A 57,671-nucleotide genomic window follows, 5' to 3' on the forward strand; every position below is an offset into this window, starting at 1 on the left:
TGACCGGGAAGGCCGAGCGCATGAATGGGTGAACTGACCAGTCGGCGGCCAGGTCATGGATATACATGCCGACCTTGAGTTCGGTGCTGGGGATGCGTTTGATCATGGGTTTCGCCTGTACGGAGCGCTCTGTGCGGCGCTTTGTTGCTGACAGTGTAGTGCACGGTCGACGCGAAAGCTGCCCAGGAAAAGCTAGCCACAATGCCCGCAACGGCGCGCCAGGCCGTGTTTATAATCAAGCCCTTTTTGAAGCTGATCGCCTTATATGGATTTAATCTTGCTGTGCAAAGCCCTGATCATGGGCGTGGTCGAGGGGATCACCGAGTTCCTGCCCATCTCCAGTACCGGCCACCTGATTCTGACCGGTCATCTGCTTGACTTCCTCGACAAGGAGAAACGCGATGTCTTCGATATCTTTATCCAGCTTGGCGCCATGCTGGCCGTGGTGTGGGAATACCGCCGCCGCCTGATCGATGCCGTGCTGCACGCACGTCAGCCCGGCCCCGGCCGTCAGCTGCTGATCAATCTGGCGGTGGCCGCCGTGCCGGCCATGGCGCTGGCCAAGCTGTTCGGCACCGAGATCAAGACCCTGCTGTTCAATCCGCTCACCGTGGCCATCGCCTTTATCGTCGGCGGCTTCATCATCCTGTGGGCGGAAAGGCGCCAGCACAGCGTGCGCGTGCAAACACTGGATGAGATGCGCTGGCAGGACGCGCTCAAGGTCGGTCTGGCCCAGTGTCTAGCCCTGATTCCCGGTACCTCGCGCTCCGGCTCGACCATCATCGGCGGCATGTTCTTCGGCATCTCGCGCACCGCGGCCACCGAGTTCAGCTTCCTGCTCGGCATTCCGGTACTCGGCACCGCCTCGCTGTACAGCATCTACAAGCACTGGCATCTACTCAGCCGCGATGATCTGGCCCTGTTTGCCGCCGGCTTTATTGCCAGCTTCATCTTTGCCCTGATCGCCGTGCGCGCGCTGCTGCGCTTCCTGGTCAGTCATACCTTTATCGGCTTTGCCTGGTATCGAATCGCCTTTGGCGTGCTGGTGTTGGTCACCGCCTATTCCGGCTTGGTCAGCTGGGTAGACTGAAGCAGTAAGGGCGGCGCATAGGCCCGCTTCGCCCGGCCTGGCGGCGGCAGCGGCGCGTGCCATACTGCAGGCAGCCCGCCCCGCCAGTCAGCGCCATGCCTATCCTCCGCCCCGTTCTGCTCTTGCTGCTCTGCCTGACTGCCTACGCGGCGGCGCCGCTGCGTATGGTGGCCGACAACTCGCTCGCGCCGCCCATGGCGCGTTTCGATGCCGCGCGCAATACCTTACTGGACGGCATCGTGTTCGACTTCGGCAATGCGCTGGCCGCCGAGCTCGGGCGCCAGGTGCATTTCAAGGTAGTACCCACGCGGCGCACGCGCCTGCTGCTGCAGTCGGGCCAGGCCGATCTGCTCTGCTTCTATTCGCCGATCTGGTTGAACGAGGCTGAGTTGCCGGCCCAGCGCCGTTTCCTGTGGAGCCACGAGCTGGTACTCGACCGCGACGTGCTGCTGCAGCCGCGCAAAGCCAAGCCGGCCAGCAACCTGGATGATCTGCACGGCCTACGTATCGGCACTGTGCATGGCTATGTCTATCCAGTGCTGCAACCCCTGCAGGATGCTGGGCTGATCCAGCGTGACGACACGCATTCCATTGAAGCGAATCTGGCCAAGCTGCGCGCCGGGCGCCTGGATGCGGCGGTGGTCAACGAGGTCAACTTCCGCTATCTGCGCAAGCTCGATCCGGCCCTGGATGCCGAGCTGCAACAAACACTGACCTTGCACGAAGCCATGCTCGCCTGCGCCGTCTCGCGGCGCAGCGCCATCCCGTTTGCGCGGCTCGATGCGGCGATACGCACGCTGATCACGCGCGGCGACCTGGCCTGGATCTACCAGCGTTACCAATAGCCGCCCAGGCCGGCTATGCTGGCGCTCCTTTCCAGCCAAGGGTCCCATCATGCAGGATGCTAGAAAGCCGCTCAGCGGGGTCAAGGTGGTCGAGCTCGGCTCGCTGATCGCCGGCCCCTTCGCCACCCGCCTAATGGCCGATTTCGGCGCCGAGGTCAGCAAGATCGAACCGCCCGAGGGCGATCCACTGCGCCGCTGGCGCCGCCTGCACAATGGCACCTCGCTGTGGTGGTATGTGCAAAGCCGCGGCAAGCGCTGCATCACACTGAACCTGAAAGACCCCACTCACCTCGACAAGGCGCGTCAGATGATCGCTGCGGCCGACATCGTGGTGGAAAACCTGCGCCCCGGGGTGATGGAGAAACTCGGTCTGGGCTGGGATGTCTTGTCCGCACTCAATCCCAAGCTGGTCATGGTACGCATTTCGGGCTTTGGCCAGACCGGCCCTTACCGCGATCAGCCCGGCTTTGGGGCCGTGGGCGAAAGCATGGGTGGCCTGCGCTATGTGACTGGCTTCGCCGACCGGCCGCCAGTACGCACCGGCATCTCGATCGGCGATTCGATTGCCGCGTTGTATGCGGTGATGGGCGCACTGATGGCGCTGCGCCAGGTTGAGGTGAATGGCGGCAAGGGCCAGGTGGTGGATGTGGCGCTGTACGAGGCGGTGTTCGCCATGATGGAGAGCCTGGTGCCCGAGTACGATCACGATGGTTTCGTGCGCGAACGCAGCGGCAATATCATGCCCGGCATCACCCCTTCGAACACCCACAGCACGCGCGATGGTCAGCATGTGACCATAGGTGCGAATGGCGACGCCATCTTCCAGCGCCTGATGCGCGCGATGGGCCGTGCGGACCTGGCCGACGACCCCAACCTGGCCGACAATGCCGGCCGCGATGCACGCCGTAACGAGCTGTATGCGGCCATCGACCAGTGGGTGGCCGAACAGGACTATCCGGCCCTCATGCAAAGACTGGCGGAAGCCGAGGTGCCGGCTTCCAAGGTTTACTCGGTGGCGGATATGTTCGCCGACCCGCACTTCCAGGCACGCGAGATGTTCATCCCGCTAACCCTGCCCGATGGCAAGGTGATCCGCATGCCCGGCATCGTGCCCAAGCTGCTCGGCTAGCCGCACACACACTTGTCACCAAAGCGTCACGCCTTTTCGCCGCATGGCTGGCTATGCTGGAGCCTTGTCCCGCTCCCACTGCCATGCGCCTGCCCTACGACCACCTACCCGAACTGGCCCAGCTGGAACGCCTGATCAAGCTGGGTGCCGGGCGCCTGCATGTGCGCACGGTGACCGGGGTCGAGCTGAAGTCCTATCACCTGCCGGTACAGCTACTCAGCCTGGGCAGCACAGATCCCGCCGCGCCGGCCGTGGGCTTCTTTGGCGGCGTGCATGGGCTAGAGCGCATTGGCACCCAGGTGCTGCTGGCCTTCATCCACAATCTGCTCATGCGCCTGCAGTGGGACCCCCTGCTCGAGCACCAGTTGAGTCAGGTGCGCCTACTCTTCATGCCATTGGTCAACCCGGGCGGCATGCTGCGGCGCCAACGCGCAAACCCCCACGGCGTCGATCTGATGCGCAATGCGCCTTTGGATGCACATGAGCGACCGGCATGGCTGCTGGGTGGGCACAGGCTTGGGCGCTGGCTGCCCTGGTATCGCGGCCCGGCCGAGGCCGAGATGCAGGCCGAGAGCGCGGCGCTGTGCCAAGTAGTCGAGGAGGAGCTGCTCAGCCGCCCGCTATCGATTGCGCTCGACTGCCATTCCGGCTTCGGCCTGCGTGATCGCATCTGGTTTCCACTCGCAGGCAGCCGCCGCCCCATCGATATCCTGGGCGAGATCTACACGCTGAAAACCCTGTTCGATCAGGCCTATCCGCACCACCGCTATGTGTTCGAACCGCAGAGCCACCAATACCTGACCCATGGTGACCTGTGGGACCATCTGTATCTACAGTCGCGCCAGCACCCGGAGCGGCTATTCCTGCCGCTGACGCTGGAGATGGGTTCCTGGAATTGGGTGAAGAAGAACCCGCGCCAGCTGTTCTCCCGCCTCGGCATGTTCAATCCGGTCGCCCCGCACCGCCAGCAGCGCACCATGCGCACCCATCTGGCCTTCATGGAATTCCTGACCCGCCTGGCCGCCAGCGAGCAGCGCTGGCTGGCTGGCCGGCAGCGCAGCGCACGCCATCGCATGGATGCGATGCAGCTCTGGTATCGCAATGGCTGCTAAGCAGACACAGCGCTGGGTTCTGCTACGCGGACTGGGGCGCGAGGCGCGTCACTGGGGCGACTTTCCCGGCCGCCTGACCGAAGCGCTGGGCGAGGCGCGCGTGCTGACGCCTGATCTGCCTGGCAATGGCCAGCACTGGCAAGCGGCCAGCGCAACGCGCATCGAAGCGCAAACCACAGCGCTGCGCGCCGCACTGGGCACGGAGCTACAGGCCGGACCGGTCAATGTGATTGCCATCTCGCTGGGTGGCATGGTGGCGCTCGATTGGGCCAGCCGCTTTCCGACCGAGGTCGACCGCCTGGTACTGATCAGCACCAGCCTGGCCGGTCTTGCGCCGTTCTGGCAACGCCTGCGCTGGCAGCGTTACCCGGCTCTGCTGCAGCTACTGTTCCAGCCCGCTGCCACGCGCGAAGCCAGCATCCTGGCCCTGACCAGCAATCGCCCCGAGCGCGCCGCCCAGGTACTGGGCGACTGGCAGCGCTGGCAGGCCGAGGCACCGGTCAGCAGCCTCAATCTGCTACGTCAGCTCTGGGCTGCAGCACGCTTTCGCCCGCCCGCGCATTGGCCGTCCTGTCCGGGTCTGCTGCTGGCCAGCGCGCAGGACGGACTGGTCGACCCGCGCTGCTCGCAGGCCTTGGCCGTCGCTACCGGCTGGCCACTGGCACTGCACGCGCAAGCCGGCCATGACCTGCCGCTGGATGCGGCGGATTGGCTGGTGGAACAGATCGTGTTGTGGATCAACGAGGCGGCGCAGGAGGGCGCCTAGAACATGCCCTTGCGGTAGCCGGACAAGATGCGCGACCAGTATTCGCTGCGCCGCTCAGGGTTTTCCACCGGCTGCAGCCAGATCAGCTTGTCCGCGTCGCGCATGCCGGGCGGGTTTTCCAGGGTATTCGGTAGACCCTGCTGCTGGACCAGGTGCTGACCCACTTCGCGCGTCAGCATATGGTTGATCCAGGCTGAAGCCAGCGGCGACTTGCTGCCGCCCTTGAGTATCGCCCAGCAGTCCAGCCAGGCCAGTGCGCCCTCCTGCGGCAGCACATAGCCGACATCCTCGCCGGCCGCCTGCAAGGCCTTCAGCTGCTGGGTGCCGTAATTGCCAAAGGCCAGCGCCACCGGTTTGCGGCGAAACTGGCGCACCGCCTCCTCAGGCGAGCTGTACAGCAGCGGGCGGTTAGCACGCAGGGCGATCAGGCGCTGCACGACATTGCGGAATGCACTCTCCGACAGGCGAAACGGGTTCTTCTCGCCCGCCAGCAAGGCGGTCAGGCTGAAATTATGTGCGCTGCCCTCGTAGAGCAGGATGCGGCCACGGTATTGCAGATCCCATAGCGCAGCCATGGAAGTGGGCGCCTGCTTAACCAGCTTGCGGTTGTAGATGAGGCCCATTTCCGAATAGGTAAACGGCAGCGCATAGGTCTTATCGCCGTACACCAGGCCGGGAATGGCTGCGAGATCGCGAAAGCGGCGCAGCTGCTGGCGGGTATTGGGAATTGCCTCCAATGCCAGCGGTACGGCCAGCCCGCCCTGGATCAGGCGCTGCAGCTCGGCGGTATTGACCGCTACCACATCGAAATCCTGCCCGCCATTCGCGCTGGCTTTTTCCCACAACACATCATCGGTATTGACCTCGGTCAGCTCGACGCGCGCATCGAACTGCTGCTCGAAGTTGCGCACGATCTCGGGCGAGGTATAGCCGGGCCAGGACAGCACGCGCAGGGTTTCCGTCGCCGACAAAGGCAAAGCGCCCAGCACACACAGCGCCAGGCAGAGGAAACGCAAGGGCAGGGCAGACCAGCCAACTTTCAAGACAAACGACTTTCCTTGGCACGTAGCCGGCCGGTCCGAACCAGGCGGCGGGCTGTGGCCAATTGGGCAGGGAAGATAGCGAAATCCTGCCCCTAATGTAGACGAGCCGCACGATGCAAGCAAAGCAGCCGCGCACAGGAAGGCGCGGCCATTCGCGTGGCTTAGCCGCCCAGCATCTGCCGCTTCAGGCTCTTGTCGGCTGGTTTGTCGCCCAGCCAGATCTTCAGCAGCGCATTGTAGAAACTCGCCTCGGGCAGGGTATCGCCCAGTTTCTTACCATTCATGAAAATCTGCGTGCCACTGCCCGGCACCCAGTCCAGCGTGACCACATCCTTGGGCTTGATCGAGCGATAGGCGCCGAAAATCTGCCCGATCGCCAGCATCTGGTTGAACAGCTGCAGCTTCTCCTCGCTGCTGGAATTGTTATTGATGCCGTCCAGCAAAGCCTGGCTCAGCTGGTCCGAGCTGACCTCGCGCAACATGGTCAGGGTCACCCGCTTGGGGCCGGTCGCACTCAGTACCTCGGCCGTGCTGCCCTTCTTGTCACCTAGATAGAGCGCCGCGACATAGACCTTGAAAAAGGCCTTGGTACGTATGCCCGCGCCGTTCAGTTTCAACTCGCTATTGCCCACCTTGACCTGCTCATCGAGCGTCACACCGCCTACCTCGACCGCCGCAGCGCCGAGGCTGAATGCCAACAGACCACCCATGACCAGCCACTTCTTGATGCTATTTCCCATCTGCTTGTGCTCTCCACCCTGCATGCCCAAAACCCATCGTCGCCTTGTGCAGGCTGACGCCATCTATCCGGCCGCAACCGAATATTTGCTCTAGGCTAACCGAGCCGAGCAGGACAACACAAGCAAGCGCTTGGCGGATGTATTTCCCACGGCAAAATCCAGGGCTCGACTGTCGGCCATGCACAACAGGGCGGTAAAAAAGGAGGCCCCAGGCCTCCTTTTATCCGCAAGCGCGCAGCCGACTAGCGCGGCGTGCATAGCTGGCCGGTATACGTGCCCCATTTGCCGCTGCCGATATAGTCGCCAAACGCGTAGATATGGCCAGTGGCACGCTGATAACGCCCAGTGCCACCGACGATGATGGCCTGCTCGGTGGAGCCCTTGGCGCTCATGGTGCCGGCATCGGCACTGTAGATATCACCCTGCGCGGTCTTGATCACCGTACGCCCGGTAAACATCTGCCGGGTTTGCGGGAGCGGCATATCGGAGGGCAGCGGTGGCGCATCTTTCTCATTCAGCACGCCTGGCGTAGTGGTATGTCCCTGATCGAGACCGAACACCGACTCCATGGTCAGGCCGGAAAAGCCATTGCCCAGCCCCAGGGCCTGGGTCTTGAAACAGGTGCCGGGCACGCGCTGTGCGCCCAGATAGGCATTGCCCGGGTAGGCTTTCACCACCTGGCAATCGGCATCTGGGGTGAGCTGAATCAGGCCGAATACTGGGCGGCAGGTTTCGGCAGCCAGGGCAGGGATAGCGAGCAGCAGGGAACAAGCAATCAGCGAGGTTTTCATGATGTCACCATGGGCGAGAAAGAAGTCGGCAGACTGCCGCAAGCGTCAGGGTGAAACATCCTTCAAACAGGGTAGGCAAAATGCGCCCCAACACCCTTGCAGCCCGCGAAAGCCAACCTGCCGCACAGGTGCATGATTCAAGGCAAAAAGTGCCAGCCCGGCCAGTGAAACAGCGCACGCATGCCAGGGGCCGCGCCGCCCAACGGTAGGCGGATTGACGCAAGAATCCACCCTGCTAAGTGCAAGCGAGCGGCGCTTTCTGCTCAGCGGACATGGCAAAACCGCCCGGCTTGGGCTTAGATGATGGCATGCCCTAGCGGAGTCGCTCACCATGCAATTTGACGAAGTCCAAGCCCAGCATTTCAGCTCGCTGTCGCGCACCCCTTTCCCTCACGTATTGATTGAACGTGCCTTACAGCAGATCGCCGGCGGCGACGCGAATGGCGCCCAGTTCCGCAAGGATGTGCTGGCTGCGGCCGGCTGGCCGCACAGCGGTCTGGTCACTTTCGGCAAGTATCCGGACCAGGCCGCCGCCGCGCTGAATCGCATCCGCCTGGTGCTTCAGGAAAGCGAGGACCCGGCCACCATCCTGGCCAAGCTGCGCCAGCAATCCTAAGGCTGTCCGTACTTGCCGGCTGCCTACCCGGGCAGCCAGGCAAATAAAAACAAATACTTAGCAACACAGTAGGAATTTCTGTGTTAGAGTGCGGGCTCTGTCGGGTTCCAGCCCGGCAGATCACCTTATACAGTTCTCAAGCTTTTCGTCCCTTCGGTAGTCCTTTCGCCCCGCGCGAGTTCTCCTCCTTACGATATCAAGCTTGCCGCGGAACCCGCACCAGCGTGCGTTGTCTCTGCTTACTGTCTGAGGCTTTACGCCAAGACAAGGCTTATGCGCGAGCAGTGCGCTTTCCGGTTTTGTCCTGGCACCCTAGACCACGGCATGGCAGACCCATGCCAGCGGCGCATGTCATGGCGCAATCGACTGCTGCGGCCCTTCAGGGGTCGGCGTTGTGCCACTTTTGCCGATAGCCCGGAACGGGCAGGATGACGCTCGACCTCAATGGTCCGGCTGCGCCCATCGGCCACGAAGCACTAGCACCGCAAAGAAAAATAATTAAAGGAAACACCATGATTATTCGAGACCTGAAAGCAGGCGACCATTTCACCCAGGAAATCCGCGGTGAACAGATCCAGTTCAAGGTACTGGCCGTCGAGACCATCGGCCGCCAAGTGCAAGTCGAACTGGAATCGCGCCTTGGTCGCGCCAGCGCTCGCTATATGGGCCACGCCTACCTGCCCGGTACGCGTAGCCGCAATGGCCGCGCCAGCAGCTTGAACTGATCCTGCCTCGCTGGCAGACGTAAAAAAGCCGCCCTGCATGCAGGGCGGCTTTTCTTTTATTGCTGCGCTCGCTTACTTCAGGCCGAGCAGCAGTTCCTTCTCCATCTTTTCCAGTGGATGGTCACCCATCAAACGTCGTACCAGCTTGCCGTTCTTGAAGGTCAGCGTGGCGGGCAAGCCGGTAATACCCTGAGCGCGGATATAGGCATCGTCCTGCATGCTCAGCCAGGGCTGCCAAGTCGCGCGCCACGTAGCGACCTTGCCGGCATAACGCTTGGCCAGCTGGTCGATTTTCGGGTTGGCACGCGTGCAGTAGGGGCAGGCTGGGTCGAAGGAAGTCAGCTGCACCATGACAAAGCCCTTCGATTCCGCAATGCGGCTCGGCAAATCGTCGCTGGCCACCAATTCGACTTCCTCGTTCAGCGTATCGCTCTGCGCGGTTTGCGAGCCATTCGACTGGGGCACACCCACCGGCGGCTTGCGATTGGCGGTCACCTGCTGCCAGGGTGAGGCATCAATGACCGTACCTTCGACCACCTTCACCACCGACACGAAGCGTCCGGCATAGCGGCCCACGCCGAACAGCGCCATGCTGTTCTTCTTGAAGCCGACCACATAGGTACCGTTATCGGGCAGGCCGTAGGACAGCCGCTCGCTCGGGTCGACCATCTTTTCCCATTCGCTGCCATCGTCGGCCGCATCGCAGGGCGCTTCGCACAGCATAAGGCGTTCGAAGCCGTTTTCGGCCAGCCAGGCCTCGTAATGCTTGGTGATCAGCAGCGGGCTGTCATCGGTGCGATGCGAAAAGCGCACCATGGTGACCTTGCCCTCCATCGGCACGCTATAGGGCGATACCCAGCCATCGTCCGGGTGGCGGCGCGGCACGCTGACCGGCATACGCACGCGTTCCATCGGGTTGTACACACGCCCGTCCAGGGTGGATTTCGGATACTGGAGCAGACCGAGCGGTAGTACCGTGCTGTCACCACCACTGCCTTCACCGGGGTTCAGCTCCTTGGCCGGCGTACTATCGCCCATGCTAGGCAGATTGGACGACAGGCGCTTGATATCGTCGACCGCACCATTGATCTTGTCGAGCAGGCCGGCCTGGGCCGGGATGCACAGGGCGCTGGCCAGCAGCAGGGCGAGGGGAGCAAGGCGTTGCAACATGATTCCTCCAGGGGATAAGTCTTCAGCTATTCACATCCGCCAGGAATATTAGAATCATTTAATATCAATGACTTGGCGGAATTTGTTGCGCTTTTTATCATGACGAGGATGCATTTGGCATGTCTTTATTGCCAATTCAACCGCGATACAACGCCCTCCAGGCCAGATTCCTGCGCAACTAGCCGCCATGGCGGAGCGGATTGCATTACCATCGGCGCAAACTCTTGCCGGACCTGACGATGAGCAATAAACCGAAACCTTTTTCCATGATTCGCGAGTTCCACCTGGCCGACTGGATCACGCTGTCGAATGCCTTTTGCGGTGTGGGTGCGCTGTTCGCGGTGATGACCTATCTGCAGACCCAGGAAGTGCTGCACCTGTACTTTGCCTGCGGCCTGATTCCGCTGGCGCTGATCTTCGATGTGCTGGATGGCCGGGTCGCACGCTGGCGCCAGAAATCCTCAGCCATGGGGCGCGAGCTCGATTCGCTGGCCGATGTGATCTCCTTTGGCGTGGCGCCCGCCGTGATTGCCTATGGCTGCGGCATGCAGGGCCTGTTCGACCGCATCGTGCTGCTGTTCTTCGTGGCTGCCGGCGTGTCGCGCCTGGCGCGCTATAACGTGACGGCCGAAAAGATGAGCGACGACAGCGGCAAGGTCAGCTACTTCGAAGGCACGCCGATCCCAACCTCGCTCTTGCTGGTAGCGGTGCTGGCGGTCGCGGTCTACGACGGCGCGATTGGCAAGCAGCTGTGGTTCGGCGTGTACGAAATCGGCGGCTTCCGCTTCCACCCGCTGGTGCTGATGTTTGCGATATCGGGTTCGCTGATGATCAGCCGCATCCGTATTCCCAAGCTGTAAGGCACACACGCCCAATAAAAAAGCCCACCGCATGGTGGGCTTTTTTTTGCATCGCACGGCCTCAGGCGTTGTAGGCCAGGTTCGGCGCCAGATCGCGCTCGGCCTGCTCGACACTGACCCCGCGCCGCGCTGCATAGTCCTCGATCTGATCCTTATCGAGCTTGCCCACTGCGAAGTACTGCGCGTCCGGGTGGCTGAAGTAGAGGCCACTGACCGCGGCGGTGGGCAGCATCGCATAGCCCTCGGTCAGGCTCATGCCGATGGACTCGGCATCCAGCACGCGGAACAGATCGGTCTTGGTGGTGTGGTCGGGGCAGGCAGGGTAGCCCGGCGCCGGGCGGATGCCGCGGTAGCGCTCCTCGGTCAGGTCGTCCACGCTCAAGCCCGCTTCATCCACATAGCCCCACAGCTCGCGCCGCACCTTGGCGTGCATGAGTTCGGCAAACGCCTCGGCCAGGCGGTCGGCCAGGGCCTTGACCATGATGGCGCTGTAATCGTCATTGGCATCTTCAAACGCTTTGACATGCGGTTCGATATCGATGCCGCCGGTGACTGCGAACAGGCCCACATAGTCGGGCTTGCCGCTGGCCTTGGGCGCCACGAAATCGGCCAGGCACCAGTTCGGTTTGCCTTCGGCCTTGCGGTTTTGCTGGCGCAGGCAGTGCATGGCCATCAGTTTCTCGCCGCTGGCGGGGTCGTAGAGCTCGATATCGTCACCCACGCTGGCGGCCGGGAACAGGCCAACCACGCCATTCGCGCGCACCCAGTTGCCGGCAATCATGCGCTGGAGCATGGCCTGGCCATCGGCAAACAGCGCGCGTGCCGATTCACCCACCACCTCGTCATCAAGAATACGTGGGTACTTGCCGAACAACTCCCAGGCATTGAAGAAGGGGCTCCAGTCGATGAACTCGGCAATCTCGGCCAGCGGATAGTTTTCGAACTTGATCACACCGAGCTGCTTGGGCTTGGGCGGTGTGTAGCTGGCCCAATCGGCCTGGAAGCCATTCGCACGCGCATCGGCCAGCTTGAGCAGATCGAGCTTGGCGCGGTTGGCGTGGATGGTGCGGATGTTCTCGTATTCGCTGGCGATGCCGGCCACATAGTCGGCGCGCAGGTCTTCCGAGAGCAGATTCGAGCACACGCCCACCGCGCGCGAGGCATCAGGCACATAGATGACCGGCTCAGCGTAATTGGGTGCGATCTTGACCGCGGTATGCACTTTGGAGGTGGTGGCGCCGCCAATCAGCAACGGAATCGTGAAGCCCTGGCGCTGCATTTCCTTGGCCACATGGGCCATTTCCTCCAGCGAGGGCGTGATCAGGCCCGACAGGCCGATGATGTCGGCGCCGAATTCGCGCGCGGTATCGAGGATCTTCTGCGCGGGCACCATCACGCCAAGGTCGATCACTTCGTAGTTATTGCAGCGCAGCACCACGCCGACAATGTTCTTGCCGATATCGTGCACATCGCCCTTCACCGTGGCCATCACGATGCGGCCCTTGGCAGCCGAGTCGACAGTGCCGAGGCGGACCTTCTCTTCCTCGATAAACGGTTCGAGATAGGCAACTGCCGCCTTCATCACCCGTGCCGATTTCACCACCTGGGGCAGGAACATCTTGCCCGAGCCGAACAGGTCGCCGACATGGTTCATGCCATTCATCAGCGGGCCTTCGATCACATGGATAGGGCGCGGCAGACTCTGGCGGGCTTCCTCGGTGTCTTCGATGATATAGGTGGTAATGCCTTTCACCAGCGCATGGGTGATGCGCTCCTGCAAGCTGCCCTGACGCCAACTCAGGTCTTCGCCCTTCTGCGCATTCGCGTCGCCCTTGAAGCGCTCGGCCAGGGCAATCAGCGCCTCGGTGGTATCGGCGCCATCGGCGCGCGTGCGATTGAGCACCACGTCTTCGATCGCATCGCGCAGCTCGACTGGCACCTCTTCATACACTTCCAGCGCACCGGCATTCACGATGCCCATGCTCATGCCCTGCTGAATCGCGTGGTAGAGGAAGACCGCGTGGATCGCCTCACGCACCTTGTTATTGCCGCGGAAGCTGAAGCTGACATTCGACACACCGCCGGAAATCTTGGCATGCGGCAGATGGCGCTTGATCCAGCCGGTCGCCTCGATGAAGTCGAGGCCGTACTTGGCGTGCTCCTCGATGCCGGTGGCCACCGCGAAGATATTCGGGTCGAAGATGATGTCCGAGGGGTCGAAGCCGACCTCGTCCACCAGAATCCGATAGCTCTTCTCGCAGATCTCGATCTTGCGCGCGAAGGTATCGGCCTGACCGACCTCGTCAAAGGCCATCACAATGACCGCCGCGCCATAGCGCTTGCACAGCCGGGCATGCTTGATGAACTCGGGTATGCCCTCCTTCATCGAGATCGAGTTGACGATGGGCTTGCCCTGCACGCACTTGAGGCCGGCCTCAATCACGCTCCACTTCGAGGAGTCGATCATCACCGGCACGCGCGAGATATCGGGCTCGGACGCGATCAGGTTCAGGAAGGTGACCATGGCCTTCTCGGCGTCCAGCATGCCTTCATCCATGTTCACGTCGATGACCTGGGCGCCGGCCACCACCTGCTGGCGCGCCACTTCCAGCGCAGCCGGGTAGTCGCCGGCCAGGATCAGCTTGGCGAAGGCGCGCGAGCCGGTCACATTGGTGCGCTCACCCACGTTCACAAACAGATCACTGTCACCGATATTGAAGGGTTCAAGGCCCGACAGACGCTGCTTGGGCTCGATCTCGGGCAGGGCGCGCGGCGCAAGGCCAGTCAGCGCCGCGCTCATGGCCGCGATATGTTCGGGCGTGGTGCCGCAGCAGCCGCCGACGATATTGACCAGGCCCGACTCAGCCCATTCACGCACCTGCACCGCCATCACCTCGGGGCTTAGGTCGTAGCCGCCAAACGCATTCGGCAGGCCAGCATTGGCGTGCACCGAGACGAAGCTCTCCGACACGCGCGCGATTTCTTCCACATAGGGGCGCAAGAGATCCGGCCCCAGCGCGCAGTTCAGGCCATAGCTGACCGCATCGGCATGGCGCAGCGAGTTGTAGAAGGCCTCAGTGGTCTGGCCAGTCAGCGTGCGGCCGGACTGGTCGGTGATGGTGCCCGAGATCATGATCGGCAGGCGCTCGATCTCGGGGTGCTCATCGAAGTATTTATGGATGGCGAACACCGCCGCCTTGGCATTCAAGGTGTCGAAGATGGTTTCGACCAGCAGCAAGTCGGCACCGCCAAGCACCAGGCCGTCGATGGCCTCGGTATAGCTTTCCACCAGTTGGTCGAAGCTCACATTGCGATAGCCCGGATCGTTCACATCGGGGCTGATCGAGCAGGTGCGGTTGGTGGGGCCGAGCACACCGGCACAGAAGCGTGGCTTGTCTGGCGTCCTGGCGGTCTGCGCCACGCACAAGTCCTTCACCAGGCGCGCCGCGGCCACGTTCAGCTCATGCACCAGGCCTTGCATATCGTAATCGGCCATGGCAATGCTGGTGGCGTTGAAGCTATTGGTCTCGATGATGTCGGCGCCGGCATCGAGATAGGCCTGGTGGATGCCGGCGATGATGGCGGGCTGGGTCAACACCAGCAGGTCGTTATTGCCCTTCAGATCACTCGGCCAGTCCTTGAAACGCTCGCCACGGTAGTCCATCTCGCCCAGCGCATGGCGCTGAATCATAGTGCCCATGCCACCGTCCAGCATCAGGATGCGGTTTTTGAGCAGGGCTTCGATCTGTGTGCGGCGCGTGGTCATGGCAAGTGGCTGATATTGCGAGGGAAAGGGGCGAATTTTAGCACGCACTGATGCCGCGCCTTGGCCAAAGGCGATCTATGTATATGAACAGTATTAATACAGTGAGGCGTGAGGCGTGAGGCGTGAGGCGTGAGGCGTGAGGCGTGAGGCGTGAGGCGTGAGGCGTGAGGCGTGAGGCGTGAGGCGTGAGGCGGATTCAGTGTGGTGGTCCTCCCCAGAACCACGCAAGTCCTGCGTGCGGCGCAGCTGCACTCCGACATCGACACCTCACCCCCAACGCCGCACGCCTTACAACGTCCCTACTCGCCGCCGATCTCGCGTTCCAGATCCAGTTCCTGAATCTTGCGCGTCAGGGTATTGCGCCCGAGGCCCAGACGTTCGGCCGCCTCGATGCGCTTGCCGCCGGTGGCTGCCAGCGCGCGCAGGATCAGCGTGCGTTCGAACTGATGGGTGAGTTCTTCGATAAAGCCGCGCTCGCCACCGCGCAGGCGACGGTCAGCCTCGCCGGCCAGCTGGGCGGCCCAATCGCCGCCACCGCTGCTCTGCGCGCTTTCGCCCTTCAATTCAGGCGGCAGATCCGCCGGGCCCACCGCCTGGCCGGGTGCCATCACGGTGATCCAGTGGCACAGGTTCTCCAGCTGACGCACATTGCCGGGGAATTCGAAGCCGGCCAGCACACGCATCGCGTCCTCGGTCAGCCGTTTAACCTCCACCCCCAGTTCGCGCGCTGACTTGGCCAGGAAGTGGCGCGCCAGCACCGGGATATCCTCGCGCCGTTCGCGCAGGGCTGGCAGGCGCAGGCGGATCACGTTGAGGCGATGGAACAGATCCTCGCGGAACAGGCCATTTTTGACCCGATCTTCCAGCGCCTGGTGGGTGGCGGCAATCACGCGCACATTGGCCTTGATCGGCGCATGGCCGCCCACGCGGTAGAAATAACCATCGCTGAGCACTCGCAATAAACGCGTCTGCAGCTCGGCCGGCATATCGCCGATTTCATCCAGGAAGAGCGTGCCGCCCTCGGCCTGTTCGAAGCGGCCGGTGCGCTGGTTCTGCGCGCCGGTGAATGAGCCGCGCTCATGGCCGAACAGCTCGCTCTCGAGCAGATCCTTGGGGATGGCCGCAGTATTGATGGCCACAAACGGTTTGCCCGAGCGTGGGCTGTGGCGATGCAGCGCACGCGCGACCAGTTCCTTACCCGCCCCCGATTCGCCGGTAATCATCACCGTGGCAGCGCTCTGACTAAGCCGGCCAATCGCGCGGAACACCTCCTGCATGGCCGGCGCCTGACCGAGAATCTCGGGCGCTTCCTCAAGCGGCGCCTCGATCACCTCTTGCTTGAGGCTCTCGTCCATGGCGCGGCGGATCAGCTCGACTGCGTGGTCGACATCAAACGGCTTGGGCAGGTATTCGAAGGCCCCGCCCTGGAAGGCCGCCACCGCGCTTTCCAGATCGGAATGGGCAGTCATGATGATGACCGGCAGGCGCGGGAAGCGCTCCTTGAGCTGGCCGAGCAGGTCGAGGCCCGACTCACCCGGCATGCGGATATCGCTGACCACCACGGCCGGGGTTTCGCGCTTAAGGGCGTCGAGCGCTTCCGCCGCGGCGCTGAAGGCGTGAAAGGCAATGCCCTCGCGGGCCAGCGCCTTTTCGAATACCCAGCGGATGGAGCGGTCGTCGTCGATGATCCAGACAGGTTTCATGGGTGGGGTCTTCGGGTTATTTGCTGCCGTCTAGCGGCGACCAGCCATTGAGCGGCAGGGTGATCGTGAAACTGGTGCGGCCCGGTTCGCTCTCGAAGGCGATGGTGCCGTTGTGTTGCTGAATAAAGGTGTGCGCGAGATGCAGACCGATGCCGGTGCCACCCGGCCGGGCCGATACCAGCGGGTAGAACAGCGTCTCGCGGATCTGCTCGGGAATGCCGGGGCCGTTATCGGTGATTTCCAGCGTGAGGCCGAGTGGGAAGCGGCGCCGGTTCAGGGTGACCTGACGCGCGATGCGGGTCTTCAGCACGATCTGGCCCGCGCCGTGCATGGCTTGGGCGGCATTGCGCACGATATTGAGCACGGCCTGGATCAGCTGCTCCTTGTCGCCATACAGATCGGGCGCACTGGTGTCGTAATCGCGCCGTACCGCCAGGCCATTCGGGAACTCGGCCAACAGCACGCTGCGCACACGCTCCAGCACCTCGTGGATATTGACCTCACCCAGCTGCGGCAGCCGGTGCGGGGTCAGCAGACGGTCGAGCAGGCTTTGCAGGCGGTCGGCCTCGTCGACGATCACCTGCGTGTATTCCTTCAGCGCGGGGTCAGGCAGCTCCTTCTTCAGGAGCTGGGCCGCACCGCGTATGCCGCCGAGCGGATTCTTGATCTCGTGCGCCAGATTGCGGATCAGCTGGCGGTTGGCCAGCTGCTGGGCGGCCAGGCGTTCTTCATTGGCGATCTTGCGTTGCTGGTCGGTCTGGCGGAACTCCAGCACCGTCAGCGCCGGCGCCTCGATCTCGCGCACGGTGAAGCCGACATGAATGGTATTGCCCAGGCGCACCGCCAGCGCCACATCGTGCTCGGTCACGCTGGCATTCTGCTTTTCCGCCGCATCCAGCGCCGCCAGGATCTCGGCCGGCTCGGAAAAACAGGCCGACAGCGGGCGACCTATGGTTTCGCGCGCCGACAGCTCGAACAGGGTCTCTGCCGCCGGATTCAGGTGGCGCACCGTGCGCGCGCCATCCAGCACGATGACCGCGGTTTCGATTAATTCCAGTCCGGCAAAGGCGGGATGAGACATGGGCGCGCCGCTAGCTAAGTTAAACCCGCTTGTAGCAAATAGCGGGCCACTACCAGAGCATGCAGACCAGTGCTTATAAATCAGCCACTTGGCGGCCTTGCGCCGAGATTGGGCCGGCATGCTCCGCTTCAGGGCATGCGAATGGCGCATGCATGCACCATCTTAGTGCATTTCTGCAGCAGGGCGGTGATGGCGCTGGCGCCTTAGTTGATGCGCGCGATTTCCTTTTGCAGGATCTCGATATTCTTCTCGTGGAACAGCGCCTTTTCGCGCAGCTTGGCATCCTGCGGCGCGCTGCTCAGGCGCTGGCGGCTATCGGCCAGCAGCTTCTGCTCACTGGCCATCTCGTCCATCAGAATCTGGCGACGGCCCTGGTCGCGGTTCTTCTGCGTGCCGCTGTCCACGCGCGGAAAGCTGGCTGGGGTGGGGGTCTGCGAGGCGCGCGGCTTGCTGCCGCCCGCATGGCTGCGCGGGGCCGGGATGCTGTCCGGCACTGGATCGAGCGCCATGCGCTTGGCGCCCTTGATCGGGATATTCGAATAGGTGACCTGGCCGTCCTTATCGACGTGCTTGTAGATCTCCGCAAAGGCGGGCAGGGCAAGACAGGCGATCAGGAGTGGGCGCAGCAGCATGACAATGGCGTGAAATTCAGATTGCGGGCATCTTAACATGGCTAAGTGACTGCTTTTTCAGACCATCGCAATGGCTTGCGGTTCGCCCGGCCACGCATTCGCTACAATCGGCGCCCATGGCCAAACAGATACTGTTGATTGAAGACGAGGCGGCAATTGCCGACAGCGTCGTGTATGCACTCGAGCGCGAGGGTTATGCGGTGCGCTGGCATACGCTGGGGCGCGCCGGGCTGGCCGATTTCGCCCAGATGGGCGCCGATCTGCTGATTCTCGATGTCGGCCTGCCCGACCAGAGCGGCTTCGATGTCTGCCGCAGCGTGCGCCAGAGCTCGGCCGTGCCCATCCTGTTCCTGAGCGCACGCGCCGAAGAGATCGACCGGGTGGTCGGCTTCGAACTCGGGGCCGACGACTATGTGCCCAAGCCCTTCAGCCCGCGCGAGCTGGTGGCGCGCGTGCGCGCGATACTGCGTCGCGGCCAGCCGGCGCCCGCAGCGGGCCATGTGCTCAAGCACGATACCGTGCGCGCGCAGATCAGCCTGCAGGGCCGCCCGCTCGAGCTGACCCGTTACGAATACCGGCTGCTGGCCGCCCTGATGGCCGAACCCGAACGCGTGTTCAGCCGTGCCCAGCTGATGGACCGCGCCTGGGATGAGCCGGAAGCCAGCTTCGAGCGCACTGTGGATGCCCATATCAAGAGCTTGCGCGCCAAGCTGCGCGAGCGCGATCCGCTGTTTGACCCGATCCGCACCCATCGCGGCCTCGGTTACAGCTTCAGCTGGCACAAGCCATGAGAATCGGCGTCCGCATCTTCCTCGGCTATTTCCTGGTGGTGGGCCTGGCCGCCTTTTTCCTGCTCGATACCGCGCGCGACAAGCTGGAACCGGCGTTGCGCCAGTCGATGGAAGACACGCTGGTCGACACCGCCAATCTGCTGGCCGAATTCGTCCAGCCGGAGCTCGCTGCCGGCACGGTGGCGAACGGCGCCTTCGCCGCCAAGCTGGAAGCCTTTGCCGCGCGGCGCCTGAATGCCTCGATCTGGGGCATACGCAAGGACACGCCGAACCACCGCATCTACGTGACCGATGCGCGTGGCATCGTGCTCTACGACTCGAATCACCTGGCGCTCGGCCAGGACTATTCGCGCTGGAACGATGTCTACCGCACCCTGCGCGGCCAGTACGGCGCGCGTACCAGCCGTGGCGATGAGTCCAAGCCGGAAACCTCGGTCATGTATGTGGCGGCGCCCGTGTATGCAAGCGGCGGCAAGCTGATCGGGGTGGTGACGGTGGCCAAGCCCTCGCGCAGCGTCGAACCCTTCTTCGAGCAGGCTTTCGGCGGCCTGGCGCGCGCGGGCGTGGTGGTACTGGTGGCCGGGCTGCTGATCGGCGTGCTGCTGTCCTGGTGGCTGACCCGCTCCCTGAGCAAGCTGGTCCAGTATGCGAGCGCGGTAGGCCGCGGCGAGCGTGCCGCCTTGCCCGAACTCGGTGGCGGCGAGGTGGGCCTCTTGGGCAGTGCGCTCGAACGTATGCGCGTGCAGCTGGAGGGCAAGCAGTATGTCGAACACTATGTGCACAGCCTGACCCACGAGCTGAAAAGCCCGCTGGCTGGCATACGCGGCGCGGCCGAGCTGATCGCGCCCGATATGCCGGCCGAGCAGCAGGCGCGCTTCCTGGCCAATATCCGCCGCGAATCAGCGCGCATGACCGAGATCATCGACCGCCTGCTCGAGCTGGCCCGCCTGGAAAGCCGTAGCGCACCGCCCGAGCTGCAGCAGATCGAGGTGGCCAGCCTGCTGAGCAAGCTGGCGGACAGCCGTGCCGATCTGGCCGCCCAGCGCCGCGTGCAGATCGTCTGCGAGGGTGCCGAGGGCCTGCGCCTGCAGGCCGAACCCTTCCTGCTCCAGCAAGCGCTGGGCAATCTGCTCGACAATGCGCTGGCTTTTGCCCCGCCCGATAGCCGCATCACCCTGGCCGCCCAGGTGCAGGCCGGCCAGCTGCAGCTGAGCGTGCATGATCAGGGCCCTGGCCTGCCCGACTATGCGCTGGGACGGGTGTTCGAGCGCTTTTACTCGCTGCCACGCCCGGACGGTGCGCCGAAGTCCACCGGCCTGGGCCTGCCCTTCGTGCGCGAAGTGGCCAGCCTGCATGGCGGCCAGGCCGAGCTGATCAACCACCCTGCGGGCGGCGCGCTGGCGCGGCTCACCCTGCCGGTCTAAGCCATGCTCTTCCTGCTCAAGAAACTCGTCGCCAAGCTGCTGCTGCCACCCACCCTGCCCCTGCTGCTGGCGCTGGCCGGCCTGTTGGCGCTCAAACGCTGGCCGCGCGCCGGGCGATGCCTGATCGCACTCGGCCTGTTCGGCTTATGGCTATTCAGCACGCCGGTCAGCGTGGATTGGCTGGCGCGCCAGCTGGAAACCGCCCGGCCGCCCAGCGCGGCCGAACTCGCCTCGGCCCAGGCCATCGTGGTGCTGGCCGGCGGCAAGGAGCGCTATGCGCCCGAATACGGCGGCAATAGTCCGAACCAGATCAGCCTGGGCCGACTGCGCTATGGCGCGCGCCTGGCACGCCAGACCGGCCTGCCGCTGCTGCTGACCGGCGGCGCGCCATCCGGCGGTCGACCAGAGGCGACGCTGATGGCCGAGGCGCTGCAGCTGGATTTCGGTCTGCAGGCGCGCTGGGTGGAAAGCGCCTCGCTCGACACCCACGACAATGCACGCTTCAGTGCCGCACTGCTCAGGCAAGCCGGCGTGCACCGCATCGTGTTGGTCAGCGATGCCAGCCACCTGCCGCGCGCACGCTACGAATTCGAACGCGCCGGCCTAAGCGTGATCGACGGCCCGACCCGCTACCTGGGCGGCAATGGCGAACAGCGCTACAGCTGGCTACCGAACGGCAACGCCGCCCAGACCGGCCACCAGATCGCCCACGAGTGGCTGGGGCGCCTGGCACAGCAACTACGCACGCCTATTTGACAGAGATACCGATGCTCTAGCTAAGCGCAGCATGCCTTGCCAAGTGCGACGGACTGGCCTTGCCCCACCGCACTCGCAAGATGTTCATTACAGCCCGGTCGTTAATATTAACGCCTTATGCCAACAGCACATTTATGCCATGGTCGTCAGCGAATACCCATGAGAAAATTTGCAGCTCGATAAAAATCCAAGCTCAATAAACCATCAGGACCTAATCAAAGTCATGGAAATTTTAAATATTTTATTCGTTGTCGCCATACTACTCTACTCCAGTTATAGCGCCATCACTTACATTTCCCGTCGCAGGCAAAACAAGTCCCAATTACGAGATTTCCACGCAAAGAGCCAACCAACTCGCAAACTAAGCGAGGAAGAACATGCACTGGTTCAACCATTTCTGGTCAGTCCATCGCACCCCAATAAACCAGCCCAATTAAAAGATCAAAACGTTTACCTGCTGGAGGGCGAATTTATCAGCCATGGCATCAGTTACGGAAACGGTGCCAAAACGCTGCACGACACAATAGCTGGGGTAGACGTTCTTCTTCCCTATGATGCGCGCAGTTTCATCGGTCGCTTCACCAGCGCAGAAGTTGTATTTACTGATAAATATGCAATTGTTATCTCCATTGAGGACCATTTCAATTTGGCAGAGGGGAAAAAGCGTCTCCACGCGCAGCAAGTAAGCCATCAGCAATGGGAGTATGGCGAGGAGGGGCAAATCGCCGATATGGAAAATTCCACGCTTACCGAAAGAAATATTCTGGGCGGTGGGGGCGCCGAGCTTGCCAAAGAAATGCGGCAAGTGCGCATACTTTCACAGCGTGAGGAAACAAACTCAGAGATTATCGCGCGCAAAACCCCTGGCTTTGGCATCATTGCTTCCCTCCTTCTACTGTGCGCTTATGCTGCATTAATATATGGTGCAACAAATGGCTCGGAGATGCTATGGCTTGCCGTTAGCAGCATATTTACCATCGTTGCGATTTACCTCATCTGGCGACCGCGCGTAGCGTCTAAGCCAGAAAAGGTAAATGAGGTGGAAGGAACCTTAAACTTGGTTCAGATACAGGACCCAGCCAATACCGCCCTCGTGCATACGCAGTTATTCCTAGGGGATAAAATCCCCTTGCAACTACCGGACTCCTGGCTAGCGCATATTCGTTTGGCACCTGATAGCGTGGTCAAACTGGCCTTGCGGGTCTCAGACTATTCCGTGCTTAGCTTCAATAAGACATTTTCGGTTGATAATGAAGTACGCCGTTTTCCCCTGATTTTCTGGGGGAAACATCTGACGATTGCAATCGTTGGCGCAGGCATGGTCTTATTCATGATTTTTGTAAATGACGAGATAAAGTCAGATATTACGCAAGTACAGTCCGTTCTTGCTTCAAACAAGCAATATCAATCTGATTCTGCGAGCAATACGCTTAAGCATCCACCGACACTGGGTTCAATGGTTGAACTGAATACCCAGGTGCGCTGCACAGTGGACGATAGCCTCAATCAACAGCCAGGCGAGATCAATTGCGGCAAGCTACGTTGGGGTGGCAGGGCGCTAGCGCCCCGCACGGTTAGCGTCGATGCCGCGCTATTGGCTTTTTACGATGGCAGCGCCATACAGTCAGAGAAGAATCACCAAGCCAGCCTGATGCTACAAATGCGCCAGATGAGCTTAAGCGGGCGCTATGACCCTTATGTCGCCCCCCCCAGCATTTACAACATCACCAATCTGAGTGCGCTGGTGATCGGCATTGAGGAACAGTGTGCAGCCAACAAATCTGCGCTGCAGGAAGCTTGTAGCAAGCTCAAGAACTTGATGGGTGAGGAGCTGGTCGTTGATGCGAGTAATGAAGCCATAGGTTGGGAAAAGCTACTGGCGCAGTCGATCAAAGATGCCGCCAGCGGTGAGCATATTGCGTTACTCAGAGAGTCGACCTTGATTTCCTTAAGGTCAGCAGCACGCAGCATCGCAGAAGCGCAAATTCATGACAGCTATAAGCAGGCATTTCTGCAGCTGCAGCAAGGTCAGCAAGGCGCAGTCATATTGAATGTCGACCCTGGACAAGCTAATCAGATCAAGCAAGCGAGCTTGGGCTTGAAGACCCTGTCGATTGAAAATGAAGGGGACGCAGCAGCGCCGGCGCTACTCGATGAGATACGCGGCGACTGGCTTAAGAGTTGGGAGGCTTATGGTCGCATAGCGCAAGCCGATAATCTGCAGGCACTGCGAGTAAAAGGATTATTGGTTGGTATGGAGCAGGCAAAAAATGGCGACCTCATTCTTGAGCTCGACCCTTATCGCACGCCCGACAATGTTATGCGCGCCGTCCTAGCTGTCGTCGCTCTGCTTTTGGGGCTGCTGTTAATGCTTGTGCACGGCACATGCTGGGGGGTCAATATTTGGCGTGCCAACAAGCGCGCCAAAGCCATCAATCTTTATTACGCACAGCAGGCCAGCGCGAATAGTCGCTTTTAGTCCAATCTGAGCCTGTCCATTCTCATGAGAGGTACAGGATCAACGCCAGCCGCTAACAGACTACTTTAATCAGGCAGTTTGTTAGCTATCAGCTGGTTTAGACGACCCCAGCACCACTTCACACAAGTTCACATACAGCGCATCAGGCACGCATACAGGCTGGGCAGACTGGCTCCCGTTCAAACCCAGGGAGGAAAGCATGTCCAAATATCTGCTGTGGAAACTGGCCGGCATGGCCGTATTGATATTGCTGCTGTTGATACCGCTCGGCATGGTCGACGGCCTGGTCAGCGAGCGGCAGGCCTATCGCGAGCAGGCGATTGCCTCGATTGCCGATGGTGCGGCTGGTGCGCAGACGGTGAGCGGGCCGGTGTGGGTGTTGCCCTACCAGCAGCGCGTGCTGGAGCCGGTACCCAATCAGCCTGGCCAGCAGCGTGAAGTGTGGCGCGAGGGCAGCGTGCGCATGCTGCCCGACACCCTGTCCGTGTCCGGCCGGCTCAATACCGCCAGCCGTCAGCGCGGCATCTACCGTACCCAGGTCTACCGCACCGAACTGACCCTCGCGGGCCAGTTCGTCCTGCCAGCCAATGCTGGCCTGCCCAGCGATGCGGTGCTGCGCTGGGGTCAGCCCTATCTGAGCGTGGGCCTGGCCGATGTACGCGGCATCAAGGCCAGCCCGGTCACCAGCTGGGGCGGTAGTACAGCCAGCTTTGCGCCTGGTGCCCGGCTGAAGGCGCTCGGTAGTGGCATTCACGCGCAATTGCCGGCATATAGCGGCGCGGCGGCGCGCGTGCCATTTCACTTCAAGCTGAACCTCGATGGCATGGATGCGCTGCATGTGCTGCCGCTGGGGCGCGATAGCGAGGTCAGCCTGCAGTCGGATTGGCAACACCCGAGCTTCAGCGGGCGCTTTCTGCCCGATAGCCGCAATATCGATGCACAGGGCTTCGCGGCACGCTGGCGTACCAGCTGGTTCGCCACCAATCTGAGCGAGCGCTTCGAGCAGTGCGTGAGCAGCGGTGAGTGCGAGGACTTCCACGCCACCCGCCTCGGTGTGCGCCTGCTTGAGCCGGTTGACGTTTATCTGCAGACCGACCGCGCGGTCAAATATGGCTTCCTGTTCGTCTGTCTGACCTTCTGCACCTTCTTCCTGACCGAGGTGCTCAAGCGCATCGCCATCCATCCGGTCCAGTACGCACTGGTCGGCCTGTCGCTGGCGGTGTTCTTCCTGCTGCTGCTCTCGCTGGCCGAGCAATGGTCGTTCGCTCTCGCCTATGCCTTGGCTGCCAGCGCCTGCGTGCTGCAGAACGCCTTCTATGCCAGCCATGCGCTGGGTAGCCGCTGGCGCGGGCTGGGCTTTGCTGCGCTGCTGGCGGCGCTGTATGGCCTGCTTTATGTGCTGCTGCGCTCGGAAGACCATGCCTTGCTGCTGGGCGCGCTGCTGCTGTTCGGCCTGCTGAGCGCGGTAATGGTGCTGACCCGCAAGCTCGACTGGTACAGCCTGTCGAACTCCCCCCGTCTGGTCGAGGAAGAAGCCTGATGCGCCGCCCAGCCCCCACGCTGCGCCCGCTCGTGCATGCCGCGCAATGGTGTGGTCTGCTGCCCATGCTGCTGGGCAGCACCATCTTCCTGCTTTGGGTGTGGTCAAGCAGCAGCCTGCTGCCGGTACTGGGCCTGCTGAATATGGTGCTCGGGCTATGCCTGTTCGGCGGCGGGCTGGGCGTGCTGTATGCGCTGCGCCTGCGCGCCGGCCGGCGCTGGCTGCCGGGTACGGCCATGGCCTGTGCCTTGCTGCTGGGCAACTTCCCGCTGGCCTGCGCCTACGCCGGCCTGGGGTCGCAGATTGAACTGGCACGCCAGCGCGCCGCGGTCTGTGCGGCCAGTCAGGCTCAGGCGGAATTCAGCGGCGCGGCCGATGCACGCCGCCGCTGCTAAGACGCTGGCGCGGCGTGCCCGGCCACAAGGCTGGGCGCGCCAGCCCTGGCGGCTGCGCTACTGGTTGCGCGCCAGCCGTTTGGCTCGCCTGGCGCGTGCCTGTGCCTGGCTGCCTTGCCTCTTGGGCACGGTGGCCCTGCTGGGGTGGCTGCTCACGAAATCGCTGATTTTTGCGCTGCTGGGCGTGCTGAGCATCCTGCTCGGAACGGTGCTGACGCCGTTGGGGATAGCACTGATTCTGCTCTGTTGCTGGCGGCTCACTTGCCGCGCCGGCGGCAACACCCTGTGGCGGAGCTTCTGGTGGCTGCTGGCCAACTGGCCATTGAGCTCGCTGTACTGCTGGATAGTGATCGAGGCGGTCTGAGACATGGGCGGGTGACTAAGCGTCAACCCGCCTTGTTGCACATGCTCAGGCTCGCTTGGCGGCGTCGCTACCGGCCACTTGCAGCTGGGTGTGGCTTGCGTAGCTGGCCAGGTCGCGTTCGATATGCTGTTGCGACACCGTGGTCAGGGTATTGATGGTAATCAGCATGGCAATCGCCACACCGGCAGCGGCGCTGATGCGGACGATCAGGTCTTGGATTTGATGGCTTTTCATTTGCTTCACTCCTGGTGGTGGGTGCCGTACGGCGGGTTTGCTTGGATGTATCTTCATGCAAACCCCTGGTCACTACCCGGGCAGAGCGATGGCTGACGCAAAGCGCGGTGTGAACGACGTTTTGCCGCGATGAAATGCACGGCCATGGCGTGAAAACCACATCAAACAGTGCGTGAACCGGCCGGACGCAGCAGGCAGCACTGCGCCCAGCAAGCTGCACTAGGTGCACCCTGAGGCTAGGGAAGGATAAGCAGATAGCCTGCGCAGAGCAGGTGCTGCAGGCTCAGGCAATAGGAAATGGGCGTGCTGGCGGCGTAGCAGACTGGTCGTACTGCACGGGAAAGACGGGCGGAGAAACGGAAGCGGGGCAAGGACTGCCGGGCAGGATTAGCGCGAGATAAACGGCTGCGACGTGAGGCGGGATAGTGCGGGGTGACGGGAGCGGCGTGGCCGGCTCCCGCCTGGGGACAGCATATTTACGCCCGCTTGGCGGCGTCGCTGCCAGCCACTTGCAGCTGGGCATGGCTTGCGTAGCTGGCCAGGTCGCGTTCGATATGCTGTTGCGACACCGTGGTCAGCGTATTGATGGTCACCAGCATGGCGAGGGCGACGCCGGCAGCGGCGCTCATGCGGACGATCAGGTCTTGGATTTGATGGGCTTTCATGCTCTTGCTCCTAGCGGTTAGTGCCGTATGGCGGGTTTGCTTGGATGTATCTTCATGCAAACCCCAGGTCACTGCCTGGGCAGAGTGATGGCTGACGCAAAACGGGGTGTGAACGACGTTTTGCCACGATGAAATGCAAGAGCTGGGTCGAAAAACGCGTGTTTAGGGCGCCAGGTTCACGGTATCGAAACGGAAGCTGCCCAATGGGCTGGGCACGAAACCCTGTACATTGCGTCGCATGGCGAAGGCCACACCACCGTGCGCCAGGGGCAGCAGCGGCAGCTCATCCCGTACGATGGCCTGGGCCCGGCGATACAGCCTGCTGCGCGCCGCCTCGCTGCCCAGGCCGCGTGCACGCTCGACCAGCGCGTCGTAGGCAGGATTGCACCAGTCGCTGCGATTGTCCTGATTGCCGCAGCGCAGACTGCTGAAGATCGGGTCGGGGTCGGCGCTCAGCGTCCAACCTATCAGGGCGGCCTCGTGCTCGTCGGCATCCAGGCGGCGCCGGTACTCGCCCCATTCGAAGCTGATGATCTCGGCCCGCACGCCGACCCGCGCCCAGTCGGCTTGGATCATTTCGGCCATCAGACGTGCATTCGGGTTGTAGACGCGCGCAATCGGCATCGCCCACAGCTTGATCTGCAAGGCGCCCACCCCGGCCGCAGCCAATAGACGGCGCGCGCGGTCCGGGTCGTAAGCGGGAAGCGGCAGCTGCGACGTATAGGCCCAGCTGGATGGCGGCAACAAGCCGCGGGCCAATTGGGCATGGCCGTGATAGACGGCACGCAGCAGGGCCTGGCGGTCAATTGCCAGGCTCAGCGCCGCGCGTACCGCGCGCTGGTTCAGGGGCGGCTTGGCGGTATTGAACACTAGCTGGCCGATATTGCTGCCGGCCAGGTTATGCAGCTGCAAATCGGGTTCACGTGCGAGCCTGTCCCAATCGGCCATCGGCAGCATGCTGGCCGTGTCACATTCGGCGGTACGCAGCTTTTGGCTACGCACCGCGGCATCCGGCTCGATGCGGATCAGCAGCTTGTCGAGCTTTGGCCGCCCCGCCTGCCAGTACTGCGGATGGCGCACATAGCGCAGCAGGCTGCCCGGCACCTGGCTATCGAACATGAACGGCCCGGTGCCGATTGGCGCGCGTGCCAGCTCAGCCAATTGGCCACGCGCCCGAAGCTGACTCAAGTACTCGGCCGACTGGATGGCGGCAAAGGGTTGGGCCAGATGGCGCAGAAAGGGCGCGCTCGCTTCGCGCAACCGGATATGCACACCCCAGCGCCCTTCGGCGCTCACCCGCTCCACCAGCGCAGGCAGGCCAAAACTGAGCACATAGGGGAAGATCAGCGCTGGCGATTGCAAGCGCAGCGCATGTTGTGGGTCGAGCAGGCGCTGCAAGCTCTGCACCACATCGCGTGCATCCAGTGGCCGGCTGGGTGTGAACCACGGCCGGTGGTGGAAAGCCACGCCACGACGCAGGCGAAAGCGGTAGTCGCGGCCATCGGCGCTGATGGTCCATGCCTCGGCCAGGCCTGGCTGCAGGCGGCCGCTGGCACGGTCTACCTCGATCAGCGTATTGAACAGCGGTGCACCCACCGCATCATGATCGGGCAGGGTATTACCGATAGCCGGGTCCAGACTGCTCGGACCAGCTTCCGCGCAGTGGCGCAGCGTAGCGGCGTGGGCGCTCGATACAAGCAATATGCACAGCAAGATGCGCAGCATCGCTCAGGCGCCCGCATCGTGCTGCGGTCGTGGTCCCGCATAGTGTGCACCGGCGCGCAGACGCAATCCGCTGCGGCGCTGTTCGAGCACATTGGCCAGTAAACCCACCGTGCGCGCCACATGCAGGATGACGAAAGCCGCCTCGGGCGGTAGGCCGAGCGCACGGCGCACCGCTACCAGGGCGAAGTCCACATTCGGTAGGAAGCCAGTCAGCGCTTGCATGGCCGCCATCAGCCGCGCGGCCTCGGGCGGGATGGCGATGCGGCTAAGCAGCCAACGCACCCGACCATCGCCGTGCGGGAACATGCTGTGATAGAAGCCGAACACCTTGTCGCCCCGCTCCAGCTTACTGGCCACGGCGGCAGTCAGATCGGGCGCCGCCTGCCAGTGCGCCCACTGCGCTTCCACCTGTTCAGGCGTACCGCCCTCGATGATGCCCCACACATTGCTCATGCCACCCTGCAAGGCACTACCCAGCGGTGCCCCCAGCGAGGCCAGTACGCGCGCCACATAGCAGGTCGGGTTGACGATATTGTCGGCGCAGATCACCAGCATACCGCGCACCAGCTCGGTCGCCGCCGCGTCCAGGTGCCAGGCATCACGCAGTTGCTCATGGAGCGGCGCCTCACTGGGCGGGCGCCCAAGTAGACCGGCCAGTTGGTAACGCAATAGATTGGCGCAGGCCTCAGCCTGGGTCTGTGGCTGGGTTAGCCAGGCGGCGCCCGGAATCGAGAGCTGCGCGAGCGCCAGCAGGCAGCTGGCGCGCTCGGCCAAGCTGCGATCGTGCAGCGCGTACAAGGCCTGCGCCCAGAGCGGGTGAGGCGTGACCGGTGCACGCGCAAATGGGTCGAGACCATCGAATTGCCATAGCCAGCGTGCCACATCTTCCAGGCTCTCACTCTCAGCCAGTGCGCTGGCAGCACGCCCGCGGTAATACACCTCGCCGTCTTCGATGCAGCTGAGGGCGGTATTGACCAGGGTGGCTGGATTGGGCGGCGTCTGGTCACGGGGCTTACGCCCACGACCCTTCTGCAAACACAGTGCATCGAGCTCCTCGCGTGCATACAGGCTGCCCCGTCCGGCAGCGCCGGCCTGATGCGGCTGCAACTTGCCTCGGCTGACATAGGCGTACAGCGTGGCCTTGCTGACGCCCAGCAGGGCGGCGGCTTCCTCGGCATTCAGATAGGGCTGCATGGCTTTATATTGATCTTAATAATCAAGATTGACGATTAATTTTGCTGGCAGCTTAAATGAAAAAGCCGCCACTCACCACGGTCGGCTTCAACAAAACAGCCTATCGAGGAAGCCTCATGTACCGCCCGCTGAGCACTCCGCTCATTCTGTGCCTGGCCACGTTGGTCTGGGCCGACACCCCCCCGCAACAAACCGAACGCATTGAAGTTCATGGCCGCCTGGACGAGCGCAAACAGTCGACTGCCGCCAAGCTGGTGATCCAGCGTGAGGAATTGCTGCGCTTTGGCGACCAGCATGCAGTGGATGCCCTGCGCCGCCAGCCGGGCATCAGCATCGTTAACAATGGCGGGCGCGGTAGTGAAGTGCGCCTGCGTGGCCTGGGGAATGGCTATACGCAGATCCTGCTGAATGGTGAACCGGCCCCGCTGGGCTTCAGCCTGGATAGCCTGGCGCTGGAACAGGTGGAGAAGATCGAGATACTGCGCAGTGCCAGCGCCGAGCACAGCGCACAAGCGATTGCCGGCAGCGTGAATGTCGTTCTTCGCCGTCAGCTGGCAGCCGGTCAGCGCAGCGCCAAGCTCAGTGCACAGACGATACATGGCCGGCCTGCCTGGTTTGCCGATGCCAGCCTGAGCGACAAGCATGCTGACTTCAGCTATCAGCTGGGTCTGGGCGCCAGTCAGGAACAGCTCCACTACCCGATGCAGCTGGCGCTGAGCGGCCAGGATGCCGGCGGGCCGCTGCAGCGGACGACTGAGAAGACAGAGCACTACGATAACCGCGCGCTGAGCCTTTCACCGCGACTGGGCTGGCGCCTGGATGCCGAGCGCAGCCTGAGCCTGGACAGCCAGCTGCGCCTGATGCGCGGCGATAGCTGGGTGTGGGATAGGCGAAGCGGCTTTGGCACGCCACCCGACTACGCGGCCAATCGACTCGGCATTGCACGCGAGGGCCATGACCTGCGCAGCCGCCTGCTCTGGGCGCACAAGTCGGCCGGCGGCAGCAGCAGTGAGGTCAAGCTGGGCCTGAATGACAATCGACGCGACACGCGTGCGCATTTCCTCGGCTATGGAACCGATGGGCAGCTGCTCAGTGAGCAGCATGTCACCTCGCTGGCGGAGGACCGCGCCTGGAGCCTGGACGGTAAATGGCGTAGCCCGCTCGGCGATGGCCATGCGCTGGTAGTAGGTTGGGACGGCGAATGGCGCAGTCGCGACGAGAATCGCCTCCAGACCGAGCAGCGTTTTGATGCCCAGGCAGCCGAAAATCTGGATGAGCGCTACCAATCCAGCGTGCGCAGGCTGGCCCTGTATGCCCAGGACGAATGGGAGATCAGCGCAAACTGGTCGAGCTATTTCGGCCTGCGCTGGGAAGGCCTGCACACACGCAGTGGCGGCGCGCAGATGGACACGGTGCGCCAGCGCAGCAGTGTGTTCAGCCCAGTGCTGCAAAGCTTGTGGAAGCTGGGTAGCGACGAACGGCTGCGCCTGGCGTTGGCGCGCACCTATAAGGCCCCGAATGCGCGTGAAATCCAGCCGCGCCGCTATGTGGCCAATGACAACAGCGCGCTGACGCCCAATACCCAGGGCAACCCGCAGCTGCGCCCCGAGCTGGCATGGGGATTGGATGGTGCCTGGGAGCGCGATCTGTCCGGCGGACAGTTCAGCCTGAGCGCCCATGCCCGCCGCATTGAGGACGTGGTATTGCCCCGCGTGCTGTGGCAGAACGGTGCCTGGGTGGAGGTGCGCGAGAACCGCGGCCGCGCCACAAGCTGGGGGCTGGAGAGCGACGGCCGGCTCAATCTGCGCAGGCACAACGCCCGCCTGGCCGATCTGGATCTGCGCGCCAATGTTGGGCTGAACTACTCACGTGTGGCCGCGCTGGCCGGGGCGGATAGTCGCCTCGACCAGCAGGTACCATGGAGTGTGAACCTGGGCAGCGACTGGCGACCCGATGGCTGGCCACTTGGCCTCGGCTTCAACTATGCCGTGCAGGGCAGTGCCTGGGCCCAGGTATCCGAGCTACGCCGCCTGCGTGCGGCCGGTAGCCGCACGCTCGATGTCTACGCGTTGTGGCGCCTGCACAAGGACGCCCAGCTACGCCTGAGCGTGGCCGATGCACTCGACCGCGACAAGCGGGCCGAGGCGCGCTTTCGCGATGCCGAGCATGATCTCTACCAAAGCACCCGCGATCGCGGCCGGCGCGCGCTGCGCCTGGCGTTGGAACTGAAGCTGTAAACAAGATGGGCCGCCTCTTGGCGGCCCATGCGCTTGACCGGTCGCAGGCTGGCGGCTCCGCCAGCCCATCACCGCTCAGGGCGTGACCTGCACCTCGAACTTGCGCACCCAGGTCGTGCCGCTGCCGCCGACTACCTCATTGCCGAACTCCACGCTGGCGATGTATTCGTCGACGCTGACCAGGCCCTTGCCGACCATATAGCGCAGCAGTTCATCGATGGGAATACGTCCGGCCAGTTGGCGGGTCGGGCTGCGGAAGGAGTACAGCGTCCAGCCGCGGCCATCGCCGCGGTTGCCGATATTGTCGGCCTTGAACAGCTCATAGCGCACGCCGGCCAACACCGGCTGATCGACCACCTTGCCGGCCGGCACAGCGCCTTGCTGATAGTCCATCCAGAACATGATCTCGGTGGTAATCAGGGTGGGATTGGGCTGTTCGGTCCATTTGCCCGAGCTGGTCAGCCAGATCTCGGGTGCCAGGTTGTAACTGCCCTCGGCCTGGGTCTCGACCTCGTATTCGAGGCTCAGGCCCTGCATGGCCGAGACCTTGAGCGGGAAGCGCGCATCGGAGGGCTTGCCGCCCGACCAGGGCTTCCAGCCAAACATGATCTGCGGATAGGCATACACGGTCGGGTCATAGCCGGGCCAGTTCCAGGTCCAGCCGATCTCGCTGCGCCCCTCCTTGTTCCGGCGCAGCAGGCACTGGTCGGGGGTGAAGCCACGGGCCTTGTCGATACCCCAGATATTGTTCTCGTACTTATACGGCCCGACGATGGCAGTGGCCCAGGCACTGCAGTCGGCCACCGCACCGAGCTCGGCGCGGCCGGGTGCCGGCACAGTCGGTTTGGCGGGTGCCACTGGCGCCTTCTGGGCGGGAATACTGCTGCAGGCAGCGAGGCAGAGCAGGCTGCTGAATAGGGCGATGCGCATTCGGGTGTCTCCGTGTTGTTGTCAGGATGCCAGCCAGTCTAGCCAGCCCACACGGCACCCATCCCCACCCGGTTTGCTCCTCACCTTGCCCAGCTTGCGGAGTTACAGGCTTAGCGCGCGAGCGGCTGCACCGGCATGCACAGCGCGGCCCGAAGCTGGCCGCCTTGGCCACGCCCCGCGCCAGCTTCATACGCTTCGAAGAAGGGGCTGCTACCGGCCATGAAGCCGCTATGCGGCAGCCAGTGGGTAGTCAGCCATGTCCAGGCGCCACCCAGCGCGCTCGCTTCGCCCTCGAAAGCGAGGCAAGCATGCCAACCACCGGCCAGATGCTTACGGCAGGGGCGCAGGCCGGCGCTTTCCTGCCAGGCTGGCGGCAGCTCGACACAGGCGTCGTAGCGGCAATGCTCGGCCGGCGTCACCGCCGGGTCATCCAGACCCATGCCCAGCAGCGGCTGGCCGGCCAGCCCCAGCGCCGCTATCCAAGGCTGAAAGCGCGCCCAGAGCGGGTCGGCCACCTCGGCATAACTGCCCTGCTGGCGCCAGTACAGCAGGTCGCGCCCAGGCAGGCGGCGCAGCGTGACAGCGCCCGGCGCCATGACCAAGGCTGTCGGCAGCACGCTCGCGCCCGGCCCACCCTGCTGGCGCCAGCTGCTCGGGGTCTGGCCGAAATGCTGACGGAAAGCGCGCGCAAACGTCTCGGCCGAGGCAAAGCCGCAGCTGTGCGCCAGCTCGCCGATGCTGAGCTCGCGGTCATAGCGCAGGCGGTTGCCGGCCGTTTCCAGCCGCCGCCGGCGCACGAAATCGCGCAGGGTCTCGCCGGTCCAGGCGCGGAACAGCCGGTGCAGATGAAAAGGGGAGAAAGCCGCCAGCTCGGCCAGCTTATCGAGGCAGAGATCGTCACCGAGATGGGTCTCGATATGGTCGATCAGGCGATTGAGCCGGCGCGCATGGCTGCCGATGGGCAGATGAAGGTCGAGGGCGCGTGTCATTCTGGATCACACGGCGAAAGCCGCGAGTAATGGGCGTGACAACGTTTTCAAGCTGTGCGGGCAGGGTGCCATAGCGCTGGCTGACTGCCAAGCAAAAGGGCCGCCCAATGGCGGCCCTTGTCTGCCCTGTCCGGGCCTTACAACACGTAGCGCGCCAAGTCTTCCGACTGGGCGAGTTCACCCAGGCGGGCGTCCACGAAGGCCGCGTCCACGCTGACCTGGCCGGCCAGCGCACCAAACGCGACTTCCTCCAGCAGGCGCTCCATCACCGTATACAGGCGACGCGCGCCGATGTTCTCGGTCTTCTCGTTTACCTGGAAGGCGATCTCGGCCAGGCGGCGGATGCCATCGGCCGTGAAGCTGAGCGTCACGTCCTCGGTAGCCAGCAGGGCCTGGTACTGGCGGGTCAGGCAAGCATCGGTGCCAGTCAATATCTGCTCGAAATCCGCCACGCTCAGCGATTCGAGCTCGACGCGGATCGGGAAGCGGCCCTGCAGCTCGGGGATCAGATCGCTCGGTTTGGCCAGATGGAAGGCGCCTGAGGCAATGAACAGGATATGGTCGGTCTTCACCATGCCGTACTTGGTCGACACCGTGGTGCCTTCCACCAGCGGCAGCAAATCGCGCTGCACGCCCTGGCGCGACACCTCGCCGCCACCCTGGCCTTCGCCGCGGCTGGTCACCTTGTCGATCTCGTCGATAAACACGATGCCGTTCTGCTCGACCGCGGCCAGCGCTTCCTGCTTGAGTTCTTCCTGATTGATCAGCCGGCCCGCCTCTTCCTCGACCAGCAGCTTGAAGGCCTCATCGACCTTAAGCTTGCGGCGCGCGCGCTTTTGCTGGGCCAGGCCCTGGAACATGTTCTGGATCTGGCTGCTCAACTCTTCCATGCCAGGCGGCGCGAACAGCTCGGCGCTTACCGCCGCCTCGGCCAGCTCGATCTCAATTTCCTTATCGGCCAGCTTGCCCTCGCGCAGCATCTTGCGGAATTTCTGGCGCGTCTCGCTATTGTCGGGCTGGGGCGGCTGCACGCCGAAGGGCACATGCGGTGGCGGCAGCAGCGCGTCCAGGATGCGCTCCTCGGCTGCATCCTCGGCCAGCGCGCGCACCCGCTTGGTCGCCAGGTCGCGCGTCTGCTTGAGCGCCATCTCCACCAGGTCGCGGATGATGCTGTCCACATCGCGGCCCACATAGCCGACCTCGGTGAACTTGGTCGCCTCGACCTTGATGAAGGGCGCATTCGACAGCCGCGCCAGACGCCGGGCAATCTCGGTCTTACCTACGCCGGTCGGGCCTATCATCAGGATGTTCTTCGGGGTGATCTCGCTGCGCAGCGGCTCGGCCACCTGCTGGCGACGCCAGCGATTGCGCAGGGCCACCGCCACCGCGCGCTTGGCCTTGTCCTGGCCGACGATATGCTTATCCAGCTCGTGGACGATTTCCTGCGGGGTCATCTGGGTCATGACGTATTCCTTGATGCGAAAGGCGATATCGGTGATGCGTGAGGTGAGTCTCAGCTGCGGCTAGGCCACAGGAGCTGGATGGGGCGTCGGCGGCATGGCAGCAGCAAATCAGTACACCTCACGCCTTACCCCTTGCTCCGGTCTCCTCACAGCGTTTCGATCACATGGTTGTGATTGGTGTAGATGCAGATATCGCCGGCAATCTCGAGCGATTTCTTGACGATGGTGGCGGGGTCGAGCTCGGTATTGTCGAACAGGGCCTTGGCGGCGGCCTGGGCGAAGGCGCCGCCCGAGCCGATGGCCGCGATGCCCTGCTCAGGCTCCAGCACATCGCCATTACCGGTTATCACCAGGGTGGCGGTCTTGTCGGCCACGATCAGCATCGCTTCCAGGCGGCGCAGCATGCGGTCGGTACGCCAGTCCTTGGCGAGCTCCACCGCGCTGCGCAAGAGATGCCCCTGGTGCTTCTCGAGCTTGGCTTCGAAGCGCTCGAACAGGGTGAACGCATCGGCGGTGCCACCGGCGAAGCCGACCAGCACCTTGTCGTGGTAGAGCTTGCGCACCTTGCGCGCGGTGGCCTTGATCACCACATTGCCCAGCGTCACTTGGCCGTCGCCGCCGAGGGCGACGCTGTCGCCACGGCGGACCGAGACGATGGTGGTACCGTCGAATTGCTGCATGCAGACTTCCCGTTTTGAATGAAACGACAAGCCTGAAAATGGGAACGGCTTGCCAGGATTGCAAGCCGTTTCGGACAGACGCTGCGGAAAACGCCTATTTCTTGCGCACGATGCTGGCGATGTCGGCAATGCCCATGATGCGGAACAGCGCGACCACCAGCTCATTGGCACCCACGATGGTGATCGGCTTGCCCTGCACGGTCAGCCCGACCAGCACATTCATCAGCATGCCGGCGCTGACGAAATCGACCCGGCTCACGCGCGAGAAATCGATGCGCACTTCGGCGTGCTCGCTCGCGTACTGCTGCAGCGGGGCGAACTTGGCCTCGGTCGCTTCCACGATCGGCCCTTCGAAGCCGAAAGCATCCTGCACCGGCTCGGGCACAGGCGCCTCGGCGCGCAGCCGCGCTTCCTCCTTGGCCACCTCGGCCGCGGTCTTGGTCTTGGCCGTGGCATCCCAGGACGGCGGCGACATCTCGAAGGTCACCGCGTAATCGACCGCGGCATTCTCGAAATCCTCCTGCAGGCCGAGGAACTGGTAGACCTCCATCAGCAAGAGCCAGAACGGTGCTTCGTCTGGCTCGCGGCGCATGACCTCAATCTTGCCCTTGAGCTTTTCGGCCAGGCCAGGCCCGCCGGTGGGCTGCAACTTGGCCTTCTTTTTCTTCAGCTTGGCCAAGCGCTGCACGATGGCGGCAGCGGCGGCCGATTCGACTTCCTCAATACGGCCAAAATCCACGCGCACCAGCACGCCGCCCTGGGTCAGCTTCTCCAGCTGGTCGAGCAGGGCCTCGATACCGTCGCCAATCAGCTTCTGTGGGAACAGGAAATAGGGGCCACCGGCCTTGGCCTGGGCCGGTGCGGCCGGCTTGGCGCTGCCTGTGCCGGTGCCGCTTTGCCACACCGGCGCACTGCGCTCGAAGGCCACCACAAACTTCAACGCCAGCTCGTCGAACTCGGCATGCCGGTTGCGCATCTGGTACAGGTCAAACAGCATCAGCCAGGTGTCGAGCGCATAACGGCGGTCGCAATGGTCGAGTTCGCTGGCCAGAATGCTGATCGCGTCGTCGAGCTGATCATTCGCGAAGGAGATGGCGGCCTGCTCCATGGCCGGCGACAGCACATCACTGCTCTCCATCACATTGATGCCGCCGCCCTCCGAGATGGTCAGCGAGCCGACGGTGGAGAAATCCAGCGCCGGCAGCTCGCGGGCTTCGGCCTTTTCCTCGGCGGCCGGCGCCGCTTCGGGCTCGGCCGAACCTGGCGCCTGGGCGGGTTTGGGCTGGACGATGCGCGGCTGCCTTGGCATGGGCAGGTCCGGCTCAACGTCCTTTTTCTTGAAGAAGGAAAACACCACGATTTTGTCCTGATGATCCGCGTTAAACGGCGCGGCTGAATGATTCTAACGTCTTAGGCGTCTGCCACGCACGCCGTAAAGTGTTGCAAAACCTTGCCAAGCAAGGATCCGGGCATTTTTTTGCAAGCCGCGTGTGGCGCATTTCACCCTAGCCAGGCCGCATGCCCCGCACCTGGAAACGCACACTGTCACGCCACTGCGTGGCACTGCTCCCCAAGCCCAGGCGATGTAGGCCGGGCTGGGGCTGCCAGGCCAACGGCCCGTCTGCGCTGCCCAAGCGCTGCCCATCCAGCCACCAGCTCAGGCCTTCCGCCTGGCTGGCGCGTAACCAGATGCGTTGGCGCGAGATGGGAATATCGGGGTCGAGCGCCACGATCATGCCCTCTGCAGGATAGACGATACTGGGCCCAAGCTGGCTGGCCGCCAGTTCGATGCGGGCCTGCTCGGTGCCGGCCAGAAAGCTTTCCTCACGCGCCGGCTCGACTTCAGGCTGGTAGCGCACGGTCTGGCGCAGCACCCCAGCCGGCATGGCCGGCCCCTGGGCTGAACCGCCGAGCAAGGCGACGATGGCGCGCCAGGCCGGCGCCGCGCCGCTCACACCCGACACATCCCACATCGCCTCACCGTTCGCATTGCCCACCCACACGCCCACCACATGACGCTCGGTGAAGCCCACCGCCCAGTTGTCACGCATATCTTTGCTGGTGCCGGTCTTCACCGCCGACCAGGCCGCGGTGGCGAGCGGATTATCGAGGCCGAAAGCCGGCGCACGGGCCAGGCGGTCGGACAGAATATCGCCAACCAGCCAGCTAGCCCCTGCATCCTGTACCGCGCGACCAGCCTGCGCTTTGCCCGGCGTCAAACGCCATGCACTGAGTTCGCCGCCATTGGCCAGTGCGCGATAGGCATTACTCAGCGCGATCAGCTGCACCTCGGCTCCGCCCAGCGCTAAACCATAGCCGTAGTAGGCAGCCGGCTGTAGCAGGGGCAGGCCAAGCGCATTCAGGCGCGCATGGAAGTCATCCAGGCCCAGCAGCAGCAGGGTGCGCACGGCCGGGATATTGAGCGAGCCGGCCAGCGCGAGGCGCACGCTGACCGGGCCGCGGAAGCTGCGGTCGTAGTTCTGCGGAATATATTGGCCAGCCGGCGTGCTCAAGGCGACCGGGCTGTCGTCGAGCAGCGAGGCCGGCGTGAGCAGGCGGCGCTCGAAGGCCAGCGCATACAGAAAGGGCTTCAGCGTGGAGCCGGCCTGGCGCGGCGCCAGCACGCCATCCACGAAGCGGGCACTCGCCCCCTCGCCCACCTGGCCAACCCAGGCCAGCACCTCGCCACTCTGCCTATCCAGCACCACCGCGGCCGCGTCGCGCACATTACGCCCGCTCAGCTGGGCAATCTGCTCGCGCAGAATGGCACGCACACGGCGCTGCAGGCCGGCATCCAGGCTGGTGCGCAGCTGCTGACCGGGCTGTGGCTTGAGCTGGGCGACCAGCTCGGGCGCGAGGTCCGGCCCCGGCAGCGCCTGCTGCGGCGCACCCAGCGTGGCCAGGGTCAGCGCGCGCAGGGACGCGCAGCTGCTGCTGGCATGCAGATAGTGCGCCAAGGCACAGGCACGTACGGCCACGCGCTCGGGCGGCGCATTCGGCGCGCGCAGCAGGCTGGCCAGGATCAGGGCCTCGCGCTGGTCGAGCCCGGCCGGCGCCTTGCCGAACAGCAGCCGGCTGGCCGCATCGATGCCGACCAGCTCACCGCGAAACGGCGCGAGGTTCAGATAAGCCTCGGCGATCTGCGCCTTGCCCCAGTCCTGCTCCAGCGCCAAAGCCGCACGCAGCTGCCCGAGCTTCTGCCCGATGCTGCGCTGGCCGCTGGCGCGCAGATCGGCATCCAAGAGGCTGGTCAGCTGCATGCTCAGTGTGCTGGCACCACGCGGCTCGCCACCCAGGCTATCGGCGCCTGCCGAGAGCAGCGCGCGCCAGTCCACGCCATGGTGTTGATAGAAGCGCCGGTCTTCCGCACCCAGCACGGCGGGCAGCACAGTAGGGGAAATCGCCGCCAGCGGCACCCAGTCCAGCCTGCGTAGCTGCTTGTCGACCCGGCTGCGCTGCAGCGGCTCGCCTTGCCTATCCAGCAGCAGGGCCTCGGACGAGCGCCAAGCCGCACGCACCTGGGCAGGCGCGGGCAGATCGCTACAACCGGCCAAGAGCAGGACGGCCGGTAGCAAAAAGGACAGGGCGGGGAACTTGCGCTGTTGCAGTGCGTCACAACGAACATGAGGCGCGTTGGCCTTATGTTTCATTGTGTTTCTCCCTCGAGTCCTGCCTCCCCTGCAGGATACTGAACGGCGCGGCCCCTAAGGTCGGCGCCGTTTTTTTTGCCTCGCGCACTCAGTAGCGCGCCATGCCCGGCTCGACCTGGTCGGCCCAGGCGGCCACACCGCCGCTCAGGTTATAGATATCGGCGAAGCCGGCCCGCTCGAGAAAGGCGCCGACCTGGTAGGAGCGCATGCCGTGGTGGCAGATCACCACGGTGGGCAATTCGGCATCGAGTTGATCAAGGCTGGCCGGGATGCTCTGCATCGGGCGGTTCTCGGCGCCAGCGATCCGGCAGATGGCGAATTCATGCGGCTCGCGCACATCCAGCAGCAGGGGTTTGGCGCGGCTGTCATCGGCCAGCCAGGCGGCCAGCTCGCTAGGGTTCAGTTGTTTCATGCTCGTCTATTCCGGGTTTGGCTTCAGGCGTTCGCGCCGCAGCACTTCTTGTACTTCTTGCCGCTGCCGCAGGGGCAGGGGTCGTTGCGACCTACCTTGGGCGCCTCACGTTTGATCGGGGTCTGTGGCTCGCGCTCGGCGTCTTCGTCCTCATCGTCCTCGTCCGGCTGGAAGCAGGCCCAGCGGCCGATTTCCGCGATGATGTCGCGCGGATAGCCCCAACCATGGTCAAGCTCCTCGGCCACGCACTCGGCCCAGCTGCGCTGCAGGCGCTTCTGCGATTCGGCCAGCTCAAGGAAGGCATCGTCGATCAGACCGTCCTCGAACCATTCCGCCACCTGATCAGCCATATCGGCCGCGCCGATCTCCTCCAGCGTCACCACCAGCTCGGACAGATAGTCGGTCTCGCTGCCCTGCTCGGGGTCCAGGCCCTCGTCCTGCATGCGCGCCGCCTCACGCTCGGCTTCGCCCTGCAGCCAGGCCAAGAGCGCGGCACGCGGGTAATCGCCTTCCAGCGTACGCAAGGCCAGCGCGCGCAGCGCGGCCGAGCGGCTCCAGAAATAGGCCGTGCGATCGCCGGCCAGCGTCTGCAGTGCATCCTCCTGGCCCGCTGCGCAGGTCGCGGCCAGCGCGCGCGGCAGGCCTTCGGTCAGATGGTCGCCGAGCAGATTCTCCAGCGTCTCGCCATCCAGGCGGGCAATGGCCAGCAGCGGGGCAAAGGCCTGCGGCTCGCGCAGCGTGGCCAGCAGATGCATCGCATACAGATGCAGCATCCAGCCGGTTTCGTCGTCGGTGCGCTGGGCCGGTGCAGCCGCGCAGGCGCTCAGCTCCGCCAGCAGCGGGGCCACGCTCAGCGCCGGCTGGCGCAGCGCGGCATGCAGGGCCAGGAGCGGAAAGTCTTCCTGGTAGTGCTCAAGCTGGGCGGCCATCGTGGGCCAGTCTTGCGGCAGGGCGGCTTCCTGTTCGGGCGTCAGGGTGACAGTGGGCTCGGTCATGGCGTGCTTTCAATTCGGGGCGGTCCGGCTGGCCGCAATGGCCGTCATTGTAAGCCAGCCGCTCGCCCAGGCAGCGCAGCACGCAAAAAACCCGGCGCGGGGCCGGGTTTCTGAACAAAGCCGCGTAGAGAATCAGTTGCTGCGCTTGGTCTTGGACTTCTGCTTGGCCTTGGCTTTTGCCTTGGGCTTGGCCGCTGGCGCAACCGGTGCCGGCTCTTCCACTTCAGCTTCCAACTCGGCCTCTTCCTCCATGGCGCTGGCTGCATCGGCATCCGCGTCGGCCTCGTCGCTGGCATGGCGGCGGCTGCCAAACAGATTCTTCAGCTCGCTAACGTCATAGGCGCCGCTGACCGCAGGCTGCAGGTCGAACTGCGGCTGGCCAAAGCGCGACAGGCGTGCCGAGGTGTGGAAGCGCATGCTGATCTCCTTCTGCTCGACCCGGTTATCGGTCTCGGTACCAATCAGGCGGCCCTTGCTGTCGATCAGCAGCTGCGAGTCCACTTCCGAGCGGGTGCCGCTCATCATGGTCTTCATCACCATGCCCATGCCCTGCACAGTGGCCGCATCCTCGTTCGGGAACAGCAGACGGTACTGGGTCTCGGCCGCGCGCACCATGGCATCAATCCAGCGTGCAGTGAAATCCCGTTGCTGATCGGCATCCAGCTTCAGGCGCACCTTGTAGGCCACGCCTTCGCGCTTGTCGCCCTCGCTCAGCGGCAGCATGGTGAAGCTGTCGTTACGGATCGCGCCATAAGCATCGCGCGCCGCGCCACGCATGTCCTGCAGCAGGCGCTCAGTATCGAGCTTCTTGACCAGATCATTGCCAGGCAGGCGGATCAGCTGGCCCTGACGCTCGCGCAGGCCGGGAATCGCCCAGTCAATCGCGGCGGCATCGAAGTACAGCGCCATCTCACGGCCATCGATCAGCATGGGCAGGGAAATGCTGCCATCCAGATTGCGACGCGTGAAACGCAGGGTCGGGGCGATCTCCAGGCGCTTGGTGGTGAAATCCACCGCGCCCTTGGCTTCGAAGCGCAGGGACTTCACCGAATCCACGCCGATGCCCAGATAGCTGTCCGCAGCGCTGCTGCCACTGCCGGACGGCAGACCACTCAGCGGCCCCATCAGGCTGCCCAGGGCGCCTACTGTCTCTTCGCCCTGCTTGGTGAACTTCACCTCTTCAACGCGCCCGGTGGCGGTGAAATTGAAGCCTTGCTCAAGCAGCTGGTTTTCCAGCGCAGCGCGCGCCAGCACATCGGGCGACTTCGGCGTCACGCTGGCGCAAGCGCCCAGCAAGAGGCTGAGCAGGCTGATTCCAACCCCCAAGGATCTTTTTAAGTTCATGGTCTGTATCTTTTGATTGAATATAAGAAAAGGCCGGCCACGCTGGCGCCAAGACGCTGGCATAAATTCGGCACGCCGCGCAGTTTGAGCCGCCGACTAGGCGGCGGCAAGTGACATATCACCGGCGCTGCCCAGCCTGGGCTGCACGCCCTACAATGGCGGCCCCTTCCGCCGCGCCTGCCACCATGTCCGCCACGCCCGAGTATTCCCACCGCGATATCGCCCTTTGGCTGGGCGAGGCCGTGGTGCAGCGTGGCGCGCGCCATCTGGCCGGCATTGCCCAGCTGCGCTGGCACCGCCAGCAGCTGCTGGCCGAAGTGCAGGCTGAGGCGGCCCGTCCCTATCACGTGGATATCGCCTTCCGCCTCAATCCATTCGGGCGCTGGCAGGCGCTGGCCGAATGCACGTGCCCGGTAGGCCACCAGTGCGAGCACGCGGCCGCCGTGCTGCTGGCCGCGCTGCCGGCTGCGGTGAGCCGCGAAGTGGCCGCGGTCAACCCGGCCGTGCTGGCCTGGCTGGCCGACTTCCAGAGCAGTCAGGCCAAGCCAGGCAAGACGAGCAGCGCCCAGCCCAGTCCGCCTGCGCAACAGCTTTACTACTTGCTGCATCCGGCTGGCCAGCATGCGCCGGGGCTCAGCTTCTTCAAGGCCCGGCCGGCCGGCGAAGCACCCTTGCGTCAGGCCGGCGAGCGCTGGAGCAATCTGGACGGCGCATTCCGCAAGCCGATCAGCTTTATCGACGAGGACGACCTGGCCATCTTGCGCTTGGTGCACGCCATGCCGGCCAAGCCGCGCTGGTCGGTGGGCGATTACGCGCTGGCCGGGCGCAACGATGTGGCGGTGCTGCAGCAGCTGCTCGCCACCGGGCGCCTGTATGTGGAGGACAGCCCGCTCGGCTTTGCCGGCCCGCTCACAGCGGCCGCGCCACGATCGGCCGGCCTAGACTGGCAGCGCGATGGGCTGGGGCGCTTGTTTCCGCAGCTGAGCTGCCAGCCCAGCGCGCTGTGTCTGCCGCTTGGCACGCCGCACTATCTGGATATGGCGCGCGGCGAAGTGGGCGAGCTGCAGCCGGGTGCCGACTGGGCACTGCTGCGCCAGGTGCTGGCACTGCCGCCGCTGGCCGAGGCCGATCTACCCCTGGTGGTGAACGCATTGCGCGAACAACTGCCCGAGCCACTATTGCCGGCGGCCGTTAGTCAGCCCGAGCTGCGCGTGGAGCCAACACCCATCCTGATACTCGATCGGCTGCCCACCTTCGGCTGGAAGGAACATCGCGATTACGACTTCGAGTTGGGACGCGCCGATTACGATATCGCCATCCCGCGCTTTGACTACGCCGGCTTTGTGCTCGAGCCGGGCGACGCGGACAGCCAGCAGTACAACAACGAGGGCAAGCTGGTGCTGGTGCGCCGCAATGGGCCGGCCGAGGCGCGTCGCATCAAGGAATTGCACAAGCTCGGCCTGAAAACCGTGGCGCCGAGCCGGCTGGTGGCGCAGGCCGATGACCTAGCCAAGGCACGCGGCCTGATGGGACTCTCCCACGAACGCGACTGGCCGCTATTCATGCGCCAGGACCTGGACAAGCTGCGCGAGCGCGGCTGGCGTATCGAGATCCGCCCCGGCTGCCGCCACCAAGTGGCCGAACCCAAGGCCTGGTATGCCGCCATTGTCGAGGATCAGCAGGGCTGGGCGGTGGCGATGGAGGTCGAATTCGACGGCCAGCGTCATGCACTCGCGCCAATGCTGGCCGATCTGGTGCAGCGCCAGCCACAGTGGCTGAAGGCCAGCCACTGGAGCCAGTGCGAAGACGAAGACCGGGTGATCCTGCACACCCAGGCCGGCCAGAGGCTGGCCGTGCCGGCCGCACGCATCAAGCCACTATTGAAGATGCTGGCCGAGCTGTTCGACCAGGTGAGCGAGGCGCCGCTGCAGATCAGCCTGCACGACGCGCCGCGGCTCTTGGATGCACTGAGCGGCTGGCAGGCCGAGGGGCTGGAGCGGGTACGCGCGTTTGCGCGCCGCCTGCAGGGTGCGGCCGGGGTCAGCGCGGTGGCCGCGCCGCGCGGCCTGCAACTGGCGCTGCGCCCCTATCAGCTGCAGGGCCTGAGCTGGCTGCAATACCTGCGCGATCACGATCTGGCCGGCATCCTGGCCGACGATATGGGCCTGGGAAAAACAGCCCAGACCCTCGCTCACATCCTGCTGGAAAAGGAAGCCGGCCGTTTGCAGCAGCCTGCGCTGATCGTGCTGCCCACCAGCCTGATCCACAACTGGCAGAACGAGGCGCGCCGCTTTGCCCCCGGCCTACGCGTGCTGGCCCTGCACGGCCCGCAACGCCATGCCGATTTCGCGCGCATTGCCGAACACGATCTGGTCATCACCAGCTATGCGCTGGTCTGGCGCGATCTGGCTGAACTCAAGCAGCACGCGTATCACCTCTTGATTCTGGACGAGGCGCAGGCAGTGAAGAATGCCGCCGCGCGCGCGGCCGAAGCGGTGCGCGGCCTGAACGCGCGCCATCGCCTGGCGCTGACCGGTACCCCGCTTGAGAACCATCTGGGCGAGCTGTGGGCGCAGTTCGACTTCCTCTTGCCCGGCTTTCTGGGCGACGAGAAAAGCTTCACCCGCCTGTGGCGTCAGCCCATCGAAAAGAACGCCAATGCCGAGCGCCAGGCGCTGCTCGCGCGCCGCATCAAGCCCTTTATCCTGCGCCGCAAGAAGGACGAGGTGGCGCGCGAACTGCCCACCAAGACCGAGATCGTGCACGAGGTAGAACTGCAGGGCGCGCAGCGCGAGCTGTATGAAACCGTGCGTGCCGCCATGGACAAGAAGGTGGCGCAGGCGGTGGCCGGCAAGGGCTTTGCACGCAGCCATATCGACATCCTCGACGCCCTGCTCAAGCTGCGCCAGGTGTGCTGCGACCCGCGCCTCTTGAAGACCGACAGCGCCATGGCGGTCAGCGAACGCGCCAAGCTGGAGGCCCTGCTGGGCATGCTGCCCGAGCTGGTGGCCGAGGGGCGCAGCGTACTGGTGTTCTCGCAGTTCACCAGCATGCTCGGCCTGATCGCGGCCGAGCTCGATGCGATCGGCCTGCCCTATGTGAAGCTCAGCGGCAGCACGCGCGACCGCGTCACACCGGTGGCGCGCTTCCAGGCTGGCGAAGTGCCCATCTTCCTGATCAGCCTGAAGGCCGGTGGGGTAGGCCTGAACCTGACCCGCGCCGATACCGTCATCCATGTCGACCCCTGGTGGAACCCGGCCGCCGAGGCCCAGGCCACCGACCGCGCCCACCGCATCGGCCAGGACAAACCAGTGTTCGTCTACAAGCTGATCGTGGCCGGCAGCATCGAAAGCCGCATCCTGCAGCTGCAGCAACGCAAAGCCTCCCTGGCCGCAGGCGTGCTGGGCGAAGACGGCCTCGACACGGTCAAGTTCGACGCCAGCGAGCTGGCCAGCCTGCTGGCGCCCCTGGGCTGAACAGGCTGGGCTACCACACCGCTGTTGCTGAAAGCCCCAGGCTGCTACGAAATGTACGCCTTTCCCCCATTTGAGCGTTGACCACGTCCGGATCCGCTCCGGATATTGGCCCCCGGCTTGATACCGATACCAAGTCTTTTTCCGTCAGAAGCGGATGATCTAAGGGGGAGCTGTGCTAAACATCAGGACTTTTGTAGGGCTGAGCCTGCTCAGCGTATTGCTGGCTTGCGGCGGTGGTGGAGGCGGTGGCGACAATGGCGGTGGTACCACGCCACCCAGCACCGGCTTCCGTGTGACGCTGGATCGCAGCAGTGTGAGTTTCGACTACGAGGCCGGCACGCTGGCCACCCCTGCGGTGGTGATCGCCAGCAGCAGCGGCAGCTTGAGCGGCAACCTCTATATCGGTGCCGTCGCCGAAGGGGAGGCCATCGATCCTTATATCGAGGCCGTCATCGAGGGCACCCAGGCTCGCTTTACCCTACGCCCCAAAACCTCACTCGCGGCCGGTAACTACAGCGGCCGTGTCCTGCTTAAGGCCTGTGAGGATGCGGCCTGCAGCCGCACGATCGGGGGCACACCCTTACCGGTCAGCTACAGCATCCGGGTTCGCCCTGGCTTGTCGGCGAGCCCGAACCCGCTGGAGGTATCGGCGGTGAGCGGCAATACCGCGGCGGCCGTGTTGAAGATCACCCACCCGGACGGCCCCGGCGGCAGCTTCAGCGATAAGCCCATTTCTGATGGCGCCTGGCTGCGTACCGGTACGCATGGCGTTGGCGAACTGCCTGTCAGCTTCCGTTCGATGCGCAGCGGGGTCTATCAGGGCAGCATTGAAATCAGCACCGGCTCGCGCATGATCTCGGTACCGGTCAAGTACACGGTCACCCCACCACCAGGGGGGGAGTTCGATCTACGCGCCTCGCCGCAGAGCCTGAGCCTCGCGGCCAACGAGGGTGCCACGAGCGCAAGCCAGGCGCTGCAGATTGATCTGCCCACCTGGGGCAGCGATACCCTAAGCTTTGCCACGGCCTATGAGCAGCCGAATGGTGAGTGGGTACAGAGCAATAGCGGCTGGTTAAGCGTGCAGCGTACCGCGACCGGTGCCGGCGTGAGCGCGTCGGCGGCCAAATTGAGCCAGGGGAGTTACCAGGCCCAGATTCTGATTCACCCCTCCGCGCCAGGCACGGCTGTTGTCGTGCCGGTCTCGTTCACCGTGGGGGCTGGCCTGCAGAAGCCTGCCGATCAGCAAATCAGCATTCAGGCACAGAGCGGCAGCAGTGCACTGCAAGGCCAAACGAGTATCGCGCTGCTGGGTACGGGCACCGTGAGCTGGACGGCCAGTAGCGATGCCAGCTGGTTGAAGCTGCTCAATCCCAATGGTCAAACCGGTCAGGCACTGCGCTATCAGGTCGATGCAAGCGCGCTGGAGAGCTTGCCCAATTTCAGCGATAGCGAGGCCACCATCACGGTCCGCCCCGCCTTGGCGGCCATCAGCCCCGTCAGCTTCAAAGTCAGCCTGCGTAAAGCCTTGCCAGAAGTGCACTTCGCGGGTCCTTACTTCTTGCTACAGGGGCAGACCAACCAGGTCTACCTGAGCGGGCGCGGCTTTAGCCAGCTGCAAGATGTGGCCAGCAGCTTGCAGCTGAGTGGGCAGGTCGCCAGCAAGGTCAGCCGGATCAGTGATACGCAGTTGCTGGTGGAAATCAGCCCCACTGCGGGCAACAGCATATCGGCCAGCATTCGCAATACGCTCGGCTTGCGTAGCGATGCCGCAACGCTGCAGGTAGGCGGTGCGCAAAGCTATGCGGCGGCTGCCATCGCCACACCAGGCAACAAGCGCACCATCTTGTTTGATGCGGAGCGCCAGGCGGTCTATGCCGTCAATGTTGAAAACCAGACGCTTGAGCGCATCCGCTTTAACGGTAGCGCGTGGCAAAGAGATGCCATCAATGTCCCCTCGATTCTGGACGCTGGTATCGGGCCGGACGGCACGCAGTTGGTGGTGAGCAGCAAGCAGAAGGTGTTGCGACTGATCGACGCCAACGACTTCAGCACGCACCTCACGCTCAACCATACAGCGGGTTTCCTGGAAGCACTGAGCTACGTCAGCCAGGGTATTCCGGCGGGCCATAATGGCCGCTCCTGGCTGGCAAGCGGGGAAGGCTGGGGCAGCACGCTCAGCTATTTTGACCATCGCAGTCAGCGCATCGTCACGCATACCAACCGCGAAGCGGGCCTTGCCGAAGATTTCGATGGCGGCCCCTGGCTCGCCATGGCGCGCAATGGCGAGCGCCTGCTGGTGGTACCTAATGCCAGCAATACCGCCCCCAAGCCCATGCTCTATCTCGATAGCAGCATCGATATGCTCAAGCGCAATGCCGGCAATATGAGCTGGGCTTACGAGATGCAACTCTCCGACGATGGCAGCCGAGTCTTGTTCGACTTCGAAACCGTGCGCGACAGCAACTTTACCCTGCTGGGACAACTGCCCGCCCTGCCTACAGGCTACGTCCGTCGCGCCAGCGCCATGGCCCCCAATGGCACGCGCGTGTACGTGGTGGCGTACCCAAGCAGCGATATGCTCAATCCCAATGCCCCGGCCACGTCCGTACCACGCGTGTTCGTTTACGACAGCAGCGCAGCCAACCCGGGTAGCCTTGTCCTGGCAGAAGTCGGGCAGTTCAACTTGATCGACTACCCTGCCTGCCGCAGTAACGAGGCAAGCTGCATCCGCCCGCGCGCCACCATCAGCCCGGATGGCCAAACCCTGTTCGTCGTGGGCAATGAGAAGCTGGTGGTCGCGCCGATTCCGAGCACGCTACGTAACAGCACTGGCGCACGCAGCAATGGGACGGCTGCCACGCCGGTTTTGCGCACCTATCTGTGGCGCAAGTCCGCCGCCTAGCGGTGCTAGCTTGATTGCCTAGATGACCCAAAGAAAAAGCCGGCGCTTGCCGGCTTTTTCTTTGGCTGAGCGGCCTATTCCTTGTGATAAACCTCCGCCCCGCGCTTCACGAACTCAATCGACTTCACGGCACTATTCTCCGCAGCGCTTCCTCGGTACCCATCCCTTCCTGCACGAAGCAAAACAGCGCACTTCTGTTGCGCAAGAACCAAGGAAGCGGCAAAGCCATACCCATGCACCATATGAGTGTTGACGGCGGCTACAGCCGGTCGGGATATTGGCGCCCGGCCTATCGCCGAGAAGATCGAAGCGCTGCCACAAGCAGACCATCAGGGGAAGTCGTGCCGAAAATCAGAACATTCTTGGGGCTGAGCCTGCTCAGCGTATTGCTCGCCTGTGGCGGGGGTGGCGGTAGCGATGCGGGAGGCACACCGCCCAGCAGCGGCTTCCGGGTCAGCCTGGATCGCAGCAGCGTCAGTTTCGACTTCGAAGAAGGCCAGACGGTTACGCCAGCGGTGGTGATTGCCAGCAGCAGCGGCACGCCGAGCGGCGATCTGTATATCGGTGCAGTCGCGGAAGGCGAAGGCATTGATCCCTATATCGATGCGGTGATCGAGGGTACACAGGCGCGCTTCAGCCTGCGCCCCAGGGCCTCGCTCGCGCCAGGCAACTATAGCGGGCGCGTGCTGCTCAAGGCCTGTGAAGATGCGGCCTGCACACGCACCATAGGCGGTACACCACTGCCGGTCAGTTACACCGTGAAGGTGCGTAAGGGCCTGACCGTCACGCCGAGCGAGCTGAACATCGTGGCCGTCAGCGGCAATGAGGCGAGCGCCGTGCTGAAGGTCAATCATCCGGATGGCCCCGGCGGCAGCTTCAGCGATACGGTTCGTTCGGACGGCGCCTGGCTGCGCACCGGCGTGCATGGTATCGGCGAGCTGCCGGTCACGCTCAAATCGCTACGTTCGGGCATCTATTTCGGCAATATCGAGATCCGCGCCAGCGGTCGCTTGGTCAATGTGCCGGTTCGTTACACAGTCACCCCGCCGCCGGGTGGCGACCGCGATCTGCAGGTCAGCCCATCAAGCCTGAGCCTGGCAAGCACCGAAAACGCCAGCAGCGCGCCTCAGACCCTGAATGTCACACTACCCTCTTGGGACGACACCACGCTTGGCATCTACACCGCCTATCAGCAAGCGAATGGTGAGTATGTGCAGAGCACCCAAGGCTGGTTGAACGTGCAACGCACCGCCACTGGTGCCAGCGTGGTGGCATCGGCGGCCACGCTCAGCCAGGGCAGCTATAACGCGCAGATCCTGTTCAACCCTGCCGCGCCGGGCACGCCCATCGTGGTACCGGTATCGCTCACAGTGGGGGCAGGTCTGGTGAAACCGGCCGATCAGCAACTGAGCGTCACCGCCGAAACCAGCAGCAATGCACTGCAGGGGCAAGTTGCGATCACGTTGGCCGCCGGCAATACCGTGGTCTGGAGCGCCAGCAGCGATGCGACCTGGCTCAAGCTGCTCAATGCCAGCGGCCAGACCGGCCAGGCACTGCGCTACCAGGTCGATAGCAGCGAGCTGGAAAGTATGACGAACTTCGCTGAGTCGGAAGCCACGGTGACCGTGCGCGCGCCCCAGACCCAGATCAGCCCGGTCAGCTTCAAAGTCAGTCTGCGCAAGGCCATCCCGGAAGTGCATTACGTTGGACCCTATCTGCTGGTGCAGAACCAGGGCGCCGAAGTCTATGTGCGCGGGCGCGGCTTCGATAAGGTGCAGGACCTAGCCGCACGCCTGCAGCTGAGCGGCTTGGCCGCCAGTCAGATCAGCCGGCTGAGCGACACCCAGCTGCTGCTAAGCGTGAACCCCACCAATACCGGCAAGCACGTAATCGGCATAGGGAATGCGCTGGGTCTCGGTAGCGGCAGCACGGAACTGCGCGTGATCGCCGCGCGCAGCTATCCGGCCGCCGCACTGGCTACCGCGGGCAAGAAGCGCACCATCCTGTTCGATGCCGAGCGCCAGGCCGTGTATGCGGTCAATGTGGAAGGCGAAACACTCGATCGCATGCGTTTTGATGCCCAGGCAGGCTGGAGTCTGGATTCGGTCAGTATCCCGGCCATCCTCGATGCCGGCATCGGACCGGATGGCCAACAGCTGCTGGTCAGCAGCAAGTCCGGCATCCTGCGCCTGCTCAATGCCGCCAACCTGCATACTGAATTCAGCCTGCAGAGCAGCGAGAGCCTCCTGGGGAGCCTGACTTATCTCAGTAACGGCATTCCCACCGGCAACGATGGCCGCGCTTGGCTGGCAGTCGGGCAATCCTGGGCAACGCTGCAGTACTTCGACCACCGCAGCCGCAGCCTAAAGCCCCGCCCGCAGCAAGCCGAGCTATCCACCAGCTTCTACGGCGGCCCCTGGATGGTTATGGCACGTAATGGTGAACGCATGCTGGTGGTACAAAGCGCCAGCATCAGCTCCGACCCACCCATGCTTTACCTGGATAGCAGCGAAGGCCTGCTGAAGACCAACCCGGCTGCGCTGACCTTCTCCTACGATATGCAGTTGTCGGCGGACGGCAATCGCGTGCTGTTTGACTTCAGCACGGTACGTGACCGCAACTTTGGCCTGATCGGCCAGCTACCCAGCCTGCCCAGCACCCACGTCGTTCAGGCCGGGCTGATCTCGCCGGATGGCAAACGCGCCTACGTGCTTGCCTATGCGGACAGCGATATGGGCAACTTTGACCAAGCGCCCACCCAGCTGCCACGCGTCTTCGTCTACGACAGCAGCCAAGCAAGCTCAGGCAGCATTGCCCTCACCGAAGTCGGCCAGTTCGACCTGACCGCCTACCCGGGTTGCCGCCGCACCGACGGCAGCTGCCCAAGACCACGCGCCACCATTAGCCCCGATGGTCAGACTCTCTTCGTGGTGGGTAATGAGAAGCTGGTAGTGGCGCCGATTCCGAGTGCGCTGCGTAGCAGCACTGGCGCACGTAGAATCGGCGTGGCGGGCACGCCTAGCTTGCGTACCTATCTGTGGCGCAAATCAGCACCTTAGCGGTGCAGATTTACTGCCACGTAGGCCCAAAGAAAAAGCCGGCAATTGCCGGCTTTTTCTTTGGCTGAGCGGCCTATTCCTTGTGATAAACCTCCGCCCCCCGCTTCACAAACTCAATCGACTTTACTTCCATCCCCTTCTGCAACGCCTCTTCCGCCGCAATCCCCTCCTTCTCCGCATAGTCGCGCACATCCTGCGTGATCTTCATCGAGCAGAAATGCGGGCCGCACATCGAGCAGAAGTGCGCGACCTTGGCGCCTTGCTGAGGCAGGGTTTCGTCGTGGTATTCGCGGGCGCGGTCGGGGTCGAGGCCGAGGTTGAACTGGTCTTCCCAGCGGAACTCGAAGCGGGCTTTGGATAGCGCGTTATCGCGGATCTGCGCGCCCGGGTGGCCCTTGGCCAAGTCGGCCGCGTGGGCGGCGATCTTGTAGGCCATGATGCCTTCCTTCACGTCGTCCTTGTTAGGCAGGCCAAGGTGTTCCTTGGGCGTGACGTAGCAGAGCATGGCGGTGCCGTACCAGCCGATCTGCGCCGCACCAATCGCGCTGGTGATGTGGTCGTAGCCGGGGGCGATGTCGGTGGTCAGCGGGCCCAGGGTGTAGAACGGCGCCTCGTCGCACCAGTCAAGCTGCAGGTCCATGTTTTCCTTGATCAGCTGCATCGGCACGTGGCCGGGGCCTTCGATCATGGTCTGTACGTCGTGCTTCCAGGCGATTTGCGTGAGTTCGCCCAGGGTTTTCAGCTCGCCCAGCTGCGCTTCATCATTGGCATCCCAGCCGCTGCCGGGGCGCAGGCCGTCGCCGAGGCTGAACGACACGTCGTAGGCCTTCATGATCTCGCAGATGTCTTCGAAGTGCGTGTAAAGGAAGTTTTCCTTGTGATGCGCGAGGCACCACTTGGCCATGATCGAGCCGCCGCGCGAGACGATGCCGGTCATACGCTTGGCGGTCATCGGCACATAGCGCAGCAGGACGCCGGCGTGGATGGTGAAGTAGTCCACGCCCTGTTCGGCTTGCTCGATCAGCGTGTCGCGGAACAGCTCCCAAGTCAGATCCTCGGCCTTGCCGTTGACCTTTTCGAGCGCCTGGTAGATGGGCACGGTGCCGATCGGCACGGGCGAGTTTCGCAGAATCCATTCGCGCGTTTCATGGATGTTCTTGCCCGTGCTCAGGTCCATGATCGTGTCGGCACCCCAGCGCGTGCCCCAGGTCATCTTGGCGACTTCTTCCTCGATGCTGGAGGTAACGGCGCTATTGCCGATATTGCCGTTGATCTTCACCAGGAAATTACGGCCGATGATCATCGGTTCCGATTCAGGGTGATTGATATTGGCAGGGATGATGGCGCGGCCGCGAGCGACTTCCTGACGCACGAACTCAGGGGTGATCACGGGCGGAATGGCCGCGCCAAAGCTCTGGCCCGGATGCTGGCGCGTGAGCAGATCGACCATGCGGTCGGCCAGCTTGCCGCCGGCAACTTTCAGCGATTCGATGTACTGTTCGCGCTGCAGATTCTCGCGGATGGCGATGTATTCCATCTCGGGCGTGATGATGCCCTGCTTGGCGTAATGCATCTGCGTGACATTGGCGCCCGCCTTGGCGCGCAGCGGCTTGCGTTGCAGATTGAAGCGCAGCACGTCGAGGCTGTGGTCGGCTTCGCGTTCTCGGCCATATTGGCTGCTCATGCCATCGAGCTGCTCGGTGTCGTTACGCTCGGCAATCCAGCCGGCGCGCAGCGGGTTCAGACCCTTGCGGACATCAATGGCAACAGCCGGGTCGGTGTAGGGGCCGCTAGTGTCGTACACATAGATCGGTGGATTTTTTTCGCCGCCGAAGCTGGTAGGCGTGTCGGTCTGGGTGATTTCGCGCATCGGGACGCGGATATCGGGGCGCGAGCCCTCTACATAGACCTTGCGTGAAGCCGGAAACGGCTGCACCGAGGCTTCATCGACATGGGCGGTTTGCGAGAGGAATTGATTGCTTGGCGCGTTCATTGTGCTACTCCATGAACGGCGCAGGGACGGGCGGGGGACGGAATGCGGACAACCGTGCGACGCTTCCCTACGCCGGTGTTAACCGGGTCAGGTGCAAAGGGTTTTTCTCATCCGTGCCGGCGATGCGGCACAGAACCCCTAGCGTCTCGGGCAAGCTGGTCTTGCGAAAACAGAACCTTGCCGCTTGCCGAAGTGCTGTGAAGCTAAGGCAAGTATGAAATAATTACAAGGATTTGATTTCAACGCCCGCGCCGCTGCCAGATAGCGGCGCTTTGGTCTGGAAAGGAAGCCCCATGGATTGGGAACAAGCCCGTTTCAATATGGTTGAGCAGCAGATTCGTCCTTGGGATGTGCTGGACCTGACCGTGCTCGGTCTCTTGTCGGTCGTGAAGCGCGAAGACTTCGTCCCCGCCGCGCGGCGCGAACTGGCGCTGGTCGATATGGAAATCCCGCTCAGCGCCTCGGCCCGCATGTGGAGCCCGAAGCTGGAAGCACGCGCAGTGCAGGAAGTGGCGCTGACCGGCAAGGAACGCGTACTGGAAATCGGCACGGGCTCGGGCTATCTGGCCGCGCTGCTCGGCAAGCTGAGCAAGCAGGTCTACTCGGTTGAAATCGACCCGGCCCTGGCCGAACAGGCACGCGCCAATCTGGCCGCTGCCGGCATCCAGAACGTGACGGTGGAAGTGGGTGATGCGGTGCGCGGCTGGAGCAAGCACGCACCTTACGATGTGATCGTGGCCAGCGGCTCCTACCCGAGCGTGCCCGACTTCCTGTTCGAGCAGCTGGCCGAAGGCGGCCGCTTGTTTGCCATCGTCGGTGATGAGCCCGCCATGACCGCCTCGGTGTTCACCAAGCTGGCCGGTTCGATCAAGCAAGAAAAGCTGTTCGAAACCGTGATTGCCCCGCTGGTCAATGCACCGCAGCCGGCGCGCTTCGCGTTCTGATCCGCTGCACGTTGGTAACAAAAGCCCGACCATTGGTCGGGCTTTTTGTTTGGGTGGCTGGAAATCAATACAGATCCGGTTCGCCCGGCGGTCGGGTCTTGAAGCGCTTGTGCAGCCAGAAATACTGCTCGGGCTGCTTGAGCACCTGGGCCTCGATTACTGTATTCATACGCGCGGCATCCGCTTCCACATCCTCGCTCGGGTAATCGGCCAAGGGCGGCTCAATCACCAGCGTATAGCCATCGGCCTCGCGGCGCGGATAGCAGGGCAGGGCCTTGGCGCCCGAGGCCTTCGCCAAGCGCGACAGACCAGTGATCGTGGCCGCCGGCACGCCGAAGAAGGGCGCGAACACCGAGTCGCGCGCGCCGAAGTCCTGATCGGGCAAGTAGTAGAAGCGATAGCCCTGCTTGAGCGCCTTCAGCGCCGGACGTATGCCGGCCTGGCGCGATAGCACGATGCCGGTATCGAAACGCAGACGTTTCTGCTCGACGTAGGCGTCGAGGCCCGCATCCTTCTGCTTGGAATAGATGCTGACCACCGGCACCTCGAGCGAGACGCGCAGGCCAGCCATATCGAGGCCGGTGAAATGCGGCATGACCAGGATGACCGGCTGACCATCCAGCGCGCGCAGATGTTCGAGTCCCTCGATGCGCATCATGCGCTTGAGCCGTTCGCGCGAGGCGAACCAGCAGTACGCGTATTCGAGCAGCATGCGCGACACCGCCACGAAATGCGCTTTCAGCAAGCGCGTGCGCTCGGCCTCGGGCATCTGCGGGAAGCACAGGCGCAGATTGGTCTGGCCGATGCGGCGGCGCGAACCGGCCAGGTGGTAGAGCAGTCCCCCCAGCGCACTGCCCAGCAGCGCCATCAGCCGAAACGGCAGCCAATGCAGCAGCCACATCAGTCCTGCCACCAGGCGGCTCATGCTTGCACCTCATCGGGCAGCGGCGCACCGGCTGGGTGCTTGTAACGGTTGTACGACCACAGGTATTGCGTGGGGGCCATCTTGATCAGGCTCTCGATATTCTGGTTAAGCACGGTCGCATCGGCCAGCTTGTCGCCGCTGAATGCGCCCTGCATGGGCTGGATATGGACCTTGAAGCCACGTCCCCAGCTCAGCCTTTCGGCAAAGAAGAACAGCACCACCGCATCGGTGGCCTCGGCCAGTCGCGGCAGCAGGGTCATGGTGTAAGCCGGCTTGCCGAAGAAGGGCGCCCAGATGCCTTCGCCCGCACCCGGTGCTTGGTCGGGCAGGATCACCGTCGCCTCACCCGATTTGAGCGCCTTCATCAGGATGCGCACACCAGCACCGGTGGCCGGCGCGGTACGGCCGTTATCGCGCGCGCGGCCTGCCTGCATCAGCGGTTCCAGCCACTTGAGCTTGGGCGGCCGGTACATGGCGGTCAGCGGATAGGGCAGAAGGCTGCTGACATAGCGGCCGGCGATATCGAAGCTGCCCAGATGCGGGGTAACGAAGATGATCGGACGCTGGGCGGCCAGCGCAGCCTCGGCGTGCTGCCAGCCCTGGCAATCGCGCACCAGCTTGCTGACTGCATGAGCGGGACGCGCCCAGGCCGCCAACAGCTCTAATGCGCCGCGCCCATTCTGGGCGATGCTGCGTGTTAACAAACGGTTATAATCGGCGGGATAGGCTTGGCGGAGATTGTCGCGCATACGCTGGCGAAAGCCGCTATCCAGCAGCCAGGCTAGCCAGCCAGCCAGCACACCCAGGGTATGCAGCAGCAGCAAGGGCCAAGCCGCCACGAAACGCAGTAGTAAAGTCAGCATCCAGATCACAGTTCATTCGAATCCGCTCATTTTAGCGGGTTTGACCACCAGACCGCTGCTTCAGCGGCCTAGCGACAAGAGGAAAAATCCATGCGCGAGTTCCTGTTCTCTTCCGAATCGGTTTCGGAAGGCCATCCCGACAAGGTTGCCGACCAGATTTCGGACGCCATCCTCGACGCCATCCTGGCGCAGGACAAGCACGCCCGCGTGGCCGCCGAAACCCTGGTGAACACCGGGCTGTGCGTGCTGGCCGGTGAAATCACCACCCATGCGAATGTCGATTACATCCAGGTTGCGCGCGAAACCATCCGTCGCATCGGTTACGACAGCTCGGAGCTGGGTTTCGACTACAAGGGCTGCGCGGTGCTGGTCGGCTACGACAAGCAATCGCCCGATATCGCCCAGGGCGTCAACGAAGGCCAGGGGCTGGACCTCGACCAGGGTGCTGGCGACCAGGGCCTGATGTTCGGCTACGCCTGTGATGAAACGCCGACCCTGATGCCGGCCGCCATCTATCTTTCGCACCGCCTTGTGCAGCGCCAGTCGGAACTGCGTAAAGATGGCCGCCTGCCCTGGCTGCGCCCGGATGCCAAGTCGCAGGTCACCCTGCGCTACGACGCCGACACCGGCCGTCCGATCGGCATCGACACCATCGTGCTGTCCACCCAGCACCACCCGGATATTGCCCACAAGACGCTGGAAGAGGCGGTCATCGAAGACATCGTCAAGCCGGTGCTGCCGCCCGAGCTGATGAAGGGTGATATCAAGTACTTCATCAACCCGACGGGGCGCTTCGTGATCGGTGGCCCGCAGGGCGACTGCGGCCTGACCGGGCGCAAGATCATTGTCGATACCTATGGCGGTGCCGCACCACACGGTGGTGGCGCCTTCTCGGGCAAGGACCCGAGCAAGGTCGACCGCTCGGCCGCCTATATGGGTCGTTATATCGCCAAGAACATCGTGGCCGCCGGCATTGCCCGCCAGTGCCAGGTGCAGGTCGCTTACGCCATCGGCATCGCCAAGCCGGTGTCCATCATGGTCGATACTTGGGAGACCGGTAAGATCAGCAATGAGAAGATCGTCGAGCTGATCGAACGCCACTTCGACCTGCGTCCAAAGGGCATTGTGCAGACCTTGGACCTGCTGCGCCCGATCTATTCGAAGACCGCCGCT

45 protein-coding genes, 2 pseudogenes and 1 riboswitch (2 of these 48 running past the window's edge) are annotated in these 57,671 nt (G+C 63.5%); of the genes and pseudogenes, 21 read left to right on the forward strand and 26 right to left on the reverse strand.

Annotation, left to right across the window (positions count from 1 at the left end):
• Window positions 1–106, reverse strand: partial view of an HD-GYP domain-containing protein gene (locus BT173_RS00550; RefSeq protein WP_072426669.1) — the start only. 1,106 nt of this gene lie to the left of the window's left edge; 106 of the gene's 1,212 nt are visible here — the first part of the coding sequence; its start codon is at window positions 104–106; its stop codon lies beyond the left edge, outside the window.
• Between the two features lie 159 nt (window positions 107–265).
• On the opposite strand from BT173_RS00550, the gene BT173_RS00555 reads away from it, so the two are divergent.
• From BT173_RS00555 to BT173_RS00575, 5 genes are all read left to right on the forward strand, one after another.
• Complete coding sequence (locus BT173_RS00555) at window positions 266–1,090, forward strand: undecaprenyl-diphosphate phosphatase (RefSeq protein ID WP_072426670.1); 825 nt, start codon at window positions 266–268, stop codon at window positions 1,088–1,090.
• Between the two features lie 95 nt (window positions 1,091–1,185).
• Window positions 1,186–1,935 (forward strand): substrate-binding periplasmic protein, encoded by a 750-nt coding sequence (locus tag BT173_RS00560; RefSeq protein ID WP_072426671.1) that lies wholly within the window; start codon window positions 1,186–1,188, stop codon window positions 1,933–1,935.
• 49 nt (window positions 1,936–1,984) lie between these two features.
• Window positions 1,985–3,064 (forward strand): CaiB/BaiF CoA transferase family protein, encoded by a 1,080-nt coding sequence (locus BT173_RS00565; RefSeq protein WP_084658012.1) that lies wholly within the window; start codon window positions 1,985–1,987, stop codon window positions 3,062–3,064.
• A gap of 83 nt (window positions 3,065–3,147) precedes the next feature.
• Entirely contained in the window at window positions 3,148–4,176 is a 1,029-nt protein-coding gene (locus BT173_RS00570; protein WP_084658014.1) for a M14 family zinc carboxypeptidase, read from the forward strand.
• Window positions 4,166–4,942: an alpha/beta fold hydrolase gene (locus BT173_RS00575; RefSeq protein WP_072426673.1), complete on the forward strand. Its 777-nt coding sequence runs from the start codon at window positions 4,166–4,168 to the stop codon at window positions 4,940–4,942. Before BT173_RS00570 ends, BT173_RS00575 begins: the two co-directional genes overlap by 11 nt.
• Here the strand turns inward: BT173_RS00575 and BT173_RS00580 are convergent.
• From BT173_RS00580 to BT173_RS00590, 3 genes are all read right to left on the reverse strand, one after another.
• The gene (locus BT173_RS00580; protein ID WP_245794107.1) at window positions 4,939–5,985 is read right to left on the reverse strand and encodes an extracellular solute-binding protein; all 1,047 of its coding nucleotides are present in this window, start codon (window positions 5,983–5,985) and stop codon (window positions 4,939–4,941) included. The genes BT173_RS00575 and BT173_RS00580 overlap by 4 nt on opposite strands.
• A gap of 161 nt (window positions 5,986–6,146) precedes the next feature.
• Window positions 6,147–6,725: a chalcone isomerase family protein gene (locus BT173_RS00585; protein WP_072426674.1), complete on the reverse strand. Its 579-nt coding sequence runs from the start codon at window positions 6,723–6,725 to the stop codon at window positions 6,147–6,149.
• 242 nt (window positions 6,726–6,967) lie between these two features.
• The gene (locus BT173_RS00590; protein WP_139255974.1) at window positions 6,968–7,516 is read right to left on the reverse strand and encodes a hypothetical protein; all 549 of its coding nucleotides are present in this window, start codon (window positions 7,514–7,516) and stop codon (window positions 6,968–6,970) included.
• A 331-nt stretch (window positions 7,517–7,847) separates the two neighbouring features.
• On the opposite strand from BT173_RS00590, the gene BT173_RS00595 reads away from it, so the two are divergent.
• Together BT173_RS00595 and BT173_RS00600 are read left to right on the forward strand one after the other, a co-directional pair.
• Entirely contained in the window at window positions 7,848–8,132 is a 285-nt protein-coding gene (locus tag BT173_RS00595) for a hypothetical protein (protein WP_072426676.1), read from the forward strand.
• Between the two features lie 512 nt (window positions 8,133–8,644).
• Complete coding sequence (locus BT173_RS00600; protein ID WP_072426677.1) at window positions 8,645–8,857, forward strand: hypothetical protein; 213 nt, start codon at window positions 8,645–8,647, stop codon at window positions 8,855–8,857.
• 72 nt (window positions 8,858–8,929) lie between these two features.
• Here BT173_RS00600 and BT173_RS00605 read toward each other — a convergent pair whose 3' ends face one another.
• The gene (locus tag BT173_RS00605; RefSeq protein WP_072426678.1) at window positions 8,930–10,027 is read right to left on the reverse strand and encodes a thioredoxin family protein; all 1,098 of its coding nucleotides are present in this window, start codon (window positions 10,025–10,027) and stop codon (window positions 8,930–8,932) included.
• Between the two features lie 239 nt (window positions 10,028–10,266).
• Here BT173_RS00605 and pssA point away from each other — a divergent pair, with 239 nt between their 5' ends.
• Entirely contained in the window at window positions 10,267–10,887 is a 621-nt protein-coding gene (gene pssA / locus BT173_RS00610) for a CDP-diacylglycerol--serine O-phosphatidyltransferase (RefSeq protein ID WP_072426679.1), read from the forward strand.
• Window positions 10,888–10,948: 61 nt separating this feature from the next.
• Here the strand turns inward: pssA and metH are convergent, their stop codons facing one another.
• The 4 genes from metH to BT173_RS00630 form a co-directional block, all read right to left on the reverse strand.
• Window positions 10,949–14,653, reverse strand: a complete 3,705-nt coding sequence (gene metH, locus BT173_RS00615) for a methionine synthase (protein ID WP_072426680.1) — start codon at window positions 14,651–14,653, stop codon at window positions 10,949–10,951.
• 299 nt (window positions 14,654–14,952) lie between these two features.
• Window positions 14,953–16,356, reverse strand: coding sequence for a nitrogen regulation protein NR(I) (ntrC, locus tag BT173_RS00620; protein WP_072426681.1), 1,404 nt, complete (start codon window positions 16,354–16,356; stop codon window positions 14,953–14,955).
• A gap of 16 nt (window positions 16,357–16,372) precedes the next feature.
• Window positions 16,373–17,437: a nitrogen regulation protein NR(II) gene (gene glnL, locus BT173_RS00625; protein WP_072426682.1), complete on the reverse strand. Its 1,065-nt coding sequence runs from the start codon at window positions 17,435–17,437 to the stop codon at window positions 16,373–16,375.
• A gap of 203 nt (window positions 17,438–17,640) precedes the next feature.
• Window positions 17,641–18,069 carry a DUF4124 domain-containing protein gene (locus tag BT173_RS00630; RefSeq protein ID WP_072426683.1) on the reverse strand — a complete coding sequence of 143 codons (429 nt, stop codon included), beginning with the start codon at window positions 18,067–18,069 and terminating at the stop codon, window positions 17,641–17,643.
• 116 nt (window positions 18,070–18,185) lie between these two features.
• Between BT173_RS00630 and creB the strand changes: the two genes are divergently transcribed.
• The 7 genes from creB to BT173_RS00665 all read left to right on the forward strand — a co-directional run bounded on the left by creB (window position 18,186) and on the right by BT173_RS00665 (window position 25,818).
• On the forward strand, window positions 18,186–18,860 hold the full coding sequence (gene creB / locus BT173_RS00635; protein ID WP_072426684.1) for a two-component system response regulator CreB: 675 nt from the start codon (window positions 18,186–18,188) through the stop codon (window positions 18,858–18,860).
• Window positions 18,857–20,284, forward strand: coding sequence for a two-component system sensor histidine kinase CreC (gene creC, locus BT173_RS00640; protein ID WP_072426685.1), 1,428 nt, complete (start codon window positions 18,857–18,859; stop codon window positions 20,282–20,284). The genes creB and creC overlap by 4 nt, the downstream gene beginning before the upstream one ends.
• 3 nt (window positions 20,285–20,287) lie before the next feature.
• Window positions 20,288–21,040, forward strand: coding sequence for a YdcF family protein (locus BT173_RS00645; protein ID WP_072426686.1), 753 nt, complete (start codon window positions 20,288–20,290; stop codon window positions 21,038–21,040).
• Between the two features lie 169 nt (window positions 21,041–21,209).
• On the forward strand, window positions 21,210–23,519 hold the full coding sequence (locus tag BT173_RS00650) for an IgaA/UmoB family intracellular growth attenuator (protein WP_139255975.1): 2,310 nt from the start codon (window positions 21,210–21,212) through the stop codon (window positions 23,517–23,519).
• Between the two features lie 199 nt (window positions 23,520–23,718).
• On the forward strand, window positions 23,719–25,059 hold the full coding sequence (creD, locus tag BT173_RS00655; RefSeq protein WP_072426688.1) for a cell envelope integrity protein CreD: 1,341 nt from the start codon (window positions 23,719–23,721) through the stop codon (window positions 25,057–25,059).
• On the forward strand, window positions 25,059–25,454 hold the full coding sequence (locus BT173_RS00660) for a hypothetical protein (protein ID WP_072426689.1): 396 nt from the start codon (window positions 25,059–25,061) through the stop codon (window positions 25,452–25,454). Before creD ends, BT173_RS00660 begins: the two co-directional genes overlap by 1 nt.
• A complete protein-coding gene (locus BT173_RS00665) occupies window positions 25,435–25,818 on the forward strand; it encodes a hypothetical protein (protein WP_072426690.1) in 384 nt (127 codons plus the stop codon). Before BT173_RS00660 ends, BT173_RS00665 begins: the two co-directional genes overlap by 20 nt.
• A gap of 45 nt (window positions 25,819–25,863) precedes the next feature.
• Here BT173_RS00665 and BT173_RS00670 read toward each other — a convergent pair whose 3' ends face one another.
• From BT173_RS00670 to BT173_RS00685, 4 genes are all read right to left on the reverse strand, one after another.
• Entirely contained in the window at window positions 25,864–26,052 is a 189-nt protein-coding gene (locus BT173_RS00670) for a hypothetical protein (protein WP_072426691.1), read from the reverse strand.
• 476 nt (window positions 26,053–26,528) lie between these two features.
• Window positions 26,529–26,717, reverse strand: a complete 189-nt coding sequence (locus tag BT173_RS00675) for a hypothetical protein (protein WP_072426692.1) — start codon at window positions 26,715–26,717, stop codon at window positions 26,529–26,531.
• A 162-nt stretch (window positions 26,718–26,879) separates the two neighbouring features.
• Window positions 26,880–28,442, reverse strand: a complete 1,563-nt coding sequence (locus tag BT173_RS00680) for an ABC transporter substrate-binding protein (protein ID WP_072426693.1) — start codon at window positions 28,440–28,442, stop codon at window positions 26,880–26,882.
• Between the two features lie 3 nt (window positions 28,443–28,445).
• Entirely contained in the window at window positions 28,446–29,636 is a 1,191-nt protein-coding gene (locus BT173_RS00685) for a citrate synthase (RefSeq protein ID WP_072426694.1), read from the reverse strand.
• 116 nt (window positions 29,637–29,752) lie between these two features.
• Between BT173_RS00685 and BT173_RS00690 the strand changes: the two genes are divergently transcribed.
• Window positions 29,753–31,873 (forward strand): TonB-dependent receptor plug domain-containing protein, encoded by a 2,121-nt coding sequence (locus tag BT173_RS00690; protein ID WP_072426695.1) that lies wholly within the window; start codon window positions 29,753–29,755, stop codon window positions 31,871–31,873.
• Window positions 31,874–31,948: 75 nt separating this feature from the next.
• Here the strand turns inward: BT173_RS00690 and BT173_RS00695 are convergent, their stop codons facing one another.
• The 10 genes and pseudogenes from BT173_RS00695 to BT173_RS00735 all read right to left on the reverse strand — a co-directional run bounded on the left by BT173_RS00695 (window position 31,949) and on the right by BT173_RS00735 (window position 42,336).
• Window positions 31,949–32,803 (reverse strand): GH12 family glycosyl hydrolase domain-containing protein, encoded by an 855-nt coding sequence (locus BT173_RS00695; protein ID WP_072426696.1) that lies wholly within the window; start codon window positions 32,801–32,803, stop codon window positions 31,949–31,951.
• A 110-nt stretch (window positions 32,804–32,913) separates the two neighbouring features.
• Entirely contained in the window at window positions 32,914–33,792 is an 879-nt protein-coding gene (locus BT173_RS00700) for an AraC family transcriptional regulator (protein ID WP_072426697.1), read from the reverse strand.
• Between the two features lie 137 nt (window positions 33,793–33,929).
• The gene (gene hslU, locus BT173_RS00705) at window positions 33,930–35,255 is read right to left on the reverse strand and encodes an ATP-dependent protease ATPase subunit HslU (protein WP_072426698.1); all 1,326 of its coding nucleotides are present in this window, start codon (window positions 35,253–35,255) and stop codon (window positions 33,930–33,932) included.
• A gap of 146 nt (window positions 35,256–35,401) precedes the next feature.
• Complete coding sequence (gene hslV / locus BT173_RS00710; RefSeq protein ID WP_072426699.1) at window positions 35,402–35,935, reverse strand: ATP-dependent protease subunit HslV; 534 nt, start codon at window positions 35,933–35,935, stop codon at window positions 35,402–35,404.
• Window positions 35,936–36,029: 94 nt separating this feature from the next.
• On the reverse strand, window positions 36,030–37,244 hold the full coding sequence (locus BT173_RS00715) for an STAS domain-containing protein (RefSeq protein WP_139255976.1): 1,215 nt from the start codon (window positions 37,242–37,244) through the stop codon (window positions 36,030–36,032).
• Between the two features lie 196 nt (window positions 37,245–37,440).
• The gene (gene pbpC, locus BT173_RS00720) at window positions 37,441–39,585 is read right to left on the reverse strand and encodes a penicillin-binding protein 1C (protein ID WP_084658022.1); all 2,145 of its coding nucleotides are present in this window, start codon (window positions 39,583–39,585) and stop codon (window positions 37,441–37,443) included.
• An 88-nt stretch (window positions 39,586–39,673) separates the two neighbouring features.
• Window positions 39,674–39,997 carry a rhodanese-like domain-containing protein gene (locus BT173_RS00725; protein WP_072426701.1) on the reverse strand — a complete coding sequence of 108 codons (324 nt, stop codon included), beginning with the start codon at window positions 39,995–39,997 and terminating at the stop codon, window positions 39,674–39,676.
• A gap of 23 nt (window positions 39,998–40,020) precedes the next feature.
• Window positions 40,021–40,128: pseudogene (locus BT173_RS19975) on the reverse strand (SEC-C metal-binding domain-containing protein); the annotation flags it as partial.
• 48 nt (window positions 40,129–40,176) lie between these two features.
• Window positions 40,177–40,992 (reverse strand): annotated as a pseudogene (locus tag BT173_RS19790) (DUF1186 domain-containing protein); the annotation flags it as partial.
• 132 nt (window positions 40,993–41,124) lie between these two features.
• Window positions 41,125–42,336, reverse strand: a complete 1,212-nt coding sequence (locus BT173_RS00735; protein WP_139255977.1) for a hypothetical protein — start codon at window positions 42,334–42,336, stop codon at window positions 41,125–41,127.
• Between the two features lie 155 nt (window positions 42,337–42,491).
• Between BT173_RS00735 and BT173_RS00740 the strand changes: the two genes are divergently transcribed.
• From BT173_RS00740 to BT173_RS00750, 3 genes are all read left to right on the forward strand, one after another.
• The gene (locus BT173_RS00740; protein ID WP_139255978.1) at window positions 42,492–45,812 is read left to right on the forward strand and encodes a DEAD/DEAH box helicase; all 3,321 of its coding nucleotides are present in this window, start codon (window positions 42,492–42,494) and stop codon (window positions 45,810–45,812) included.
• A 172-nt stretch (window positions 45,813–45,984) separates the two neighbouring features.
• Window positions 45,985–48,714, forward strand: a complete 2,730-nt coding sequence (locus BT173_RS00745; RefSeq protein WP_139255979.1) for a hypothetical protein — start codon at window positions 45,985–45,987, stop codon at window positions 48,712–48,714.
• Between the two features lie 341 nt (window positions 48,715–49,055).
• A complete protein-coding gene (locus BT173_RS00750) occupies window positions 49,056–51,773 on the forward strand; it encodes a hypothetical protein (RefSeq protein WP_139255980.1) in 2,718 nt (905 codons plus the stop codon).
• Window positions 51,774–51,846: 73 nt separating this feature from the next.
• Here BT173_RS00750 and thiC read toward each other — a convergent pair whose 3' ends face one another.
• Window positions 51,847–53,766: a phosphomethylpyrimidine synthase ThiC gene (gene thiC, locus BT173_RS00755; protein WP_072426707.1), complete on the reverse strand. Its 1,920-nt coding sequence runs from the start codon at window positions 53,764–53,766 to the stop codon at window positions 51,847–51,849.
• Window positions 53,767–53,813: 47 nt separating this feature from the next.
• Window positions 53,814–53,916: riboswitch (TPP riboswitch) on the reverse strand.
• A 143-nt stretch (window positions 53,917–54,059) separates the two neighbouring features.
• On the opposite strand from thiC, the gene BT173_RS00760 reads away from it, so the two are divergent.
• Window positions 54,060–54,710 (forward strand): protein-L-isoaspartate O-methyltransferase family protein, encoded by a 651-nt coding sequence (locus tag BT173_RS00760; RefSeq protein ID WP_072426708.1) that lies wholly within the window; start codon window positions 54,060–54,062, stop codon window positions 54,708–54,710.
• Between the two features lie 64 nt (window positions 54,711–54,774).
• On the opposite strand, the gene BT173_RS00765 is transcribed toward BT173_RS00760, so the two are convergent.
• Entirely contained in the window at window positions 54,775–55,635 is an 861-nt protein-coding gene (locus tag BT173_RS00765; RefSeq protein WP_072426709.1) for an LpxL/LpxP family acyltransferase, read from the reverse strand.
• Entirely contained in the window at window positions 55,632–56,498 is an 867-nt protein-coding gene (locus BT173_RS00770; protein ID WP_072426710.1) for a lysophospholipid acyltransferase family protein, read from the reverse strand. Before BT173_RS00770 ends, BT173_RS00765 begins: the two co-directional genes overlap by 4 nt.
• Before the next feature lie 90 nt (window positions 56,499–56,588).
• Here BT173_RS00770 and metK point away from each other — a divergent pair, with 90 nt between their 5' ends.
• A protein-coding gene (gene metK, locus BT173_RS00775) for a methionine adenosyltransferase (protein WP_072426711.1) crosses the window boundary here: on the forward strand, window positions 56,589–57,671 show its 5' portion. Its footprint extends 87 nt past the window's final position; 1,083 of the gene's 1,170 nt are visible here — the first part of the coding sequence; it begins with the start codon at window positions 56,589–56,591; its stop codon lies off the right edge, out of view.

The organism is Chitinimonas taiwanensis DSM 18899, assembly GCF_900119825.1.
Lineage (GTDB): Bacteria > Pseudomonadota > Gammaproteobacteria > Burkholderiales > Chitinimonadaceae > Chitinimonas > Chitinimonas taiwanensis.

Bases quoted from the DNA above. Each gene is read 5' to 3' on its own strand.
- BT173_RS00555 (WP_072426670.1), top strand. From the start codon at position 266: ATGGATTTAATCTTGCTGTGCAAAGCCCTGATCATGGGCGTGGTCGAG.
- BT173_RS00560 (WP_072426671.1), top strand. From the start codon at position 1,186: ATGCCTATCCTCCGCCCCGTTCTGCTCTTGCTGCTCTGCCTGACTGCC.
- BT173_RS00565 (WP_084658012.1), top strand. From the start codon at position 1,985: ATGCAGGATGCTAGAAAGCCGCTCAGCGGGGTCAAGGTGGTCGAGCTC.
- BT173_RS00570 (WP_084658014.1), top strand. From the start codon at position 3,148: ATGCGCCTGCCCTACGACCACCTACCCGAACTGGCCCAGCTGGAACGC.
- BT173_RS00575 (WP_072426673.1), top strand. From the start codon at position 4,166: ATGGCTGCTAAGCAGACACAGCGCTGGGTTCTGCTACGCGGACTGGGG.
- BT173_RS00585 (WP_072426674.1), bottom strand. From the start codon at position 6,725: ATGGGAAATAGCATCAAGAAGTGGCTGGTCATGGGTGGTCTGTTGGCA.
- BT173_RS00590 (WP_139255974.1), bottom strand. From the start codon at position 7,516: ATGAAAACCTCGCTGATTGCTTGTTCCCTGCTGCTCGCTATCCCTGCC.
- BT173_RS00595 (WP_072426676.1), top strand. From the start codon at position 7,848: ATGCAATTTGACGAAGTCCAAGCCCAGCATTTCAGCTCGCTGTCGCGC.
- BT173_RS00600 (WP_072426677.1), top strand. From the start codon at position 8,645: ATGATTATTCGAGACCTGAAAGCAGGCGACCATTTCACCCAGGAAATC.
- BT173_RS00605 (WP_072426678.1), bottom strand. From the start codon at position 10,027: ATGTTGCAACGCCTTGCTCCCCTCGCCCTGCTGCTGGCCAGCGCCCTG.
- pssA (WP_072426679.1), top strand. From the start codon at position 10,267: ATGAGCAATAAACCGAAACCTTTTTCCATGATTCGCGAGTTCCACCTG.
- metH (WP_072426680.1), bottom strand. From the start codon at position 14,653: ATGACCACGCGCCGCACACAGATCGAAGCCCTGCTCAAAAACCGCATC.
- ntrC (WP_072426681.1), bottom strand. From the start codon at position 16,356: ATGAAACCTGTCTGGATCATCGACGACGACCGCTCCATCCGCTGGGTA.
- glnL (WP_072426682.1), bottom strand. From the start codon at position 17,437: ATGTCTCATCCCGCCTTTGCCGGACTGGAATTAATCGAAACCGCGGTC.
- BT173_RS00630 (WP_072426683.1), bottom strand. From the start codon at position 18,069: ATGCTGCTGCGCCCACTCCTGATCGCCTGTCTTGCCCTGCCCGCCTTT.
- creB (WP_072426684.1), top strand. From the start codon at position 18,186: ATGGCCAAACAGATACTGTTGATTGAAGACGAGGCGGCAATTGCCGAC.
- creC (WP_072426685.1), top strand. From the start codon at position 18,857: ATGAGAATCGGCGTCCGCATCTTCCTCGGCTATTTCCTGGTGGTGGGC.
- BT173_RS00645 (WP_072426686.1), top strand. From the start codon at position 20,288: ATGCTCTTCCTGCTCAAGAAACTCGTCGCCAAGCTGCTGCTGCCACCC.
- creD (WP_072426688.1), top strand. From the start codon at position 23,719: ATGTCCAAATATCTGCTGTGGAAACTGGCCGGCATGGCCGTATTGATA.
- BT173_RS00660 (WP_072426689.1), top strand. From the start codon at position 25,059: ATGCGCCGCCCAGCCCCCACGCTGCGCCCGCTCGTGCATGCCGCGCAA.
- BT173_RS00665 (WP_072426690.1), top strand. From the start codon at position 25,435: ATGCACGCCGCCGCTGCTAAGACGCTGGCGCGGCGTGCCCGGCCACAA.
- BT173_RS00670 (WP_072426691.1), bottom strand. From the start codon at position 26,052: ATGAAAAGCCATCAAATCCAAGACCTGATCGTCCGCATCAGCGCCGCT.
- BT173_RS00675 (WP_072426692.1), bottom strand. From the start codon at position 26,717: ATGAAAGCCCATCAAATCCAAGACCTGATCGTCCGCATGAGCGCCGCT.
- BT173_RS00680 (WP_072426693.1), bottom strand. From the start codon at position 28,442: ATGCTGCGCATCTTGCTGTGCATATTGCTTGTATCGAGCGCCCACGCC.
- BT173_RS00685 (WP_072426694.1), bottom strand. From the start codon at position 29,636: ATGCAGCCCTATCTGAATGCCGAGGAAGCCGCCGCCCTGCTGGGCGTC.
- BT173_RS00690 (WP_072426695.1), top strand. From the start codon at position 29,753: ATGTACCGCCCGCTGAGCACTCCGCTCATTCTGTGCCTGGCCACGTTG.
- BT173_RS00695 (WP_072426696.1), bottom strand. From the start codon at position 32,803: ATGCGCATCGCCCTATTCAGCAGCCTGCTCTGCCTCGCTGCCTGCAGC.
- BT173_RS00700 (WP_072426697.1), bottom strand. From the start codon at position 33,792: ATGACACGCGCCCTCGACCTTCATCTGCCCATCGGCAGCCATGCGCGC.
- hslU (WP_072426698.1), bottom strand. From the start codon at position 35,255: ATGACCCAGATGACCCCGCAGGAAATCGTCCACGAGCTGGATAAGCAT.
- hslV (WP_072426699.1), bottom strand. From the start codon at position 35,935: ATGCAGCAATTCGACGGTACCACCATCGTCTCGGTCCGCCGTGGCGAC.
- BT173_RS00715 (WP_139255976.1), bottom strand. From the start codon at position 37,244: ATGCCAAGGCAGCCGCGCATCGTCCAGCCCAAACCCGCCCAGGCGCCA.
- pbpC (WP_084658022.1), bottom strand. From the start codon at position 39,585: ATGAAACATAAGGCCAACGCGCCTCATGTTCGTTGTGACGCACTGCAA.
- BT173_RS00725 (WP_072426701.1), bottom strand. From the start codon at position 39,997: ATGAAACAACTGAACCCTAGCGAGCTGGCCGCCTGGCTGGCCGATGAC.
- BT173_RS00735 (WP_139255977.1), bottom strand. From the start codon at position 42,336: ATGAACTTAAAAAGATCCTTGGGGGTTGGAATCAGCCTGCTCAGCCTC.
- BT173_RS00740 (WP_139255978.1), top strand. From the start codon at position 42,492: ATGGCGGCCCCTTCCGCCGCGCCTGCCACCATGTCCGCCACGCCCGAG.
- thiC (WP_072426707.1), bottom strand. From the start codon at position 53,766: ATGAACGCGCCAAGCAATCAATTCCTCTCGCAAACCGCCCATGTCGAT.
- BT173_RS00760 (WP_072426708.1), top strand. From the start codon at position 54,060: ATGGATTGGGAACAAGCCCGTTTCAATATGGTTGAGCAGCAGATTCGT.
- BT173_RS00765 (WP_072426709.1), bottom strand. From the start codon at position 55,635: ATGAGCCGCCTGGTGGCAGGACTGATGTGGCTGCTGCATTGGCTGCCG.
- BT173_RS00770 (WP_072426710.1), bottom strand. From the start codon at position 56,498: ATGCTGACTTTACTACTGCGTTTCGTGGCGGCTTGGCCCTTGCTGCTG.